Genomic DNA, 57164 nt, shown 5'->3' with positions numbered 1-57164 from the left:
TGCCCGTGGTATACCGAAAGCGGCGAGAATTGATATGCAATAGATCACCAGTACGTTCTGACCGGATATCTGATTCTTCTACGATTAAATGGAGTGTTTTAGTTATCACTGAAGCGGCGATGTGGAGTTTGTCAGTGGCAAGCAGTTGGTAGAATTCATAAGGGGATTGGATGGTCGCTAGCACATCAAGATCAGGAAACAGAGGGATCTGCTGCCGGTCAGCTTCCTGCAATTCAATCCCGAGACGATTCTCAACCAGAGTAACAGCATTCCTTGCCTGAGCACTCAGGACTGCCCATAGTTCGAGAGTCATCGCATAGGGCTTGAAGCTTTCGCGAAAAAAGCTGTTACGTTGCTTGGCTCGCGGCACATTCAACACATAGAAGGGTTCACCCTTTTCATTTTCTCCGCAGAGAATATCAACCACGCGCAGCTGAGAGATCTGGATTGAACGACGCCCTGTATGACTGACGCTAAGAGCCATAGCCAACTCCGCGATGGTAATTAAGCTCTTTTCATAAGCTCGTACAACCGCCTCGTTAAACGCTTGAAGTTCATTATCCGTCAACGGCCCCTTTAGAGGATCCAATCGCTTAACCGCATCCCCCTTACGCCCCCCCTTTAACCTCCATCCCTCCAGCAAACACGCCACGTTCTTGCTAACACCGGGATAGCCCAGCTTGTGCCACTTTCGCAGTAAAACACTAACGCAGGCTAACTCATGCTCATGAGCCGCATCCAAAGAAGACCTATATCCAATCAACATGATATCGTCAATACGAGTAGCTTTAGTTGCACGAATCATGTCTAAAAAACACAGGAAAATATGTCTCGTGTATGCCGCGGACAGGTTCCTGGCGGCTTTGTTGAATAAATAAGATTTCGTGCGAACGACCCTGTAGCTGGCTGGATTTTCAGGCAATACGCACGCTTTCTGGCATCCCGGCCTTTGTCATCCTGTTCAACGCACGCACCATGGCCATAGCTTCCGATACCTGACCATCGTAGTCACGCAGCGTCAGTGAATCTCCCAACAACTGCTTCATTCTGTACATTGCCGTTTCCGCTATCGAGCGACGGTTATATTCCGTTGTCCATTTCCACCGTGCATTGCTTCCGCTCAGCCGCTGATTAGCAACGGCACGGTTGCGGTCTGCGTACTCACCGGGCCAGTAACCTGCTCCTTTTCGGGGAGGAATAAGCGCGCTGATTTTTTTGCGGCGCAGTTCATCGTGACAGAGCCGGGTATCGTAAGCCCCGTCTGCCGCGGCTGCCCTGATTTTTCTGTGAGTCTGCCGGATAAGGCCCGGGAAGGCTTCTGAGTCCGTGACGTTATTCAGCGACAGGTCTGCACAGACAACTTCATGTGTGTTGCTGTCAACAGCAAGATGCAACTTTCGCCAGATACGACGGCGCTCTTTGCCGTGCTTTCTGACTTTCCATTCGCCTTCACCAAAGACCTTCAGCCCGGTGGAATCAATCACCAGGTGTGCGATTTCACCCCGGGTGGACGTTTTGAAACTGACATTAACCGACTTTGCCCGCTTACTGACACTGGTGTAATCCGGGCAGCGCAACGGAACGTTCATCAGGGCAAAAATGGAATCAATAAAACCCTGCGCAGCCCGCAGGGTCAGCCGGAATACGCGTTTAATCACCAGAACGGTGGTGATGGCGAGATCAGAATAGCGCTGGGGCCTTCCTCGTGATGAAGGCGTTGCCGACTCATACCAGGCCTGAATGGCCTCATCATCCAGCCAGAAAGTGAGGGAGCCACGGTTGATGAGAGCTTTGTTGTAGGTGGACCAGTTGGTGATTCTGAACTTTTGCTTTGCCACGGAATGGTCTGTGTTGTCGGGAGGATGCGTGATCTGATCCTTCAACTCAGCAAAAGTTCGATTTATTCAACAAAGCCGTTCCTGGCATAAAATGACAGGGTATGAAGAAACCCACTCAGAGTCTCAGGATCCAGAAGGTCATGTATCATACCAACCGAAATATTGTTGTTTTTATCTAATCTCCACATAGCTTCATGCAACGTGAAAAAGTATCCATTTGATTTTGCAGGTATTTTCTCGGTAGGCAATGCTGGTAAGATGTTATTCATCATCAATCTTCATGTCCTTTGGTAAGCGAGTGCCATTTCCCTCTTGTAAAGCCAAGGCGGCCTCAAAACCTTTTTGCTGAATGAAACGCTTGTTGTAAGTCGCTGCGGTTCCTGAGCCCGGTTTCCAACCTTGTAAGTACGCACGGATTTGCTCTTGTCGTTCTTCGCTGACTGGCTCATCCATGGCATCCATTCTTTCTGAAAACTTACGATTCCATGTGTGGCGGAGCGAGTGTCCAGTCACTGTGTACAATTGCGGCGATACATCTTTGACCAAGGAAAATATTTTGTGATAACCCGCCTTGGAGATAGGGTTTCCGACAGTTGGCCCACGCTTGTAAGTCACAAACAGGTAGTCATTTTTCTTTGCATTTTGGACTTTGCGGCGATCTTTGGTGATATAACTGTGCAGTTCTTGAGCTAAGGATTCAGCCAACGGTATGAGCCGTTCTCTGGTTTTGGCATTAGGCTCATTGGTTCTAGAATCAGCTCGTTCATCTGCTCGCCTAACGATACGGATCCTGTTAGAGCTAAAATCTATGTCCTGTATTCTGATGTTCAATAATTCACCACCTCGGATGCCCAGATGATACAGAAGCAAGATCATCAGCCGATTGCGGCGCTGCACATCAATTGAAAAAGGATTCCACTCTGAATCGAGCTTGATCGTCTCAAATAGCACATCCAATTGAACGTCACTCAAAGACCTGTCTTGCAATGTACTGTTTCTGCTCTTTTTAGACGGTCGGCGCACCTTTATTTGCGTCGCCATAGTCTTGATCTGTTCGCCAACATCCAGCTCAGGCATCTTTAAGAGATGCATAGCATACCAGCGTAAATAGTTGGCAAACGTTGTTAGGCGGGAATGTTGTGTTCCGTTATCCACGATATTGGCCAACTCATCATCCAGCCAAGGATTGGAGAGCGCCTTTGATGGCATCCTGCCTTGCTTGCGCTGAGCAAAGTCTCGCAGATCGTCCATCTCATGTGGCTTGAAGAAATCTTTGGTCAATAACCGTTCTTCAAGGTTAATGTCACGACTCTCTAGAAAGCGTAACAACAAGACTAGGTTGTTAGCAGCAGCTAGCGTCGTTGAGAAGGCATTGCCTTTATTGCGGATTTGGGTTGTTAAAAACAAAGTTGGGTAATACATGGGAAGGCCAGAAGCACGATCCACTACCATGCAATAGCGCTCGCCACTATCCATGACAAATGTTGTAACTCTGTAGTTCTTTTCCATGCACTCACACCCATAAATAGTACACAATTACAAGGTAGACTATATGTGAAAAATCACCAATTTATACAAGACACTTTTCTTGGCGCTAGAAACGAAAAACCCCTGAATTAACAGGGGTCTATGTTTACATTCTTTACAGATAACTCTAAGGTCATCTTCAGAACGGGATATCGTCGTCGAAGTCCATCGGCGGTTCGTTGGAAGGCGCTGCCGGAGCCTGCTGCTGCGGACGGGACTGCGCGCCGCCGCTGAACTGGTTGCCGCCCTGCGGCTGCTGAGGCTGACCCCAACCGCCCTGCTGCTGGCCGCCGCCTGCCGGTGCGCCGCCGCCCTGACGGCCGCCCAGCATCTGCATGGTGCCGCCAACGTTCACCACCACTTCAGTGGTGTATTTGTCCTGACCGGATTGATCGGTCCACTTGCGGGTACGCAGCTGGCCTTCAATGTACACCTGAGAGCCTTTACGCAGGTACTCACCAGCGACTTCCGCCAGTTTGCCGAACAGCACAACGCGGTGCCATTCAGTCTGCTCTTTCATTTCGCCGGTCTGCTTGTCACGCCAGGATTCGGAAGTTGCCAGCGTGAAGTTGGCGACTGCGCCGCCACTTGGCATGTAGCGTACTTCCGGGTCCTGCCCCAGATTACCGACGAGAATCACCTTGTTTACGCCTCTGCTGGCCATGATCGAATCTCCTGAATAATACGTTTTGTATAAGTGTAAACCGGGAATTCTAACACCACAAAGGGACAATTTGATAGCTGCTAAGCCAATTCCAGAAAACATGCCGCCGCTATGCAAATTTTCACACGCTTCCCGCAGCGCCATTCCAATACTGTATATCCAGACAGGTTAAATTGTGTCATAATTAGCCGTTTCTGCCGTTTGTCCTTCAAGCAAACCAGGCAATCCGTGTATCTACCTACCGGGAAAGGTGAATGGATAAGATCGAAGTTCGGGGCGCCCGCACCCATAATCTCAAAAACATCAACCTCGTTATCCCGCGCGACAAACTCATTGTCGTCACCGGGCTTTCCGGGTCTGGCAAATCTTCACTCGCTTTCGACACCCTGTATGCCGAAGGCCAGCGTCGCTACGTCGAATCGCTCTCCGCCTATGCGCGACAGTTCCTGTCGCTGATGGAGAAGCCGGACGTCGACCATATCGAAGGGCTGTCGCCGGCGATTTCCATCGAACAGAAATCAACCTCTCACAACCCCCGCTCGACGGTGGGTACTATTACCGAAATTCACGACTACCTGCGTCTGCTGTACGCCCGCGTCGGCGAGCCGCGCTGTCCGGACCACGACGTGCCGCTGGCGGCGCAGACCGTCAGCCAGATGGTCGATAACGTCCTCGCCCAGCCGGAAGGCCTGCGTCTGATGCTGCTGGCGCCCATTATTAAAGAGCGTAAGGGCGAGCACACCAAAACCCTGGAAAACCTCGCCAGCCAGGGCTATATCCGCGCACGGATCGACGGCGAAGTCTGCGATCTCTCGGATCCGCCGAAGCTGGAGCTGCAGAAGAAACACACCATCGAGGTGGTAATTGACCGCTTCAAGGTCCGCGACGATCTGGCGCAACGTCTGGCCGAGTCGTTTGAAACCGCGCTGGAGCTCTCCGGCGGTACCGCCATCGTGGCCAATATGGATGATGAGAAAGCGGAAGAACTGCTGTTTTCCGCCAACTTCGCCTGCCCGATCTGCGGCTACAGCATGCGCGAGCTGGAGCCGCGCCTGTTCTCCTTCAACAACCCGGCGGGCGCCTGCCCGACCTGCGACGGCCTCGGCGTGCAGCAATATTTCGACCCCGATCGCGTGGTGCAAAATCCGGAGCTGTCGCTGGCGGGCGGCGCCATCCGCGGCTGGGATCGACGTAACTTCTACTACTTCCAGATGCTGAAGTCGCTGGCGGAGCACTACAAGTTCGACGTCGAAGCGCCGTGGGGCACTCTCAGCGCCAGCGTGCAGAAAGTGGTCCTGTACGGTTCCGGTAAAGAGAATATTGAATTCAAATACATGAACGACCGCGGCGACACCTCGGTACGCCGCCATCCGTTCGAAGGCGTGCTGCATAACATGGAGCGCCGCTACAAAGAGACGGAATCCAGCGCGGTGCGCGAAGAGCTGGCGAAGTTCATCAGCAATCGCCCGTGCGCCAGCTGCGACGGTACGCGTCTGCGCCGCGAGGCGCGCCACGTGTTTGTGGAAAACACCCCACTGCCGACCATTTCCGATATGAGCATCGGCCACGCGATGGACTTCTTCAACAATCTGAAACTCTCCGGCCAGCGGGCGAAAATCGCCGAAAAAGTGCTGAAAGAGATTGGCGATCGCCTGAAGTTCCTCGTCAACGTCGGCCTCAACTACCTGACGCTCTCCCGTTCGGCGGAAACGCTCTCCGGCGGCGAGGCCCAGCGTATCCGTCTGGCGAGCCAGATTGGCGCCGGACTGGTTGGCGTGATGTACGTCCTGGATGAGCCCTCCATCGGCCTGCACCAGCGCGATAACGAGCGCCTGCTCGGGACCCTGATCCACCTGCGTAATTTAGGCAACACGGTGATCGTCGTTGAGCATGACGAAGACGCCATTCGCGCCGCCGACCATGTGATCGATATCGGCCCTGGGGCCGGGGTCCACGGCGGCCAGGTGGTGGCGGAAGGGCCGCTGGAGGCCATTATGGCCGTCCCGGAATCCCTGACCGGCCAGTTCATGAGCGGCAAGCGCAAAATTGAAGTGCCGAAGCAGCGCGTGCCCGCCGATCCGGAGAAAGTCCTCAAACTGACCGGCGCGCGCGGTAACAACCTGAAAGACGTAACGCTGACGCTGCCGGTGGGGCTCTTCACCTGTATTACCGGCGTTTCAGGGTCGGGTAAATCCACGCTGATCAACGACACGCTGTTCCCGATTGCCCAGCGCCAGCTCAACGGTGCCACCATTGCGGAACCGGCGCCGTACCGCGATGTACAGGGTCTGGAACATTTCGATAAAGTGATCGACATCGACCAGAGTCCAATCGGCCGTACGCCGCGCTCCAACCCGGCCACCTACACCGGCGTCTTTACTCCGGTCCGTGAACTGTTTGCCGGCGTACCTGAATCACGTTCGCGTGGCTACACGCCGGGCCGCTTCAGCTTTAACGTGCGCGGCGGCCGCTGTGAAGCCTGCCAGGGCGACGGCGTGATCAAAGTCGAGATGCACTTCCTGCCGGATATCTACGTACCGTGCGACCAGTGCAAAGGCAAACGCTATAACCGCGAAACGCTGGAGATTAAGTACAAAGGCAAAACCATCCACGAAGTGCTGGATATGACTATCGAAGAAGCGCGCGAATTCTTTGATGCCGTACCGGCGCTGGCGCGTAAACTGCAAACCCTGATGGACGTGGGTCTGACCTATATCCGTCTCGGCCAGTCGGCGACGACCCTGTCCGGCGGCGAGGCGCAGCGCGTCAAGCTGGCGCGCGAGCTGTCCAAGCGCGGTACCGGCCAGACGCTGTATATCCTCGATGAGCCGACCACCGGTCTGCACTTCGCCGATATCCAGCAGCTGCTGGAAGTGCTGCACCAGCTGCGCGATCAGGGCAATACCATCGTGGTGATTGAGCACAACCTCGACGTGATAAAAACGGCCGACTGGATTGTCGATCTCGGCCCGGAAGGCGGCAGCGGCGGCGGCGAAATTCTGGTTTCCGGTACCCCGGAAACCGTCGCCGAGTGCGAAGCCTCGCACACCGCGCGCTTCCTGAAGCCGATGCTAAAATAATTAGCGAGAAAGCTGCTGCCGGACCGGCTCCGGCAGCATTTTCACCGCCTGCTGATAAGACGCATCGACCAGGTAGTAGATTTGCGAATCCGGCAGCGAGCCATCCAGAAAGACGGTGCTCCAGTGCGCTTTATTGAGATGCTGGCTGGGCCGGACGTCGCGATGCTGCTGCCTCAGGAGCTCCGCCAGCTCCGGACTCGCCTTCAACGCAACCGCCGGCCGCTGGTCTTCGACCTCCTTCACCATGGCAAACAGCACGTCCGAGACCTTAATCTGCGTGGCTTTCCAGTCGCTGTGGACGCTCTGCTCTGCTCCCGGCTTCGCCATGCAGTACTGCAATAACTCCGAAATTGTCATCTTTTATTCCCCCATGAGCGTCGCAACGATGTGCCGCGAACCGCCGTGTATCCGATGCTCCCCCAGCCAGATGCCCTGCCAGGTCCCCAGCCTGACGCGTCCGTCCTCGACCGGCAGCATCAGCGACACGCCAAGCATCGATGATTTGATGTGCGACGGCATATCGTCAGGGCCTTCATAATCATGTTCGTACGGCGCATTGTCCGGCACGGCGTTAAGAAAATACTGCTCCATGTCATACCGGACGGTGGGATCGCAGTTTTCGTTGAGCGTCAGGGAAGCGGAAGTATGCTGGAGCAGGAGGTGTAGCAGGCCGACCTTCACCCCGGACAGCCCGCGGATCTGGCCGAGGATTTCGTCGGTGACCAGATGAAAACCACGAGATTTAGGCCCAAGCGTCAGGGTTTGCTGATACCACATCATCGACTCCTTTTTGCGAATGAATCCCTCTAAGTGTGCAGCAATACGTGAAAAGGTAAAACCTTCCACCCCGGATTTTGCATAAAAAAACGGCAGCGTCACCGCTGCCGTTTATCCCGTTCAGGCGCCCATCAGTATTCGGAATTGACGATCACTTCTTCGCCCAGCGCGCCGGCCATCGGCAGCGGCTTGTAGGAGGAGTTGGCGGCGCGCAGCACGCGGATCCCGCGGGCGCCCGCCTCGCGGGCAGCGGTAATGTCGTTATCCGAGTCGCCATAGAAAACCTTTATCTGCTTCGCCTGCAGCCACTGGGTCTTGGTGTTCTGACCCGGCTTATCGCCAGCGAAAATTACCGGGTTCATATTGGCGGCCGGGATGAGGAAATCATCCTGCAGGGTTTTAGAAACGGTTTCTGTTTTGGTCTGGCTGCGGCCGGTGACGAACCAGATGCTGTCGCCACGCTTCACATGCATGGCAATCAGCTGGCGCGCCACCTCTTTTGGCATGCTGAATTCGTCCCAGCCGTTGTTCATTTTTTCCCAGAACTGCGGGTTTTTCAGGTAATCCTCACTGCCGGGGGAGAAGGTTTTTTGCCCGCGCCAGAAACCGGGACTGGAGAAGAGGACGGTGTCATCGATATCAAAACCGACGGCCATCGGCGGGCGCCCCAGCAGGCTGTTCTCAATTTGCGCCACCGAAACCCAGTGGATCGGCGCCTGCTCGGCCAGCTGGGCCACGTTGGTACCGACCCACAGCGGCTGCGGCGTGGAGGCGCGCGCCACGACGGCGCTGTTCAGCGTGAACAGGAGAGAGGCCGCCGCAAGGGCGAGAGTAAGTTTGCGCATATTTATCCCTAAATCTATCAATCATTATTGTTTTCAATAATGTGCATGCTTAGTAACGTCCCGACCTTACCCGCAGGCGGCAGGGATGAAAAGCCTTTTTCGCGCAGATGTCATAGAAAAAGAGGATGATCACAATCAGAGGGGGTTGCCCCTGCCCGTTGACCGGCAGAGACAACCTGCTGGAGAGCGGCTTACATTACCGCGGCAAAGGCTTTCGCTACCTGCTGAACATTACGTGAGTTTAACCCCGCCACGCACATACGCCCGCTGGCAATCAGGTAGACGCCAAACTCGTCGCGCAGGCGATCCACCTGCGCCGCGCTGAAGCCGGTGTAGCTGAACATCCCGCGCTGCTTGAGCAGATAATCCACTTTGCTGCCCGGAGCAACCTGCTGCAGCGCGTCGACCAGCGCCTGACGCATGGTCAGGATATGCGCGCGCATGGCGTCCACTTCCGCCTGCCAGGTGGCTTTCAGCCCGGCATCGTTCAGCACCGTCGCCACCACCTGCGCGCCAAAGCTCGGCGGGCTGGAGTAGTTGCGGCGCACGGTGGCCTTCAGCTGGCCCAGCACGCGGCCTGCGGTTTCACTGTCTTCACAGACCACCGACAGGCCGCCGACGCGCTCCCCGTACAGGGAGAAAATTTTGGAGAAAGAGTTGCTGACCAGCATCGGCATCCCGGCGCTGGCGATGGCGCGAATGGCGTAGGCATCCTCTTCCAGCCCTGCGCCAAAGCCCTGGTAGGCAATGTCGAGGAACGGGATCAGCTGACGCGCTTTCAGGATCTCCACCACACGATCCCACTGTTCCGGCGTCAGGTCGGCGCCGGTCGGGTTGTGGCAGCAGGGGTGCAGCAGCACAATGTCGCGCGCCGGCAGCGTTTGCAGCGTCGCCAGCAGCGCTTCAAAGCGCACGCCGTTGGTGGCTTTATCAAACCAGGGGTAAGTACTTACTTCGAAGCCAGCCCCTTCAAATATGGCGATGTGGTTTTCCCAGGTCGGGTCACTGACCCAGACATGAGACTCAGGAAAGTAGCGTTTGAGGAAGTCGGCCCCGACCTTCAGCGCGCCCGAACCGCCGACCGTCTGAATGGAGGCGATGCGGTTTTGCTTAAGCGCGGTATGCTCTGCGCCAAACAGCAGCGGGGCAATCGCCTGGCGGTAGCCGCTCAGCCCTTCCATCGGCAGATACAGCGAGGCGCCGTGCGGCTCGGCGTTCAGGCGCGCTTCCGCTTCCGCCACCGCCTGCAGCTGCGGGATAATGCCGTCATCGTTGTAATACAGCCCGATACTCAGGTTGACTTTGTCGCTTCGCGGGTCTTCTTTGAAGCGTTCCATCAGAGAAAGAATTGGGTCGCCGGCGCAGGCGTCAACTTTTTGAAACACGCGATGTATCTCCAGGTTTACATAGGGCAGGTTCTTACACAATAAACCGGATATGACGGCAGGTCGAGAGGATGTTGAGGGGAAAGTGACTGCGCAGCGGTATAAACCGCTTTTTTGTCTGCGGCTATACCGATTGCGTACCGGACCAGCGTCTGAGCTATCCGGTACGAACGAGGCTCAGTCGAGGTATTTCATGGCGACGCGGGAGGTCAGTCGCGTAATAAGTTCGTAAGCGCTCACTTTCGTTATCTCGGCGATGCGCTCTACCGGGAGTCCCTCTCCCCACAGCACCACCGCATCGCCGGCTCTATCCTCGGCCTGCGGGCCGAGGTCAACACAGATCATATCCATCGCCACCCGGCCGACAATCGGCACTTCGCGGCCATTGACCAGCACTGGGGTGCCCGACGGCGCGGCGCGCGGATAACCGTCGCCATAGCCCATCGCGACCACGCCGAGCCGAGTGTCGCGTTCGCTGACCCAGGTGCCGCCGTAGCCGACGGGCTCTCCTGCTTTATGCTCGCGCACGGCAATCAGGCTGGACGTCAGGGTCATCACCGGCTGACAGCCAAAATCTTTCCCGGTGGAGCGATCGTCCAGCGGCGACACGCCATACAGGATAATGCCCGGACGCACCCAGTCATAATGCGACTGCGGCCACAGCAGGATGCCGCCCGAGGCGGCAATAGAGCGCCATCCCGGCTTGCCTTCGGTAAAGGTGGTGAAGATATCCAGCTGCCGTTCGGTGGCGCCGCAGGTCGGTTCATCGGCGCGGGCGAAGTGGCTCACCACGTTGACCGGCTGGCGGACGTTTTTGCACTGGCTCAGACGCTGATAAAACGCCTCAGCTTCCTCCGGGCGCACCCCTAAGCGATGCATACCGGTATCCAGTTTCATCCACACGGTCACCGGCTCGGGGAGGTCGGCTTGCTCCAGCGCCGCCAGCTGTTCGGGGCTATGCACCGCCGTATGCAGACGCTGAGCGGCGATCACCGCCAGGTCTTCCGCCGCAAAAAAGCCTTCCAGCAGGAGGATCGGCTGGGCGATCCCCCCCGCTCGCAGGCGCAGCGCCTCTTCCAGGCGGGCGACGCCAAAAGCGTCGGCGTCGGTCAGCGTTCGCGCGGTCTCAAGAAGACCGTGTCCGTAGGCGTTCGCTTTCACCACCGCAACCAGTTTGCTGGCAGGCGCCAGTTCACGCAGACGTTGCAGGTTGTGTCGCAGAGCGCGGCGGTTGATAACTACAGTTGCCGCTTGCATTTGAATTCCTTAATTAAAGAAGGAGGAAGGATTACTCATCATCATACTGAGGGCCAGCATAATTATCGAAACGCGACCACTGGCCGTTGAAGGTCAGTCGCACGGTGCCGATCGGGCCGTTACGTTGTTTACCAATGATAATTTCCGCGATGCCCTTCAGATCGCTGTTCTCGTGATAGACCTCATCACGGTAAATGAACATGATTAAGTCGGCATCCTGTTCGATAGAGCCGGACTCACGCAGGTCGGAGTTGACCGGGCGTTTATCGGCACGTTGCTCCAGCGAGCGGTTCAGCTGCGACAGCGCCACCACCGGCACCTGCAGCTCTTTGGCCAGCGCCTTCAGCGAGCGGGAGATTTCGGCGATCTCAAGGGTACGGTTGTCGGAGAGCGACGGCACGCGCATCAGCTGCAGGTAGTCGATCATAATCAGCCCGATGCCGCCGTGCTCGCGAGCGATACGCCGCGCGCGGGAACGCACTTCCGTCGGCGTCAGGCCGGAGGAGTCATCGATATAGATGTTACGTTTTTCCAGCAGAATGCCCATGGTGCCGGAGATCCGCGCCCAGTCTTCGTCGTCCAGCTGACCGGTACGAATGCGGGTCTGATCGACCCGCGACAGCGAGGCCAGAGAACGCATCATGATCTGTTCCGAGGGCATCTCGAGACTGAAGATGAGTACCGGCTTGTCCTGCAGCATCGCTGCGTTTTCCACGAGGTTCATGGCGAAGGTCGTTTTACCCATCGACGGACGGGCGGCGACGATAATCAGATCCGACGGCTGCAGGCCGGCGGTCTTTTTGTTGAGGTCGTCGTAGCCGGTGTTGACCCCGGTAACGCCGTCGTGGGGCTGCTGGAACAGCTGTTCGATACGGGCGACGGTGGCGTCGAGGACATCGGCGATGTTTTTCGGCCCTTCGTCTTTATTGGCCCGGCTTTCAGCGATTTTAAAGACGCGGGACTCGGCGAGGTCGAGCAGATCTTCGCTGGTTCGCCCCTGCGGGTCGAAGCCGGCCTCGGCGATCTCATTGGCCACCGAGATCATCTCGCGCACGACCGCGCGTTCGCGCACGATGTCGGCATAGGCGCTGATGTTTGCCGCGCTGGGGGTATTTTTGGACAGTTCAGCCAGATAGGCGAAGCCGCCTACGCTGTCCAGCTGTCCCTGACGCTCCAGCGACTCCGCAAGGGTGATCAGGTCAATCGGGCTGCCCGACTCCTGCAGGCGCGCCATCTCGGTAAAGATATGACGATGCGGACGGGTATAAAAGTCGTCGGCAACGACGCGTTCGGCGACGTCGTCCCAGCGCTCGTTATCCAGCATTAAACCGCCCAACACCGACTGCTCCGCTTCAATCGAGTGCGGCGGGACTTTCAGCCCGGCGAGCTGCGGATCGCGTTCGCGGGTTTCTGTCTGTGGTTTGTTGAAGGGTTTATTTCCTGCCATAGCCTAACGTTTCACCGATACGGAAAAGAGCGTGACAGTATAGCGAGAAAGCCATTGCCGCTAAAGAACCCATTCAGCGTGACTGGCCTGAGGCGGGTAAGAAAATCCGTCGCCGCCTCCGCAGGCTGTTAAGCTTACTGGATAATCTCAGAACAACACAGGAGCGAACATGGCAACACGCATCGAATTTTCAAAACACGGGGGGCCGGAGGTGCTTCAGGCGGTTGAATTCACGCCCCGCGATCCCGCTGAGCATGAAATTCAGGTCGAAAACAAAGCCATCGGTATCAATTATATCGACACCTATGTTCGTGGCGGCCTCTATCCGCCGCCGTCGCTGCCGAGCGGCCTCGGCACCGAAGCGGCCGGCGTCGTCAGTAAAGTTGGCCATGGGGTATCGCACATTAAGGTAGGCGATCGGGTGGTGTACGCCCAGTCGGCGCTCGGCGCCTACAGCACGGTGCACAATGTGCTGGCCGACAAAGCGGCGGTCCTCCCGGACGCCATCTCTTTCGAACAGGCCGCCGCGTCATTCCTCAAGGGATTAACGGTCTGGTATCTGCTGCGCAAAACCTATGAAATTAAGCCTGATGAGATGTTCCTGTTTCACGCAGCCGCCGGCGGCGTGGGGCTGATAGCCTGTCAGTGGGCGAAAGCGCTGGGGGCGAAACTTATCGGCACCGTCGGCAGCGCGCAGAAGGCGCAGCGCGCCAAAGCGGCGGGCGCCTGGCAGGTGATTAACTATCGCGAAGAACCTATCGCGGAGCGGCTCAAAGCGCTCACCGACGGTAAGAAAGTCGCCGTGGTCTATGACTCGGTAGGGAAAGATACCTGGGAAGCCTCTCTGGACTGTCTGCAACGCCGCGGCCTGATGGTCAGCTTTGGCAACTCCTCCGGCCCGGTAACCGGCGTTAATCTGGGGATCCTGAACCAGAAAGGTTCTCTGTACGTCACCCGCCCATCGCTGCAGGGCTATATCACCAACCGGGAAGAGCTGGCGGAAGCCTGCAGTGAGCTGTTTTCGCTGATCGCCAGCGGCGTGATTAAAGTGGACGTGCCCGAGAGTCAGACCTATCCGCTGACCGAAGCGCGACGGGCGCATGAAGTTCTGGAAAGCCGGGTGACACAGGGATCGAGTCTGCTGCTGCCGTAAGCGAACAAAGGCACAAAAGTTTAGGGCTTCCACCTGGGAAGCCCTTACTTTTTTTTAGTTCGGCTGTATGTAGGGTACAGCGCGATGAATTCGTTAACGCGCTAATAGTGACAGATTTGCGCAGTAATGCCTACGCGGTTCTGTGCAAAATTGTTCAGGTTGTGACATACCCCTCAATACCTTAGTAACGCCAACGGTTATTGTCGCGAAAAGCGTTTCCGTCCGGGGTTTTCAGTGCCCGAATAACCCACACCACCACCACCGCCAACAGCAGCCACGGCAGCAATTTAATCATTAAAGCAAACAAACCGCCGACGAACATCAGCGCCGTAGCCACCACGATGGCGGCGATAATCCCCAACAGCGATACGCCGGTGACCAGCAGCATGACAAAAAATCCGATGACAAATAACAGTTCCAGCATGGCTCTCTCCCCACAGTCATTAATATGTCGCTCTGCAGGTATTACAAAAAACATGCCAACAATAAATAATTGAATTTAAAAGAAAACGCCCCGCAATGGTGTGCGAGGCGTGGTCAATTTCACCAGGTTTTGGTGAGAAACTAACGCTTATCGGCCACCAGCTTCAGGGCCTGCTCCAGCACCGCAATGTCGGCGCCGGCTTTATGCGCATTCTCGCTCAGGTAGCGACGCCACTGCCGGGCGCCCGGGATACCCTGAAACAGTCCCAGCATATGACGGGTGATATGGCCCAGATAAGTACCCTTGCTGAGCTCGCGCTCAATATACGGGTACATGGCCCGCACGACGGCCACGGGATCGGCATCCGCACCGGCGACGCCGAAAATCTCCCGGTCGACCGAAGCCAGAATGCCCGGATTCTGATAGGCCTCACGCCCGACCATCACCCCATCCATATGCTCAAGCTGTGCTCTGACTTCATCCAGCGATTTGATGCCGCCGTTAATCGCCATCGTCAGATGGGGGAAGTCGCGCTTCAGCTGCCAGACGCGGGGGTAATCCAGCGGCGGGATCTCGCGGTTCTCTTTCGGGCTCAGACCGGAGAGCCAGGCTTTGCGGGCGTGAATAATAAACATCTCACATTCGCCCTTGCCGGAGACCGTCTCAATGAAATCGCAAAGGAATTCATAGCTATCCTGGTCGTCGATGCCGATACGGGTCTTCACCGTGACCGGGATCGACACCACATCGCGCATCGCTTTGATACAGTCGGCCACCAGCTGGGCATTCCCCATCAGACAGGCGCCAAACATCCCGTTCTGCACCCGATCGGAGGGGCAGCCGACGTTGAGATTGATCTCATCATAGCCGCGCGCCTCGGCCAGCTTCGCGCACTGCGCCAGGGCCTGCGGATCGCTGCCGCCGAGCTGCAGGGCAACCGGGTGTTCTTCTTCGCTATAGGCCAGATAGTCCCCTTTGCCGTGAATAATCGCCCCGGTGGTCACCATTTCGGTATACAGCAGCGTATGCCGCGACAGCAGCCGCAGGAAGTAGCGGCAATGCCGGTCAGTCCAGTCGAGCATCGGCGCGATGGAGAAGCGGTGAGCAGGAAAAACAGGTGACGTTGATTCAGGCATCATGGCGAATAAATAAGCATCCGGGTAAAAAGGGGCGCTACTATAGCATAAAGATAAACCACAGGCGCGTAGTGCGCCGCGCTTCGCCCCTTCCCGGTGTCGATTACTTTATCCGCGGTTTGCCGTCATGTGGGCCAAAGAACTGCGGCGGATGATCAACCCAGCGATCCTGGCGCGTCGCGGCATAGCCGGGATTGAGCGGGTAGTAAATTCGGTTGTACTTTTTGTTGGCCTCACCCACCACCAAGAGACGAACCTCCTGCTCGGTGTTATTGAGAAAGGTGTGGCAAACGCCGGTGCCGGCGGGGAAACCCACGCTATCGCCCGGCTCCAGCTTCCAGAGATAGCCGTTTATCCACACTTCCGGATAGCCCTCCAGCACATAGATGAACTCTTCCTCATCGCTCTCCGCGTGCGGGTAAGAGGTGCGCCGCCCGGGCGGCAGTCTCTCGTGGTGGATGCCCAGCCGGTTGAGGCGTAAACCGCGCCCCAGCGGCGCGCCAATGGAAAAACGCTCCGGGCTGTCGGGATAAGTGGCATCGTCGGGCCCTTCCAGTTCGCGCCAGTGGCGAATGCAATCAGGTCGTTTCATCGTTTTCTCCCGAAAATGAGACACTTCAGATATAGCATACCCTGGGTCAGGCGTGTTGCGATTAAATCGGGCATACGGTTTTAACGACCGGCTAAGGCGCAGCCTCCACGAGCGTCAGCGGCCAGCGCCAGGGAGTGGACTGGCGCCGACAATCTGAAGTATGACCCGCATCACCCGTCGGGTCTCGGCGTTTTCCGCGGAACGTGATAAAGTAACAGATTCAATTTCACGCAACCTGAGGATGCTCATGGATAAGACCCCTTCGCAAGAGATGTTAGCGCATGCTGAAAAGCTGTGTGCGCAACGCGGCGTACGCCTGACCCCACAGCGTCTGGAAGTGTTGCGCCTGATGAGCCTGCAGCAAGGGGCAATCAGCGCCTACGACCTGCTGGATCTGCTGCGTGAGAAAGAGCCGCAGGCGAAGCCGCCGACGGTCTACCGCGCGCTGGAGTTTTTACTCGAGCAGGGTTTTGTCCACAAGGTGGAATCGACCAACAGCTATGTGCTGTGTCATCTCTTTGACCAGCCAACCCACAGCTCGGCCATGTTTATCTGCGACCGCTGCGGCGTGGTGAAGGAAGAGGCGGCTGAAGGGGTGGAAGATATCATGCACACGCTGGCGGCCAGAATGGGCTTCGCCCTGCGCCACAACGTGATTGAAGCTCATGGCCTTTGCGCGAGCTGCGTGGAAGTGGAAGCCTGCAGCACGCCGGGACACTGCCAGCACGATCATACGATTCAGCTCAAAAAGAAAGCCCGCTGAGCGGCAGCCGCAGCGGGAAAAAGGGTTAACGGCGCGTCCCTGCGCCATTTAGACAGGCACTAACACAAATGCTTCATTCTTCGGATCACGGAACGCTACCAGCGATAGTCGTTCTTATGCTCCCAGTCTGAGACTTCTTTCTCAGCCTGATCTTTCTCATAGCCGTAACGCTCCTGAATTTTGCCGACCAGCTGGTCGCGCTTCCCTTCGATTACGGTCATATCGTCATCGGTAAGTTTGCCCCACTGTTCCTTGGCTTTACCTTTCAACTGTTTCCAGTTACCGCCGATTTCGTCTTTATTCATGATAACGTCCTCATCATTCGGTGGGTTTACAGCCCGTTTTGTGCCGGACATGGTATTAACTATAGATGAGAATGCTGGCGCCGATTCGTTATTCGGAATTTTTAACCATAGCCCTCACTGGAAACGCTGAAGGTGGTTTTCCCGGCACGCGCTACGCTCGGCCGGGCTACTGAGTCGATCCGGCAAGCCTGGCGCGACCGGAGGACGTTCACCGATAACGGCGAGCTAGAGAAAGGGCTAACTAAACCAGGTGCCGCGTCGCCAGTGGCGGCGCCAGATCAGCGCCAGCGACAGGCCTCGCAGCGCGAGAAACGCCGCCAGCGCCAGCCACAGGCCATGATTGCCGAGCGCCGGGACCGTAAGCAGCGTCACGGCGAAGCCGGCCGCGGCGACCGCCATACTGTTCCGCATCTCCGCGCCGCGCGTCGCGCCGATAAACATGCCGTCCAGCAGATAGCACCAGACCCCGACCACCGGCAGGATGGTCTGCCAGATCAGATAGCGATCGGCCAGCTGCTGCAGGGAAGGCAGCGAGGTTAACAGCGCGATGATGTACTCCCCCGCCAGGCTGTAAACCAGGGCAAACGCCAGCGCCACCATACCGGACTGCCGGCAGGCCGCCCGCCACACCTCCAGCAGCTGGCTGCCGTCGCGCGCGCCGTAGGCCTGGCCGGAGTGGGCCTCCACGGCATAGGCAAAGCCATCCAGCGCGTAGGCGGTAAAGGTCAGCATGGTCATCAGTACGGCGTTGACCGCCACGATATCGCTGCCCAGACGGGCGCCGTAGACGGTCAGCGCGCCAAAGCACAGCTGCAGCAGCAGGGAGCGCAGCATGATGTCGCGATTCAACGCCAGCAGACGGCGCATGTCGCCACGCCAGGCGTTTTTCAGCATCGCCAGCGACACGCCGCGCAGCGTCAGCACCCGCTTCGTCATCATCAGGCCGATAATGAGTGTGGCGTACTCCGCAGTGACCGTGGCCAGCGCCGCCCCCTGGACGTTCATCCGCAGGCCCATCACCAGCCACAGGTCGAGCACAATATTCAACAGATTACCGACCACCAGCAAAATCACCGGCGCCCGGGCGTACTGGACCCCCAACAGCCAGCCAAGCAGCACAAGGTTGGCCAGCGACGCGGGAGCGCTGAGCCAGCGGATATCGAGAAATCGTCTCGCCTGCTCGAGAACCGCCCCGCTGCCGCCGACGATATGCAGGGCGAGGTTAATCAGCGGCAGGCGAAACAGGATAATCAACACCCCGGCGCCCAGCGCCAGAGCCAGCGGCTGCACCAGCGCCCGCGCCAGTCGCAGCGGATCTTTGGCCCCCCAGGCCTGAGCGGTCAGCCCGGTGGTGCTCATGCGAAGAAACAGCAGCAGCATAAACAGGAAACTGGTGGCCGTCGCTCCGACCGCGACGCCGCCGAGGTATACCGGGCTGTCAAGGTGGCCGATCACCGCGGTATCCACCAGCCCCAGCAGCGGGACGGTGATATTGGAGAAAATCATGGGGAGTGCAAGGCGCCACAGCGCTTTATCGGCAGCGTTGAGCAGCATGTTCGGAGACCTGATTGAGGACAAACGTCGCAGCGTCATGCATCAGATGACGCTGCGCGGGGGCAGGCGTTACAGCCATTCTCCATTACGGATCACGCCAACGGCCAGACCCTCAATGGTAAAACTCTGCTGACGCAGATCGACAACGATAGGGGTAAATTCGCTGTTTTCCGGCAACAGTTCGACGACGTTGCCCTGCTTTTTCAGGCGCTTCACCGTCACTTCATCGTCAATGCGCGCTACCACCACCTGGCCGTTACGCACATCCTGGGTTTTGTGGACCGCCAGCAGATCGCCATCCAGAATACCGATGTCTTTCATCGACATCCCGCTGACGCGCAGCAGAAAATCGGCGTTGGGCTTGAACATCGACGGGTCGACCTGATAGTGGCCTTCAATATGCTGCTGCGCCAGCAGCGGCTCACCGGCGGCGACGCGGCCGATCAGCGGCAGGCCGTGCTCTTCTTCCGTCAGCAGGCGGATACCGCGCGAGGCGCCGGAGACGATCTCGATTGCGCCTTTACGCGCCAGCGCTTTCAGGTGTTCTTCCGCCGCGTTTGGGGAACGGAACCCCAAGCGCTGAGCAATCTCCGCACGCGTCGGCGGCATGCCCGTCTGGCTGATATGATCCCGAATGAGATCAAACACCTCTTGCTGCCTGGTCGTTAACGCTTTCATTCCGCCCCCTGGGTGTATATACAGTTATGCTGTGAGTATATACAGCTAACGGTGATTTTGGAACCACATGGCACACAAAAATCGGCAGATTGTTTATATTTTGCGAGGGTTAGCGAAGAACGTTAGTGATAATGGCTCCACAGCAGCGTTCCCCAGGTGATCAGCGCGATGATAATCGCCAGCAGGACCGCCGCCGACCCCATGTCTTTGGCGCGCCCTGAAAGCTCGTGATAATCCGAGCCAATACGGTCCACGACCGCCTCAATCGCGCTGTTGAGAATTTCGACTATCATCACTAGCAGGACCGAGCCAATCAGCAATACGCGGGTGATGGCGTCGACGTCCAGCCAGCAGGCTATCGCGACGGCCACGATGGCGGCGACACCTTCCTGACGAAACGCGGCCTCGTTGATCCACGCCGCGCGAAATCCTTTCCAGGAGTAACCTGCCGCCTTAATGATTCGGGTTAACCCGGTGGTATTATTGGCCATCACAAAACCTTTTTATGTAAATGACGTCGATGAGTGTACGCGTTTGCCGCGCGGTAACGGAAATTTTGCCCGCTTTCTGTTATTCTTGCCGCGCATTTGCATGATTAACCAGAGGCTTCACATCGTTTATGTCCGGCTGGCAACGAATTTACTATAAATTACTGAATTTACCATTACGGGTGCTGGTAAAAAGCAAGTCTATTCCGGCAGAGCCTGCTCAGGAATTAGGACTCGATACCTCGCGTCCGGTCATGTACGTCCTGCCCTATAACTCCAAGGCGGACCTGCTGACGCTGCGCGCCCAATGTCTAGCGCATGATTTACCTGACCCGCTTGAACCGCTGGAAATCGACGGCGCCCTGCTGCCGCGCTACGTATTCATCCACGGCGGGCCGCGCGTATTCACCTACTACACGCCAAAAGAAGAGTCCATCAAGCTGTTCCACGACTACCTCGATCTGCACCGCAACCATCCGGATCTCGATGTGCAAATGGTGCCGGTGTCGGTGATGTTCGGCCGCTCGCCGGGTCGTGAGAAAGGGGAAGTTAATCCGCCGCTGCGGATGCTTAACGGCATTCAGAAATTTTTCGCCGTCTCCTGGCTCGGCCGCGATAGCTTCGTGCGCTTCTCGCCTTCCGTATCGCTGCGCCGCATGGCGGATGAGCACGGTACCGATAAGATCATCGCCCAGAAACTGGCTCGTGTCGCGCGGATGCATTTTGCCCGCCAGCGCCTGGCCGCCGTCGGCCCGCGTCTGCCGGCCCGCCAGGATCTGTTTAACAAGCTGCTGGCGTCGAAGGCCATTGCCCGGGCGGTGGAAGACGAAGCGCGCAGCAAGAAAATTTCCCACGAGAAGGCCCAGCAGAACGCGATTGCGCTGATGGAAGAGATTGCCGCGAACTTCTCTTACGAGATGATCCGCCTGACCGACCGCATTCTCGGCTTCACCTGGAACCGCCTGTACCAGGGCATCAACGTGCATAACGCCGAGCGCGTACGCCAGCTGGCGCACGACGGCCATGAGATTGTCTATGTCCCCTGCCACCGCAGCCACATGGACTATCTGCTGCTCTCTTACGTCCTGTACCACCAGGGGCTGGTGCCTCCGCATATCGCGGCGGGTATCAACCTTAACTTCTGGCCAGCCGGGCCAATCTTCCGCCGCCTCGGCGCATTCTTTATTCGCCGCACCTTTAAGGGCAATAAGCTCTACTCCACGGTGTTCCGCGAGTACCTTGGCGAACTGTTCAGCCGCGGCTATTCCGTAGAGTATTTCGTCGAAGGCGGCCGCTCCCGTACCGGCCGTCTGCTCGATCCGAAGACCGGTACGCTGTCGATGACTATCCAGGCGATGCTGCGCGGCGGCACCCGGCCGATCACCCTGGTGCCGATTTACATCGGCTACGAGCACGTGATGGAGGTAGGGACCTATGCCAAAGAGCTGCGCGGCGCCACCAAAGAGAAAGAGAGTCTGCCGCAGATGGTGCGCGGCTTAAGCAAGCTGCGCAATCTTGGCCAGGGCTACGTTAACTTCGGCGAACCGCTACCGCTGATGACCTATCTGAACCACCATGTGCCGGAGTGGCGGGAAGCGATTGACCCGATCGAAGCGGTCCGCCCTTCCTGGCTGACGCCGACGGTGAATAACATCGCCGCTGACCTGATGGTACGCATCAACAACGCCGGCGCGGCCAACGCCATGAACCTCTGCTGTACGGCGCTGCTGGCCTCCCGCCAGCGTTCGCTGACCCGTGAGCAGCTCACCCAGCAGCTGGAGTGTTACCTCGCGCTGCTGCGCAATGTGCCCTATTCGCCGGATGCCACCGCGCCGTCCGCTTCGGCCAGCGAACTTATCGACCACGCGCTGCAGATGAACAAGTTCGAAGTCGAGAAAGACACCATTGGCGACATCATCATTCTGCCGCGCGAGCAGGCGGTGCTGATGACCTACTATCGCAACAACATCGCCCATATGCTGGTGATGCCGTCGCTGTTAGCCGCCCTGGTGACTCAGCATCGTCATCTCAGCCGCGCCGAAGTGCTGCGCCATGTGGAAACGCTCTATCCGTTCCTTAAAGCCGAGCTGTTCCTGCGCTGGGAGAAAGCGGAGCTGGCAGGAGTGATGGATGCGCTGATTGCCGAGATGCTGCGTCAGGAGCTGATCGTCATCGATGGCGATGTGATGAGCCTCAACCCGTCGCACTCTCGCTCTCTGCAGCTGTTGGCCGCAGGCGCCCGCGAGACGCTGCAGCGCTACGCCATTACCTTCTGGCTGCTGAGCGCTAACCCGTCTATCAACCGCAGCTCGCTGGAGAAAGAGAGCCGTACCGTGGCTCAGCGCCTGTCGGTGCTGCATGGCATCAACGCGCCGGAGTTCTTCGATAAAGCGGTGTTCAGTACCCTGGTGCTGACCCTGCGCGATGAAGGCTATATCAGCGATACGGGCGATGCCGAGCCGGAAGAGACCCTGAAGGTCTATCGGATGCTAGCGGATTTGATTACGTCGGATGTACGTCTGACTATCGAAAGCGTCACGCAGGACGACGCGTAACGCGGCGTTTGCTGTCCTCCTCGCCCCCCGGCAAACCGGGGGGCAAGGATGGGGACAGGGATTTTACAGGTAGCTCATCGCCAGGCCGAGGAACAGCACCAGCCCGACGTAGTTATTGTTCATAAACGCTTTAAAGCAGTTATCGCGGTCGCGATTGAAGATAAGCTTCTGCTGCCAGCCAAACAGACCCGCCGCCACGAACAGCGACCAGTAGTATTCCCAGCCCAGCCCGTTCAGCCAGCCTACCGCGCCCATCAGCGCCAGCACGGCCACCTGCAGGATACCGATAATCAGACGATCGTTTTCGCCGAACAGGATCGCCGTCGATTTAATGCCGATCTTGACGTCGTCATCGCGATCCACCATCGCATACTGGGTATCGTAGGCCACCGCCCACAGAATGTTGGCGAGGAACATCAGCCAGCAGCTCAGCGGCAGCGATTCGCTGACGGCCGAGAAGGCCATTGGAATCGACCAGCCAAAGGCCGCCCCCAGCACCACCTGCGGCAGATGGGTGTAGCGCTTCATAAACGGATAGACCCACGCCAGCGCCAGCGCTGCCACCGACAGCAAAATCGTCATGGTGTTGAGGGTGAGCACCAGCAGGAAGGAGAGCAGCACCAGAACGATAAACAGCGTTCGCGCCTCTTTCTCGGTGACGTCGCCGCTCGGCAGCGGACGGCGGGCGGTACGCTTTACGTGACCATCAAATTTTCGATCGGCATAGTCATTCACCACGCAGCCGGCGGCGCGCATCAGCCAGACGCCGGCGACGAATACCGCCAGGATCCACAGCGGCGGGACGCCCGGCGAGGCCACCCACAGCGCCCACAGCGTCGGCCACAGCAGCAGCAAGGCGCCGATCGGTTTGTCAGTGCGCATCAGGCGATGAAACGCCAACAGCTTATTCTGCGACAGACTCCACTCCATTTTTTCTTCCTCTTAGTACAACGGCGACGCAGGCAAAAACAGCTCGGTCAGCAGCAGGGGTTTGCCGCTCAGCCGCAGACGGGAACGACGCCCCCACAGCGCTGCATCGCGACCAATTTCAATAAAATCGCGGGTTAACGTCGACGACGTGAACAGGTATCGGCCCAGCGGGGTCTGCCCGAGCTGCTGTAGCGCCAGCTCCGGCCCACACAGCGTCGACTCCGGCACCACCGTGCGCCCGGCCAGCCAGGGCTCGCCATCGGCATTGAGTATAATCTCCCGCAGCCAGTAGCGCGGCTCGTCGGGCAACAGAGCCGCTTCGTCAGCCAGCGCCTCACGCCCGATATACCCTTCGTTAACCAGGGTGACGGTGACCTGCTTTCCTTGTTGCTCAAAACGCTGGGTCATTGAGTCCTCCAGCAGCAGCCAATCACTCAGGGGCGGCGCCAGGGGCGGCATAACGGCAAAATAGCGCAGCGCACGCAGTCGCGTAAGCGCAGGATGGGACATGCCTGATTCTCCGGTACATAACGTGAGAGCATTGTATCGCAGAATAGGCGGTTGGTGGCGGGCAAACGTCAATATACGATCATTCACGCAACAGCCATGCAACAGACCGCCGCGCGTGCAAAAAAAGGTGCATCCCGGAGGATGCACCTAAAGGCTGTGCCTAAACATCAGCATTGTGGGGAGACGATTACCCCTTGCCTTTTACACTGCTGATAAAGGTGGAACGAGCGGATTTGGAGCCGAGGCGCTCAGCTTCGTTCATCAATTTCAGGGCTTTGTCGATGTCACCTTGTTTCACCGCCTGCTTAATACCGTTGTTGAAGTAGGTCTCAGTATCGCTGAGCATCGGTTCGCTTTTGGCGGCCGGCGCCGCAGCGGCAGCGGCGGCTGGCGCAGCTACCGGCGCCGCGGTGTTACCGACGGTGACCGGGCCCGGGCCGGAGGAGCCGAACAGCGGCCCCACCAGCACGCTGGAGGTGCTGTTGGTTTTCACTTTCAGCTTCAGCACGCCATCGGTGGTATGTTTGGCGATCGGATCCGGGATGTCCGGCGCCGCATTGCCTGCGCCTTTGGCATAGGCCTTCGCCGGATCCAGCAGGGTGGTGGTCTGCTGGAGATCTTTCTCAGTGGTAAACACCAGCACATAGAGCTTCTGCTGGCCCAGCGCCGGGGTCAGGCGCATCACACCGCCCAGGCGATCGGCAGTCATCACGCCCGGCTGCTGATAGGTAAAGTAGTTGCTGGGAAAGAACGCCGCTGGCGTCATGTTCTGGTCGAGAATCAGCACGTTCGGCGCAAAAATCTGTTTATGTTTGTTCAGTTCGCTGTCGAGGGTCAGGGTCAGCTCACCGATATTGGCCGGCACGCTCCAGGCGGCGACCGGTCCGACGATCCCTGGAACATCCAGGCGTTGACCGCCGGTGGTTAAATCTACGCTCTGCGTCTTCGATTGATCGGCAGGCGTCCAGATCAGCTGCTGCAGCGCGCTGGCTGGAATAGACGGCGCGGCGCTGGTGTTCTGCGGTACAAAGTTAACATCGGCAAGGCTCATCCCCGGCACGCATGCCAACATCCCTGCGGATAAACACAGAGCGACGAGAGTTTTCTTCATTTTCATTCTTCTCACCTTGGATAGCATCGGTTTAGCGGTAGCCAGGCAATAGCGCGCTAACCCTGAATAGTCAGGAGGGGCCGATGCCCCTCCCAGGTTACACCCGTCCTGCGGACGGTATTACCACCACACTTCCATCTGGGCACCGAAGGTAACTTCGCTGTCGTCACCGCGGCTGGAGGTGAAAGCGCCGCTTCCGCTGCTGTCTCTCGTCTGCAGACCAGAGGTGTTGCTGTAGCCCCAGTTTTCATCCCACTTCGCGTAGGTTGCGAAGATACGGATAGCCGGACGAGACCAGACGCTGTTGCCTGCCTGCCACTGTTGAGCCAGAGTGATTTTGTACTGGTTGTTGTTTTCGCTGGTACGCTGAGATTTCACGTTGTCGTAACCGATTTCCAGCTGGGTGCTCATGATCGGCGTCCATTTGTACATCGGACGAACACCCACGGTGTACCAGGTGGAGCCGTTTTTGCTGTCCAGATCCACGTCCTGGTACATCGCAACGTACATCAGGCCCCAGTCATCGTTGAAGTCCATCGCGCCGTGATCCAGAACGCGGATCATGCTGCCGTTGTTATCGATGCTGGTCCCTTGAGAGTGGCCGCTGTTCCAGGAGGTCATTGCGTCAGTGGCGTACTGAACCACAAATTTGTTGAAGCCGCCCCAGATGGACTGAGTATGTTCACCGGTCCACATCCAGCCGTCTTTCGACGCGCCGTCTTCCAGGCGATAGTCATCCTGCGGGTTCGCACGGCCGTAATCGACGCCTAACTCCAGTACGCCGCCCGGGTTGGTTTCCAGGCCCGCCAGACGGATGTCAAAGACGTCGTTGGCAGTTTTCGCAGCATATTTCTTGGTGTCATCGCTGGAGAAAGTATAAGAACCGCCGCTTTCTGTGTTACGGGTAGCGGCCAGAGAGAGCTTACCGAAGCCAAGGTCAACGTTTTCCAGACCTGCACCCGGGCCGGAGATATCCCAGTAGTAGAAGTCGATCATGTGAACGTCATGACGCTGATAGAAGCGTTTACCCGCCCACAGCGTGGAGCCCGGCAGCCAGTCGATCAGGTTTTTACCCTGGATGTTGGCTTCACGGAACGCCGGAGAGGTGCTTTCCCAGTCATCTTCCTGATTCACGGAATAGGCAACGTTAGTATCGAAATAAAAACTCTTATCTCCTTCCTTCCACAGCTCCTGGCCCAGCTTCAGTTCCGCATAGGTTTCACATTCGTTACCAAGACGGTATTTACTTTGAGCGCCGGTCGCTTTGAAGCACTGTTGCTCGCCGCCGCTGCCGGTCCAGCCAATGCCGGAACGCGCGTAGCCATGGAAATCGACAGCCAGCGCCTGAGCAGACATAACGCCTGCCGCGACGGCGACCGCCAGTGGAAGTTTGCGCAGAGTAATCATCATTCTATCTCCTGAGATCATTGCTTTTCTTTGCACGCTTCGCCGGTGTACCGCCAGCCGGGTTCGCGCCTTTTTTTAATGGGAAGCCTTACACGCCCGGCTCTTTATGCAGCCGACGACAAGCGGTGCCATCCTCACGGAATAAATGGCAACGTTCTGGCGGCAAACCGATAGCGAATGTGGCTCCCTCTTCTACCAACACCACGTCGTTCTGGCGGTAGACCAGGTTTTGACGGATGGCGGGGATCTGGATATGAATTTGCGTTTCGTGACCTAACTGCTCGACAACCTGAACCTCGCCTTCGAGGGTCACATCGGCGATATCGCTGGGCAGTAAATGCTCCGGGCGGATACCTAAGGACATGTTGGCGCCCACCTGAACATTGGCGCTGTCCACCGGTAGCCAGATTTGCTGACGGTTTGGCAGTTCAACCTGCACCTGATCGATAGCCGTCGCGGTAACTTTGACCGGCAGGAAGTTCATCTTCGGTGAACCGATAAAGCCGGCGACGAAGCGGTCAGCCGGATAGTGATAGAGTTCCAGCGGTTTCCCGACCTGCGCCACACGGCCGGCGTCGAGGACCACGATCTTGTCCGCGAGGGTCATCGCTTCCACCTGATCGTGGGTCACATAGATCATGGTGCGGCCCAGTCGCTTATGCAGACGGGAGATTTCGATACGCATCTGAACGCGCAGGGCGGCATCGAGGTTGGAGAGCGGCTCATCCAGCAGGAAGACGCTCGGCTCAGCCACCAGCGTACGGCCAATCGCCACACGCTGGCGCTGACCGCCGGAGAGGGCTTTCGGTTTACGCTCCAGCAGATGGGCCAGCTGCAGCACTTCCGCCACCTGGGTCACCCGCTGGTTAATCAGATCTTTTTTCGCGCCGGCCAGCTTCAGGCCAAACGACATATTTTCCGCAACGGAAAGGTGGGGATAGAGCGCATAAGACTGGAATACCATCCCAACGCCGCGTTCTGCCGGTGGGATCTCGTTCATGCGGGTGTCACCGATAAACAGGTCCCCGCTGGTAATTGTTTCTAACCCGGCAATCATACGCAGCAGGGTAGATTTGCCGCAGCCCGATGGCCCGACAAACACGACGAATTCCCCTTCGTGGATATCGAGATTGATATCTTTCGATACCACCACGTCACCCCAGGCTTTCGTTACATTTCGCAGCTGTACGCTCGCCATGCCCTTCTCCCTTCGTTACAACCTGTCACTAACAGTCACATTCAAGATGGGTCGACTATGCGGCATTCATTAGCCGGGCAAATCCTCCACCCCCCGGCTTTTTTATGGGGGAGGAGATGGGAGGATGAGAGATTGGCTCTCGCCGCGGGGGATGGCGGGCAGCGGGTGATTTCGTGATGGAGGCGACAAAATTGGGCGCTTTTTTCTGTGCTCCAGGACGCAATACGGCCGTTTTTGCAATGGAGATCACACAACCAGTGGGTGGGGCGTAGACCTGGGGAGGATGGAAAGGGGTTGTTAAAAAAGGAAACTCATCATCGTTAAGCCACCGAAGTGTATCCACGAGTACAACACCAAAAAGGACGGGTATATGAAAATCAAAACTGGCGCTCGCATCCTCGCGCTGTCGGCACTGACCACGATGATGTTTTCCGCCTCTGCCCTCGCGAAAATTGAAGAAGGTAAGCTGGTTATCTGGATTAACGGCGACAAAGGCTACAACGGCCTCGCTGAAGTGGGTAAAAAGTTTGAAAAAGACACCGGCATTAAAGTTTCTGTAGAACACCCGGACAAGCTGGAAGAGAAATTCCCGCAGGTTGCGGCGACCGGCGACGGCCCGGACATCATCTTCTGGGCGCATGACCGTTTCGGCGGCTACGCGCAGTCCGGCCTGCTGGCGGAAATCACCCCGGACAAAGCGTTCCAGGACAAACTCTATCCGTTCACCTGGGATGCTGTTCGCTATAACGGCAAACTGATCGCCTACCCGATCGCGGTGGAAGCGCTGTCCCTGATTTATAACAAAGACCTGGTGCCGAACCCGCCGAAGACCTGGGAAGAGATCCCGGCGCTGGATAAAGAACTGAAAGCGAAAGGTAAGAGCGCGCTGATGTTCAACCTGCAGGAACCGTACTTCACCTGGCCGCTGATCGCTGCCGACGGCGGATACGCGTTCAAGTTTGAAAACGGCAAGTACGATGTGAAAGACGTCGGCGTGGACAGCGCAGGCGCGAAAGCGGGCCTGACCTTCCTGGTTGACCTGATCAAGAACAAGCACATGAATGCCGATACCGATTACTCCATCGCGGAAGCGGCCTTCAACAAAGGTGAAACCGCGATGACCATCAACGGTCCGTGGGCGTGGTCTAACATCGATAAGAGCAAGGTTAACTACGGCGTGACCCTGCTGCCGACCTTTAAAGGCAAACCATCGAAACCGTTCGTCGGCGTGCTGAGCGCGGGGATCAACGCCGCCAGCCCGAACAAAGAGCTGGCGAAAGAGTTCCTCGAAAACTACCTGATGACCGATCAGGGTCTGGAATCCGTTAACAACGACAAACCGCTGGGTGCGGTGGCGCTGAAATCCTTCCAGGAAAAACTGGAAAAAGATCCGCGCATCGCTGCCACCATGGCGAACGCCCAGAAAGGCGAAATTATGCCTAACATCCCGCAGATGTCTGCCTTCTGGTATGCCGTTCGTACCGCGGTTATCAACGCCGCCAGCGGTCGTCAGACTGTCGATGCTGCGCTGAAGGATGCCCAGAGCCGTATCACTAAGTAATGCTGTAGCGCACGTGCCGGATGGCGGCATGAATGCCTTATCCGGCCTACACAATCCGTAGGCCGGATAAGCGCAGCGCCATCAGGCACTGACGCCGACAGATGTTTAACGCTGTAGAGGATGATCCCCATGGATGCCGTTAAAAAGAGACACTGGTGGCAAAGTCCGCAACTCACATGGTCTGTGATTGGCTTACTGTGCCTGCTGGTGGGTTACCTTGTTGTTTTGATGTACGCCCAGGGGGAGTACCTGTTCGCCATCATGACGCTGATTTTAAGCTCAGTTGGCCTGTATATTTTCGCTAATCGCAAGGCCTATGCCTGGCGCTATGTCTATCCCGGCCTCGCCGGCATGGGCCTGTTTGTCCTGTTTCCGCTGATCTGTACTATCGCTATCGCGTTCACCAACTACAGCAGCACCAACCAGCTGACCTTTGAGCGCGCGCAGCAGGTGCTGATGGATCGCTCCTTCCAGGCCGGCAAAGCCTATAACTTCACGCTGATCCCGGCAGGCGACGAGTGGAAGCTGGCCCTGACCGATGGCGAGAGCGGTAAAAACTACCTTTCCGATGCCTTTAAATTCGGCGGCGAGCAGAAGCTGGCGTTAAAAGAAACTGACGCCCTGCCGGAAGGCGAGCGCGCCAACCTGCGCGTCATTACCCAGAACCGCACCGCGCTGAACCAGCTGACCGCCGTACTGCCAGATGACAGCAAAGTGATCATGAGCTCGCTGCGCCAGTTCTCCGGCACCCAACCGCTGTATACGCTTGGCGAAAACGGCGAGCTGACCAACAATCAAACCCACGTCAAATACCGCCCGAACAACGACGTTGGTTTCTACCAGGCAATCAACGCCGACGGTAGCTGGGGCACAGAAAAGCTGAGCCCGGGCTACACCGTGACTATCGGCTGGGATAACTTTACCCGCGTCTTCCACGATGAAGGCATCCAGAAACCGTTCTTCGCCATCTTCGTCTGGACGGTGGTGTTCTCGGTTCTGACCGTGGTGCTGACCGTCGCGGTGGGGATGATCCTCGCCTGCCTGGTGCAGTGGGAAGCGCTGAAAGGCAAAGCGATTTACCGTGTCCTGCTGATTCTGCCGTATGCCGTACCGTCATTTATTTCGATTCTGATTTTCAAAGGCCTGTTCAACCAGAGCTTTGGTGAAATCAACATGATGCTCAGCGCGCTGTTCGGCATTAAACCGGCGTGGTTTAGCGACCCGACCACTGCGCGCACCATGATCATCATCGTCAACACCTGGCTGGGCTACCCGTACATGATGATCCTGTGCATGGGGCTGCTGAAGGCGATTCCGGACGATCTGTACGAAGCGTCGGCAATGGATGGCGCCGGCCCGTTCCAGAACTTCTTTAAAATTACCTTCCCGCTGCTGATTAAGCCGCTGACGCCGCTGATGATCGCCAGCTTCGCCTTTAACTTTAACAACTTCGTCCTGATTCAACTGTTGACCAACGGCGGTCCGGACCGTCTCGGCACCACCACCCCGGCCGGTTATACCGACCTGCTGGTGAGCTACACCTACCGTATCGCCTTTGAAGGCGGCGGCGGTCAGGACTTCGGCCTGGCGGCGGCTATCGCAACGCTTATCTTCCTGCTGGTTGGCGCGTTAGCGATTGTGAACCTGAAAGCCACACGCATGAAGTTTGATTAAGGGAGATAACGATAATGGCTATGGTCCAACCCAAATCGCAGAAGCTACGTTTATTTACCACGCATCTCCTGCTACTGATTTTTATCGCCGCGATTATGTTTCCGCTGCTGATGGTTATCGCTATCTCGCTGCGCGAAGGCAACTTCGCCACCGGCAGCCTGATCCCGGATACCATCTCCTGGGAACACTGGCGTCTGGCGTTAGGCTTCAGCGTCGAACACGCGGATGGCCGCGTCACGCCGCCGCCGTTCCCGGTCCTGCTGTGGCTGTGGAACTCGATTAAGGTTGCCGGGATTACCGCGATCGGCATCGTCGCCCTCTCCACCACCTGCGCCTACGCTTTTGCCCGTATGCGCTTCCCGGGGAAAGCGACCCTGCTGAAAGGGATGCTGATTTTCCAGATGTTCCCGGCGGTGCTGTCGCTGGTTGCCCTGTACGCGTTGTTTGACCGCCTGGGCCAGTACATCCCGTTCGTCGGCCTCAACACCCACGGCGGCGTGATCTTTGCCTACATGGGCGGTATCGCCCTGCACGTCTGGACGATTAAAGGCTACTTCGAAACCATCGATGGCTCGCTGGAAGAAGCGGCGGCGCTGGATGGCGCGACCCCATGGCAGGCGTTCCGCCTCGTGCTGCTGCCGCTGTCGGTGCCGATTCTGGCGGTGGTCTTTATTCTGTCGTTCATCGCCGCCATCACCGAAGTGCCGGTCGCCTCGCTGCTGCTGCGCGATGTGAACAGCTATACCCTGGCGGTAGGCATGCAACAGTATCTCAACCCGCAGAACTATCTGTGGGGCGATTTTGCCGCCGCGGCGGTACTCTCCGCCATCCCAATCACGGTAGTGTTCCTGCTGGCGCAGCGCTGGCTGGTGAACGGCCTGACGGCGGGTGGGGTGAAAGGTTAAGTTTTTTTTGTAACACCGGCCCCAAATTTCAGATGGGGGCCGACGGTCTAGCCGCAATACACGACCCCAACCGGGTATTGTCGCCGTCGCCCTCAGCTGAAAAAGTAAGGCCAATGCCACTGCTATCCTCAACTGGACCCTACATAAATTCTATTTGTGACTGTTGGTCAGCGGCCCTGGAGGCCGCTTTTTTTTATTCGCGTTTCAGGCGATTGGAGTTACACAGCCAGAGCGTAATCACCAGGATCAGGATCGCGGCGGAGTATATGAGCACCGCCATCGGCGATTCATGATCGATGATGATCAAACGCACAATCGCGGTGATGCCGATATAGACGAAATAGCGCAGCGGGAAGTGGAACCCCGACTGAAAATACTTGACGATCAGCGCGATAAATTCGAAGTAGAGAAAGTAGACCACCAGTCCTTCCACCAGCCGGTACTTACTGGTCGGCTCCGGGGTAAAGAGGACATCGGCCAGATGCAGCGTCTCTTTACCGAGGAAGACGATCAGGATAATCCCCAGGCACAGCAGCCCCAGATTCAAAACCGTTTGCATCGCAGTGGCGATAAAATTCACCAGTGGGCGATAAACCGACGACATATTCACACCTCATAATCAGTCCTTGTTGCGTCCGGTATAGCGCAAAAGTGTGATCCAGATCTACAGTTACCCCTCACCGCGTGGGCTTTACACGTTTGCGCCCTCAGGACAGGATTTCGGCAAAAGAGAAAAATGCCCTCCTTAACGGCGTGTGATCGACATAACTGAATCCCCTTTTTTGTATAAAACTATCCCTGCACAGTCGTTGTTAATCAATAACTTAATTTACATACAGGCCTGCATGTTTAGATAAGGCTAAAAATAAAATTTTTCTCCAGACCTTAATAAATAAAGGGTTATTTGAGAAAGTTTTTTTCTGCCGATTCCCTTAGCATATTTCCTCATCATCTTACGTCCAGGAATCATAATAATGTCTGACCAAGCATCCTCACTTTTTATTCGCTGGCTACAGCGAGAAGTCGCACCAGCATTAGGTTGTACGGAACCTGTTGCTATTTCATTTACCACCGCTTACGCCGCGAAACATTTAGCGACACCCTGCGAAAAAATTAGCGGTTTTATTTCTGCCAATCTGTACAAAAACGCCACGGGCGTCACGATTCCCGGCACGACAGTTAATGGCGTCGCGCTGGCCGCCGCCATCGGCGCCTTTGGTGGCGATGCCGATAAGGGATTACAGACCCTGGCAGGCATTACTTCACAGCATGTGGAACAGGCACAAGCGCTGGTGGATGCCGGCCACGTTACTATTGACGTCCAGGATACGCCTGACTTTATTCATCTCGATCTCACCCTCAGCGCCGGTGACCAGACCTGTCGCGTCGTGGTAAAAGGCACGCATACCAATGTGGTCGAGTTATATATTAATGGCGAACAGCAGCCATTACACGCCGGGGAAAATAGCGCCACAGCGCAGACTGAACTGCCAACTTTCTCTCTCCAGGAAGCGTATGACTTTATTATCTCCACGCCGGTTGAGAATATTACGTTTATTCTGGAAGCCGCCCGCCTCAATAGCGCACTGGCTGCAGAAGGCAAATCGAAAAAGTATGGGTTGAATATTAACGGAACATTCTCTGAAGCCGTTAAAAATGGTTTGTTAAGTAATGACTTAATGAGCGAGGTCATTATCAACACCGTCGCAGCTTCCGATGCGCGTATGGGCGGAGCCCCGGTGGTCGCCATGTCGAACTTCGGCTCTGGCAACCAGGGGATCGCGGCGACCATGCCGGTAGTTACCGTCGCCGAGCATCTGAATGCCGATGAAGAGACGCTCGCTCGCGCGCTGGCGCTCTCGCATCTGACGGCCATTTCCATCCATTCGCGCTATACCCGCCTGTCCGCACTGTGCGCGGCCTCCACCGCCGCCATGGGCGCCGCCGCCGGTATGGCATGGCTGTTTACCCGCAATATCGAAACCATCAACACCGCCATCATCAATATGATTAGCGATGTTACCGGTATGATTTGCGATGGCGCTTCCAACAGCTGCGCGATGAAGGTCTCCTCGGTGGTTTCCAGCGCCTTTAAATCTGTGTTGATGGCGATGCAAAACCGCTGCGCCAGCGCCAACGACGGCATTGTCTGCGCCGACGTCGAACAGTCGATTAATAACCTGTGCCGCCTCGTGATTAAGCCTATGGCGCAAACCGATAAAGAGATCATTCGCATTATGGTCAGCAAATAAGACCAGCCCTTTTGTACCCTACGCAATAATGATTTATTGCCTGCACCAACAGGTATTTTACGATGAATAAAAAAGTCATATTACGCGGCGCCAGCGCCATTATGCCCCTGTGCATCGGGGACTTTCCTTTCTCGTTCATTGTTGGCGCGTTAAGCGTCAGCGCCGGCATGAGCGTCTGGCAAAGTACCGCGTGGTCGGCGATTGTGATTGCCGGTTCGGCGCAAATGCTGGCACTGAATATGTTAAAAACCGGCGCCACGCTCGGCGTGATTATTTTCACCACATTAATTATTAATCTTCGCCATGTGCTGTATAGCGCCTCTATTTCCGGCACCGTGCGCGAAGCCTCATTCTTTAAAAAATGCTTTATGTCCTATGCGCTCACCGACGAGGTGTATGCCACCACCGTCAAAGAGATGGAAGGAAATAAAAAGGAAAAATATCTGTTTTATGGTTCGGCGATGGTCACCTTCTGGGCGATTTGGGTGCTGGCCGATTTTCTTGGCGCGCTGGTCGGCGCCTCGTTTCCCCACATTGAGAAATACGGTCTCGATTTCGCCATGGTCGCCGCCTTTATCGCCATCGTGGTGCCGCAAATTAAAAGCCAGGCCTGCACCGTCGCCGCGGTAGTGGCCGCCGTTTCCGGCGTGCTGTTAGTGGTCCTGCCCTACTCGCTGGGTATCGTTGTCGCCTCCGTGCTCGGCGTCCTTGCCGGCCTGTGCGTCGACCTGGCGGAAGAGCGCAAGCAGATGGCAACAACCGAATCCGATATGCCGTTAGTGGAGGCGCTGGAAAATGAGTAATAGCTATTTTATCGCCCTGACGCTGGGCATGGCCGCGGTCACTTTTCTTATTCGTTTCTCGTTTATCGGCCTGGCCGGCAAGATCCAGATGTCTGAGCGGGTGACCAAAACATTGCGCTTCGTGCCGGTCACCGTCCTGCCGGCCATCATCACCATTCAGATCCTGAGCGTGAATTCCAGCATGGAGTTCGACTTAAAAAATCCGAAGGTGATCGCCGCCATTATCTGTACGCTCGCCAGCTTCCGTTTAGGTCTGGTGTGGGTGGTGGTGAGCGGCGTCGGCTCGCTGGTGCTATTGAATTATTTTCTGTAACTGTTTGAAGGGGTAACCACATGATTATTACTACCGCTGACGCGCCCGCCGCGATTGGTCCGTACGTTCAGGGCGTCAATCTCGGCGCGATGACCCTCACCTCCGGCCAGCTGCCCATTAATCCGCAGGACGGCACCATGCCCGACGACATTGCCGAACAGGCGCGCCAGTCGCTGGAGAACGTGAAAGCCATCGTCGAAGCCGCCGGCCTCACCGTTGGTCAGATCGTCAAAACCACGGTGTTTGTGAAAGACCTGGCGGATTTTGCCGCCATCAATGCCGCCTACGAGGCCTTCTTTACCGAACATCAGGCGGCCTTTCCGGCGCGCTCCTGCGTGGAAGTAGCCAGGTTACCGAAAGACGCTGGCGTCGAAATCGAAGCGATCGCTTTCGCCCGTTAATCCCCCCGGCTGGAGGAAGAACCTCCAGCCCCTTCCCCACCGATTTTTGTCGTTCCACGTTGTTCATATTACAGGCACTATAGCCACTGAACGACCCGAGGAACGCAGCATGTTAACTATCCGAAAGGCATTGCCCGAGGACGCGCCACAACTGAGCGCGATGGGTTATGCCAGTTACCAGCACCACTTCGCCCATCTCTGGCGCAATGCCGATGAACTAGCGTTATTTCTTAAGCAAGAATATGCCGAAGATGCGCTACGTCGGAGTCTTACCGATGCCAACCATCATTGGCTCATCGCCGAAGCCGCTTCCCCCGTTGGTTTCGCTAAATATAGCTATCAGCAGCGAATGGCTGAAGATGGCACGATGGGTACGCTGCTGCATAAGCTCTACCTGATGCCGGGGGAGACTGGCCACCGCTACGGCGAGCAGATTTTTCACGCCGTCGAGACGCGAGCAAAAACGGCCGGTGAAAGCTGGCTGTGGCTGGAAGTACTCGCCGCGAATCCCGCCGCGCGCCGTTTTTACGAACGCCAGGGGATGCAGCACATCAAAGACGCAACTTTTCATTCCGCCAGCCAGCAAAGCACCTTACATATTCTGGGCAAACCGCTATGAGAGGAACTATGCCTGAGCTTCGTGACACCGGCGTACGTAACGTCGTCTGTGGGAAAAATGTCGTTATTTACCAGCCCGCCAACCTGTACGACTGCACGCTGGGTGATAACGTCTTCGTTGGACCGTTCGTTGAGATCCAGGGGAATACCCGCATCGGCGCGGAGAGTAAAATCCAGTCGCATACCTTTATCTGCGAGTACGTCACCATTGGCCGGCGCTGTTTTATCGGTCACGGGGTGATGTTCGCCAACGACCTGTTTCGCGACGGCAAACCAAACGCCGACCGCGCCAGCTGGGGGCGGATTGAGATTGGCGATGACGTGTCGATCGGTAGCGGCGCCACGATTCTGGCCGTCAACATCTGCGACGGCGTGGTGATTGGCGCGGGCAGCGTGGTGACGAAGTCCATCACCGAGAAAGGCGTGTGGGCGGGAAACCCAGCCCGCCTGCTGCGGCGGCTGTAAAAAAATGCCGACCATAAGGTCGGCATTTCGTCTTAACGGCGCAAGCGTTATGCGCGCCAGGCTTTATAACGGTTAATCAGACCGTTAGTGGAGCTGTCGTGGCTGCTGACTTCGCTGCCGTCTTTCAGTTCCGGCAGGATGCGGTTAGCCAGCTGTTTGCCCAGCTCAACGCCCCACTGGTCGAAAGTGAAGATGTTAAGGATCGCGCCCTGGGTGAAGATTTTGTGCTCGTACAGAGCAATCAGCGCCCCGAGGCTGAACGGGGTGATCTCACGCAGCAGAATAGAGTTAGTCGGGCGGTTGCCTTCGAACACTTTGAACGGCACCACGTGCTCCAGGGTCGCCGGATCTTTACCCTGATCGCGATATTCCTGCTCCACCACTTCACGGGATTTACCGAAGGCCAGGGCCTCGGTCTGGGCGAAGAAGTTGGACAGCAGCTTCGGATGATGATCGGAGAGCGGGTTGTGGGTGATAGCCGGGGCGATGAAATCGCACGGTACCATTTTGGTGCCCTGATGGATCAGCTGGTAGAACGCGTGCTGACCGTTGGTGCCCGGCTCGCCCCAGATAATCGGGCCAGTCTGGTAGTCCACGGCGTGGCCGTTACGGTCGACATACTTACCATTGGACTCCATGTTGCCCTGCTGGAAGTAGGCGGCAAAACGGTGCATGTACTGGTCGTACGGCAGAATCGCTTCGGTTTCCGCACCGAAGAAGTTGTTGTACCAGATACCGATCAGCGCCAGCAGCACCGGCAGGTTTTTCTCCGCCGGGGTGGTGGAGAAGTGTTTATCCATCGCATGCGCGCCAGACAGCAGCTCAACGAAGTTGTCGAAGCCCACGGAGAGAATGATGGACAGGCCAATCGCCGACCACAGGGAGTAACGGCCGCCAACCCAGTCCCAGAATTCGAACATGTTGGCGGTGTCGATGCCGAACTCGCCAACCGCTTTCGCGTTGGTGGAGAGCGCCGCGAAGTGTTTAGCCACATGCTTGTCGTCGCCCGCGGTCGCCAGGAACCAGTCGCGTGCGCTGTGGGCGTTGGTCATGGTCTCCTGAGTGGTGAAGGTTTTGGACGCGACCAGGAACAGGGTGGTTTCCGGGTTGACGTTCTTCAGCACTTCGGCGATGTGGGTGCCATCGACGTTGGAGACAAAGTGCATGTTGAGGTGATTTTTATACGGACGCAGCGCTTCGGTGACCATGAACGGACCGAGGTCGGAGCCACCGATACCAATGTTGACCACGTCGGTGATCGGTTTGCCGGTGTAGCCTTTCCAGCTGCCGGAGATAATCGCTTCAGAGAAGGCTTTCATCTTCTCCAGCACAGCGTTCACTTCCGGCATCACATCTTTGCCATCAACCACAATCGGCGTATTGCTGCGGTTGCGCAGCGCGACGTGGAGTACCGCACGATCTTCGGTGCGGTTGATCTTTTCACCGGAGAACATCGACTTGATGGCGCCTGCGAGATCAGTCTCTTTCGCCAGATCCTGCAGTTTAGCCAGCGTCTCTTCGGTGATGCGGTTTTTGGAGAAGTCCACCAGCATCAGATCGTCGAACGTCGCGGAAAACTTAGAAAAACGGTCGCTATCTTTGGCGAACAGCTCGCTGATAGTGACATCTTTCATTTCGTCGAAGTGTTTCTGTAATGCCTGCCAGGCAGAGGTCTGCGTTGGGTTGATGTTTTTCATTAGCAATACTCTTCTGATTTGAGATTGTGACTTCGGTCGATTGTAGCGCCGGTGACGGAAAATTGTGATGATTTTTGTGACTTGTCCCTGACGCCGGTCAGGAATCAGGTCAAAACGGAGTAAAAAGCCCCATTAGTATAGCTATCATAAGGCTTTTTTCTGTTAGCCGCAGGGGCATGAAAAATCCGCATAACCGCAGCGTTGACATAGCTGGCGTTAAGCCTTTATATATCCGCAGTGCTTACGTATTGTAAGTATCTATTGCTCGCGCATTTCACGCTACAGCGAAAGGGTATTCGCGGGGGATATAATGTCCTTATTCCCCCGGCCAGGTGAAAGACGTCGGTAATTGCCAGAAGAGGTGCGTTGCCCAGGTAACCGTATTGGAGGAACCAGTCCGGCGAAAATACGTGAGGGGGAGCAACGCCGAGGTGAAAGAGCGTCTGGTTACGCTCCTCACCGGCCACAGGGGCTGAATCCCCTGGGTTGTCACCAGAAACGTTCGCAGTCGGGCGTTTCATACCCGAACACTTCAGCGCCCAGAGCGGTGAGTCGGGTCTACAAGGTGGAGCACTTCTGGGTGACATCGTAGTTGTTTATCATTCTGCGCCACCCTGTTTATCGCTCTTCCCTTGTGCCATGGCTGAATAATTTGGCCTGGCTTATTAAGACATTTTGTTGCGATCCGGCGGCATCCAGCCCCTGTCAGGATCGGTGTTCAGGAATCGTTTTAATAAGTCAGGCCCCCTGACACGAGGTTGTTATGACAGATTTAGTCGTCGCCAAATTTGGCGGCACCAGCGTTGCTGATTTTGACGCGATGAACCGCAGCATTGATGTGGCGCTGCTCGATGCCAATACCCGTATTGTTGTGCTCTCCGCCTCTGCCGGCGTGACCAACATTCTGGTGGCCTTAGCGGAAGGGCTGGAACCCACCGAACGTTTTTCCCAGCTGGACGCTCTGCGCCAGATCCAGTTCAATATTCTGGAGCGTTTGCGCTATCCCAACGTGATCCGCGAAGAGATTGAGCGCCTGCTGGAAAATATCACCACGCTGGCGGAAGCCGCCGCGCTCGCCTCCTCTAGCGCGCTGACTGACGAACTGGTCAGCCATGGCGAACTGATGTCCACCCTGCTGTTTGTGGAGATTCTGCGTGAGCGCGGAATTCAGGCGCAGTGGTTTGACGCCCGTAAAGTACTGCGTACTAACGATCGCTTTGGTCGCGCCGAACCGGATATCGCCGCCGTCGCCGAACTGACTCAGCAGCAGCTGACGCCGCGTCTGGCGGAAGGCCTGGTGGTGACGCAGGGCTTTATCGGCAGCGAAGCGAAAGGCCGCACCACCACCCTCGGCCGCGGCGGCAGCGACTATACCGCCGCTCTGCTCGGCGAAGCGCTGAATGCCACCCGCGTCGATATCTGGACCGATGTGCCTGGGATCTATACGACCGACCCACGCGTCGCGCCTGCGGCGAAACGCATCGACGTCATCGCCTTTGAAGAGGCGGCGGAAATGGCCACCTTTGGCGCCAAAGTGCTGCACCCGGCGACCCTGCTGCCTGCCGTACGCAGCGATATCCCGGTATTTGTCGGCTCCAGTAAAGAACCTAAAGCGGGCGGTACGCTGGTGTGTAAAACCACCGAGAACCCGCCGCTGTTCCGCGCGCTGGCGCTGCGTCGCCGCCAGACGCTGCTGACGCTACACAGCCTGAATATGCTGCACTCCCGCGGCTTCCTCGCCGAAGTGTTCGGTATTCTGGCGCGCCATAACATCTCCGTCGATTTGATCACCACCTCCGAAGTGAGCGTGGCCCTGACCATGGACACCACTGGCTCAACCTCTGCGGGCGATACCCTGCTGACCCAGGCGCTGCTGACCGAGCTCTCCTCGCTGTGCCGCGTGGAAGTGGAAGAAGACCTGGCGCTGGTTGCCCTGATCGGCAACGAGCTGTCGAAAGCCTGCGGCGTCGGCAAAGAGGTGTTTGGCGTCCTTGATCCGTTTAACATCCGCATGATCTGCTATGGCGCGTCCAGCCACAACCTCTGCTTCCTGGTGCCTGGCGCCGATGCGGAGAAGGTGGTGCAGACGTTGCATCATAATTTGTTTGAATAAAATTCCTTAGCACGATAAACAATACCTATAGCCGGGCTCGAACCCGGCTTTTTTATAACAACATCAACACAACCAGCTGACCTGCTCGCCGCCCTACCGGGACGGCGCGGCCGGTTTGCGTATCGCAAGGAACACAACATGCTCGCAACTCTGACGCGGCTGTTCCCGTTATGGGCACTGCTGCTCTCCGTTCTGGCCTATTACACCCCCACCACCTTCACCCCGATCGGCCCGTGGGTTACCACCCTGCTGATGCTGATTATGTTCGGTATGGGGGTTCATCTGAAGCTGGCGGATTTCAAACGCGTCCTGTCGCGTCCGGCGCCGGTCGCCGCAGGGATATTTCTGCACTATCTGGTGATGCCGCTCGCCGCCTGGCTGCTGGCGCTGCTGTTTCATATGCCGCCGGAGCTCTCCGCCGGGATGGTGCTGGTGGGCAGCGTCGCCAGCGGGACGGCCTCCAACGTGATGATCTTTCTGGCCAAAGGGGATGTGGCCCTGTCGGTGACCATCTCCTCGGTCTCCACCCTGGTCGGCGTCATCGCGACGCCGCTGCTGACCCGTCTGTACGTCGACGCGCACATTCAGGTCGACGTCATGGGGATGTTGCTGAGCATTCTGCAGATTGTGGTCATTCCCATCGCCCTGGGGCTGATTGTCCATCATCTGCTGCCGAAGGTGGTGAAAGCGGTGGAGCCGTTCCTGCCCGCTTTCTCGATGGTGTGCATTTTGGCGATCATCAGCGCGGTGGTGGCGGGTTCCGCGGCCCATATCGCGTCCGTCGGCCTGGTGGTGATTATCGCAGTGATCCTGCATAACACCATTGGCCTGCTCGGCGGCTACTGGGGCGGACGTCTGTTTGGTTTTGATGAATCCACCTGCCGTACGCTGGCGATCGAGGTGGGGATGCAGAACTCCGGCCTGGCGGCCGCGCTGGGTAAAATTTACTTCGGCCCGCTGGCGGCGCTGCCGGGAGCCCTGTTCTCCGTCTGGCATAACCTGTCCGGTTCGCTGCTGGCCGGGTACTGGTCAGGGAAGCCCATCACCAAAAAAACCAGCAAGCGCTGAGCGTGACACGTCCGGGCGCCGGCCCGGACGTATGCCTGCTTTAGTTGCCATACAGGCTATCAGTAAAATATTCATTGCCGTACACTGGGTGCTCTGGTCTGACTGAGGGCACCACCATGGCACTCCCCCGTATTACACAAAAAGAGATGACCGAGCGCGAACAGCGCGAATTGAAAACGCTGCTTGACCGCGCGCGCATTGCGCACGGCCGCCCGCTGAGCAATGCGGAAACGAACAGCGTGAAAAAGGAATATATCGATAAGCTGATGGCCCAGCGTGAAGCGGAAGCGAAGAAAGCCCGCCAGGTGAAAAAACAGCAGGCTTATAAGACGGATAAGGAAGCGACCTTTTCCTGGTCGGCGAATACGCCGACCCGCGGAAGACGTTAACGCCCTTTCTTTTTACGTCCCGGCTGGGTGAAACGTTTGCCGTTGCCAGCCGAGCGGCCCTTATCGTTGCTATTTTCCATCTTCACCACCGGGCGCTTGATGCCGGGGGTCGCCGCTTTGGCCTTCGGCTTAGCTTTCGGCTTCGCTTCGGAAGAAGAGTTTTCAATCAGCTTGAACAGATCGATCAGCTCGTCATCGGTCAGATCGCGCCACTCACCCAGCGGGATCCCCGTCAGGCTGACGTTCATAATCCGCGTACGCTCAAGCTTCGTCACTTCATAGCCAAAATGCTCGCACATGCGACGGATCTGGCGATTCAGCCCCTGCACCAGCGTGATGCGGAAAACGAACGGCGCTTCTTTCTTTACCTTACATTTTTTGGTCACGGTCCCGAGAATCGGTACCCCCGCACCCATGCCGCGAATGAACTCATCGGTCACCGGCTTATCGACCGTAACCAGATACTCTTTTTCATGGTCGTTGCCGGCGCGCAGGATCTTATTCACCAGGTCGCCGTGATTGGTGAGGAAGATCAGCCCCTGGGAGTCTTTATCCAGACGGCCGATAGGGAAGATACGCTTGCTGTGGTTGACGAAATCGACAATGTTGTCGCGCTCGCCGTCTTCCGTGGTGCTCACAATGCCGACCGGCTTATTCAGCGCAATCAGCACCAGATCATCCGCTTCGCGCGGCTCAATCAACCGTCCGTTAACTTTGACCAGGTCGCCAGGCTTCACCTGATCGCCAATCGTGGCGCGCTTGCCATTGATAAAGACGTTGCCTTGTTCAATAAAGCGGTCCGCTTCGCGACGCGAGCAGATGCCGCTTTCACTGATGTATTTGTTTAATCGGGTTGATGAGTCGGGCAGCATAGATTCTCCTGTAAAAGCGAAATATACCCTACCTTGCGGGCGAGAAAAAACCTGGATTGCGTTATTCATTATTCAACGGCTTCGTCGGGCTCATGAACAGCATTCCGCTTACCCACATCATGCGCCATGTCAGCGCGCCGGTATCGGGGCGATGCTAGAATTTCTGCTTCAATAATAGGTTTAAAACAGGAAGAAAAGATGGAACTGCTGCTACTCAGTAACTCCACGCTGCCGGGGAAAGCCTGGCTGGAACACGCCCTGCCGCTGATGGCCGGTCAGGTCAAAGGCCGCCGGACGGCGGTATTCATCCCCTTCGCTGGCGTGACGCAAACCTGGGATGATTACACGGCCAAAGTGGCTGCGGTTATGGCGCCGATGGCGGTCAGCGTAACCGGTATCCACCGCGTCGCCGACCCTATCGCCGCCATTGAAAGCGCCGAGATGGTGATCGTCGGCGGCGGGAACACCTTCCAGCTGTTGAAAGAGTGCCGCAGCCGCGGGCTGCTGGCGCCGATTGTCGATGTCGTCAAACGCGGGGCGTTGTATATCGGCTGGAGCGCAGGTTCAAACCTCGCCTGCCCGACCATTCGCACCACCAACGATATGCCGATTGTCGATCCGCAGGGATTTGATGCGCTGGGGCTGTTCCCGCTCCAGATTAACCCGCACTTCACCAACGCGTTGCCGACCGGGCATCAGGGTGAAACCCGCGAACAGCGTATCCGCGAACTGCTGGTCGTGGCGCCGGAATTAACGGTGATTGGTTTACCGGAAGGAAACTGGATCCAGGTCACCGATGGTCACGCGACCCTTGGCGGCCCGAACCCGACGCTGTTGTTCAAAGCGGGGGAAGCAGCGGTAACCCTGCCTGCAGGCCACCGCTTCTGAGCTGGTATGGCTAACGTTTCCCGGATAGCGGCGCGTTGCGCCTAATCCGGGCTGCCTCAACGAAACGTCCTAACACATAACCCCGGTTAGCGCAGCGCCGCCGGGGAAGTTCTCAGTAGTCATCCCTTTCGTCGTCTTCATCCGGCTGCTCCATCACGCTGTAAGCCACCGAGCAGAACAGGCTGTTCAGACGCTTCATATCCCCTAGCAGCGCCAGGTGCAACGTACTGGTTTCGATACTCTGCACGTTCTGCTGATGCAGACGGTCAACGTGCGCATGCGAGTAGCGGCGGTTAAGAATGCGGAACCGGTGTTTACTGCGCCGCAGGCGACGGGCGCTGGGCACATCGCTGGAGAAGAAGACCGACATCGCCAGCTGCAGGTTGCTGAGCAACAGATCGTACAGGGCGTCCAGCTCCTTTAACCCTTCCACCGAGAAGGCGCGCCGCGCTGCCAGCGATTTATCAGCGATCTCGCTGCCCATCCGCTCGACGATATCGGAGGCCTGCTCGAGGTTTAACGACATCTCAATAATTTCCGCCCAGCGCCGGGACTCCTCTTCCGCCAGCTCATCCTTTGGCATTCGCGCCAGATAGAGCTTAATGGCGGTGTAGAGTACGTTGATATCGTCCGCCATGCGGCGTAGCTCTTTCTCCTGACGCGGTTCGCCATGCATCACCTTATGCAGGCTCTCCAGCATTTGCTCCATCGCGTCACCAATGCGCAGCGTCTCGCGCGCGGCATTGGCCAGCGCCAGCGCCGGGGTGTCCAGCGCCGACGGGTCGAGATGCTTGGGTTTGAGATGGTTATCCAGCTCGGGTTCATCGCGGATCATGCGCTGGCACAGCTTCGCCATCGGTCCGGCAAAAGGCACCATCGCGATGCAGCGCAGCAGGTTGTAAAAAACGTGGAAGTAGATAACCAGCTCGGACTCGGCCAACGGCAGCTTGTGCATCGCCGCGGCCAGCGGATGGACGAACGGCAGAATGATCAGGCTCCCCACCAGCTTAAACAGCAGGCTGCCCAGCGCCACCCGGCGCGCCGCCGCGTTCGCCGCGCTGTTGTTGAGCATCGCCAACAGCCCCGATCCCAGGTTGGCGCCAATCACCAGGCACAGCGCCACCGGAAAAGAGATCGCTCCTGCCGCGGTCAGCGTCGCGGTCAGCAGCACCGCCGCCAGGCTGGAGTAGCTGATGATCGCGAATACGGCGCCAATCAAGGCATCCAGCATAATATCCCCGGTCAGCGAGGCAAAAATCACCTGCACGCCGTTGGCCTGGGTAATGGGGTGGACGGCCTGCACAATCAGCTCCAGGGCCAACAGGATCAGCCCAAGGCCAATCCCCACTCGCCCCAGCTGCCCGGCGCGGGTCTGCTTGCGGCCGAGGAAGAAAATCACCCCGATAAATATCAACAACGGCGACAGCCACGACAGGTCGAAGGTCAGCACCCTCGCCATCAGCGCCGTACCGACGTCGGCTCCCAGCACCATCACCAGCGCCGGCGTGAGGCCCACTAAATCCTGGGCGACAAACGAGGTCACCAGCATGGTGGTGGCATTGCTGCTTTGCACCAGCGCAGTCACGCCAAGACCCGCGCAGAAGGCGAGCGGCTTTTTCTCTACGCTGCTACTGAGAACGGTACGCAGGCGAGCGCCATAGACGCGCATCACCCCGGTACGCACGATATGCGTGCCCCACACCAGCAGAGCGACCGCGGACAACAGGTGTAGCAGAGTTAACACGGAATCAGCTTCTCCTTATCGTTATAGGTGTTCCGACGTTCTGGAACCTATCTCAGTATAAGGGGTTAACCTCAATAAAGAGACAAGGCGCTCACAGAGCGCCTTGTTTGTTGTAAGGAAAGATGACGACTAGTCCGCATCATAGCCCAGATTAGGGGCTAACCAGCGCTCGACTTCCGCCGGGGTCATCCCTTTACGCAGCGCGTAGTCTTCGACCTGGTCGCGCTGGATCTGCGCCACGGCGAAGTATTTGCTGTCCGGATGGCTGAAGTACCAGCCGGAAACCGATGCCCCCGGCCACATGGCGAACGATTCGGTGAGCTTCATGCCGGTATGGGCTTCGACGTCCAGCAGCTGCCAGATGGTGCCTTTTTCGGTGTGCTCCGGACAGGCCGGATACCCCGGCGCCGGACGGATCCCCTGGTAATTCTCGCGAATAAGCTCCTCATTGCTGAGGTTCTCATTGGCCGCATACCCCCAGTAGACCTTGCGCACTTTCTCGTGCAGATACTCGGCGAAGGCTTCCGCCAGACGATCGGCGATGGCCTTGATCATGATCTTGTTATAGTCATCATGCTGCGCTTCATAGGCTTCCGCCAGCGCGTCCTCTTCCAGGCCGCCGGTGACGGCGAAGGCGCCGATATAGTCCGCTTTGCCGCTCAGCTTCGGCGCCACAAAGTCGGCGAGGCAGTAGTTGGCGAAGCCGACCTTCTCCGTCTGCTGGCGCAGGTGATGGCTCACCGTCAGCACGTGGGTGCGGGTTTCATCGCGATAGATTTCAATATCGTCGCCCACGCGGTTGGCCGGGAACAGGCCCACCACGCCGCGCGGGTTGAGGGTTTTCTCTGCGCTCAGCTTATCCAGCAGCTCGTTAGCGTCTTTGAACAGGCGCTGCGCCTCTTCCCCTACCACGTCATCTTCCAGAATGCGCGGATATTTGCCCGCCAGCGACCAGGTCATAAAGAACGGCGTCCAGTCGATGTAGTTGCGTAGCGTCTCGATACTGGCTTCCACCTCCTGAATCCCCAGGCGATGGGCCACCGGCGGAGTGTAGCTCGCCCAGTCAAAGGCCAGATCGTTTTCCCGTGCGGCGGCCAGGGTCACCGGCGGGGTGCGCGGTTTTTTACGCCCATGCTGGATACGCACGGTTTCATACTCTTTGCGCGTACGGGCAACAAACTCATCGCGCTGCGTGTCCGAGAGCAGCGCAGCCACCACCCCGACGGTGCGCGAAGCGTTCTGTACGTAAACGGTCGGGCCGCTGTAGTTCTGCTCTATTTTCACCGCCGTATGCGCTTTAGAGGTGGTCGCGCCGCCGATCAGCAGCGGGATGGTAAAGCCCTGGCGCTCCATCTCTTTCGCCACGTTAACCATTTCGTCGAGCGACGGGGTAATCAACCCGGAAAGGCCGATGAGATCCGCGTTCACCTCTTTGGCGGTTTTGAGAATTTTATCCGCCGGGACCATCACGCCAAGATCGATAATTTCGTAGTTATTGCACTGCAGCACCACGCCGACGATGTTTTTGCCGATGTCATGAACGTCGCCTTTTACCGTGGCAATCACCATTTTGCCGTTACTGGAGCCCTGCTCTTTACTGGCTTCAATAAACGGCTCCAGGTAGGCCACCGCCTGTTTCATGACGCGGGCGGATTTCACCACCTGCGGCAGGAACATTTTGCCTTCGCCGAACAGATCGCCGACCACGTTCATGCCGTCCATCAGCGGCCCTTCGATCACCTCAATCGGGCGAGCGGCCTGCTGACGCGCTTCTTCGGTGTCCTGTTCAATAAATTCGGTAATGCCCTTCACCAGCGAATATTCGAGGCGTTTTTTCACCTCCCAGCTGCGCCATTCCGCCTGCTGGGCATTGGCGCCGTCGTCAACTTTACTGCCGCGATATTTTTCCGCCAGCTCGAGCAATCTTTCGGTGCTGTCATCGCGGCGGTTGAGGATCACGTCCTCCACCGCGTCGCGCAGCTCGCCCGGAAGGTCGTCGTAAATCGCCAGCTGGCCGGCGTTGACGATCCCCATGTCCATGCCGTTACGGATGGCGTAGTAGAGGAATACCGCGTGGATCGCCTCACGTACCGGGTCATTGCCGCGGAAAGAGAAGGAGACGTTAGAGACACCGCCGGAGATCAGCGCATGCGGCAGCTCGCGTTTGATGTCTTCGCAGGCGCCGATAAAGTCCTGGGCATAGTTATTGTGTTCTTCGATACCGGTCGCCACCGCGAAGATATTCGGGTCAAAGATAATATCTTCTGGCGGGAAGCCGACCTCTTCGGTGAGGATTTTGTAGGCGCGACGGCAAATCTCAATTTTACGTTCGCGGGTATCGGCCTGACCCACTTCGTCAAAGGCCATCACCACCACCGCGGCGCCGTAGCGGCGCACCTTTTTCGCATGCTGGATGAACGGCTCAACGCCCTCTTTCATCGAAATCGAGTTAACGATGCCTTTGCCCTGAATGCATTTCAGGCCCTTTTCAATGACTTCCCACTTGGAGGAGTCGATCATTATCGGCACGCGGGCAATGTCCGGCTCGCCGGCAATCAGGTTGAGGAAGCGCGTCATCGCCGCTTCGGCGTCGAGCATCCCCTCGTCCATGTTGATATCGATGATCTGCGCGCCGCTTTCCACCTGCTGACGCGCGACGTCCAGCGCTTCGCTGTACTTCTCTTCTTTGATTAAGCGTTTAAATTTCGCCGAGCCGGTAACGTTGGTACGTTCGCCGACGTTCACAAACAGGCTGTCATCGCCGATATTCAGCGGCTCCAGGCCGGAAAGACGGCAGGCGACGGGGATCTCCGGCAGCTGGCGCGGCGGCAGGCCGGCCACCGCGCGGCTCATGGCGGCGATATGTTCCGGCGTGGTGCCGCAGCAGCCGCCGACGATATTGAGGAAACCGGCTTCCGCCCATTCGCGGATCTGCGCCGCCATGGTATCGGCATCCAGATCGTATTCGCCGAAGGCATTGGGCAGGCCAGCGTTCGGGTGCGCGGTAACGTAGCACTCAGCGATACGCGACAGCTCCTGGACGTACTGGCGCAGTTCGTCCGGCCCGAGGGCGCAGTTCAGACCAAACGATAAGGCTTCGGCGTGACGCAGCGAGTTATAGAAAGCTTCGGTGGTCTGCCCGGACAGCGTGCGGCCGGAGGCATCGGTAATGGTCCCGGAGATCATCAGCGGCAGGTCAACGCCCAGCGCCTCCAGCTCCTCTTTCACCGCATAGATGGCCGCTTTGGCGTTCAGGGTGTCAAATACCGTTTCAATCAGGATCAGATCCACGCCGCCTTCCACCAGCGCTCGGGTGGATTCGCGATAGGCAGCCACCAGCTGGTCAAAGGTAATATTGCGGAACGCCGGATCGTTCACATCAGGCGAAATAGAGGCGGTGCGGTTGGTTGGGCCAAGCACGCCCGCGACGTAGCGCGGTTTTTCCGGCGTGCGGGCCGTCCAGGCGTCGGCGCTGGCGCGGGCCAGCTTCGCCGCCGCAAAGTTGATCTCTGCCGACAGGGATTCCATCTGGTAATCCGCCATCGCAATGGTCGTCGAGTTAAAGGTGTTGGTCTCAATGATATCCGCGCCGGCCTCGAAGTAGGCGTCGTGGATCTCGCGGATCACCTCGGGCTTGCTGAGCACCAGCAGGTCGTTGTTGCCTTTCAGGTCGCACGGCCAGTCAGCAAAGCGCTCACCGCGAAAGTCCTGCTCACTCAGACGGTAGCCCTGGATCATGGTGCCCATGCCCCCATCCAGAACCAGAATACGTTCTTTTAACTGCTGATGCAGTTGCTCAACTTTGCTGCTCACACTTGCTCCCGACAACGCTCAACACAGGCCAAATAGCCAACAAACCATACTGGCATAAACCACCGGAGCGGAAAAGACAACAACGGGCAATATGAGACATGTTCAGCTTCACTCCTCCGATGAGTCCGGTTGTGATTGCATTATCGCCAAATAAAACGAAAATCATTTCCACGATACAGAAAAAGGAGTCCGCGATGGCCACTACCCCCGTTCCCGCGAAACGCGGCAGAAAACCCGCGGCTGCCACCGCCCAACAGGCTGGCGGTCAGGTTCAGTCGCTGACCCGCGGCCTGAAATTGCTCGAATGGATTGCCGAGTCCCACAGCAGCGTCGCTCTGACCGAGCTGGCGCAGCAGGCGGGTCTGCCCAACTCAACCACTCACCGCCTGCTGACCACCATGCAGCAGCTGGGTTTCGTTCGCCAGGTCGGCGAGCTGGGCCACTGGGCCGTCGGCGCGCATGCCTTCGTGGTCGGCAGCAGCTTTCTGCAAAGCCGCAATCTGCTGGCGATTGTCCACCCGATCCTGCGCCAGCTGATGGAGGATTCCGGTGAAACGGTGAATCTGGCGGTGCTTGACCAGAGCGACCACCAGGCGATCATTATCGACCAGGTGCAGTGCACCCAGCTGATGCGTATGTCGGCGCCAATCGGCGGAAAACTGCCGATGCACGCCTCCGGCGCCGGGAAGGCGTTCCTCTCGCAGCTGAGCGAAGAGCAGGTGACCAGCCTGCTGCACCGTAAAGGGCTGCATGCCTATACGCATGCCACGCTGGTCTCGCCGCTGCATCTGAAGGAAGATTTAGCGCAGACCCGCAAGCGGGGCTACTCGTTCGATGACGAGGAGCACGCGCTCGGCCTGCGCTGCGTCGCCGCCTGCATTTATGATGAACACCGCGAACCGTTCGCGGCAATCTCCATCTCCGGTCCCATCTCACGCATGACCGATGATCGGGTGACCGAGCTGGGCGCGCTGGTGATCAAAGCGGCGAAGGAAGTGACGCTGGCATACGGCGGGGTTAAATAAAAAAATGCCCCACAGGGGCATTTTAAGTAGGCCGGATAAGCGTAGCGCCATCAGGCTGATCGGCGCACCTTGCCGGATGGCGGCGTAAATGCCTTATCCGGCTTACTGTCGGCGCCATAGCGCACGCTAAAACGCTGCTTACGCCGGTAAGCATAGACATCTTCCACATGACCGTTTTTAATCCGCGTCTGCAGTTCGCGCCAGTAGTCGGCACGCAGCAGGTCGGCATGCATCTCCTCAAACAGCGGCCCAATGCGCGGGTCAGCGCACAGCCAGTGGCGGAACTCCTCCGGAAACACATCCCCCGGCGAGACGCTGTACCACGGCTCGCTGGCCAGCTCATCCTCGGGATAGCGCGGCGGCGGGATCTGGCGGAAATTCACCTCCGTCATATAGCAGATTTCATCATAGTCGTAGAACACCACCCGGCCGTGGCGGGTGACGCCGAAGTTTTTAAACAGCATATCGCCGGGAAAGATGTTGGCGGCGGCCAGCTGGCGGATAGCATTCCCATACTCTTCTACCGCATCGCGCAGCGCCTGGCCGTTAACCTGCTCCAGCCACAGGTTGAGCGGCACCATTCGCCGTTCAATATACAGATGACTGATGACAATCCGGTCGCCGAGGTCGGTCAGTTTGTTCCCCGCTTCCGCCTGCAGCAGCGCCAGCAGCGCTGGCGCGATTTGTCGTTTCTCCAGCACGAAGTTTTCAAACTCCTGCGTGTCCGCCATCCGCCCGACGCGGTCATGCTCCTTTACCAGCTGATAGCAGGCGCGCACGTGGGCGGCGGTCATCTCCTTCTGCGGCGCGAAGCGGTCTTTGATCACCTTGAACACCCGGTCAAACCCCGGCAGGGTAAACACCAGCATCACCATCCCGCGAATGCCCGGCGCCTCGATAAACTGCTCATCGCAGCGAGCGATGTAGTGCAGATATTCGCGATAGCTTTCGGTTTTGGCGTGCTTCTGGCAGCCAATCGCCATATACAGCTCGGCCGTGGTTTTACCCGGCAGGATCTCGCGCAGCCATTCCACCAGAGCGCCGGGCAGGGGCGCATAAACCATAAAATAGGAACGCGCGAAGCCAAAAACGATGCTCGCTTCGGCATGGGTGGTCAGGCAGGTATCGACAAACAGCTCGCCCTCGTCGCTGCGATGGATCGGCAGCAAGAAGGGCAGCGTGGTCATCGGCATCACCAGTTTGCCCACCAGCCAGGCGGCTTTGTTGCGATAGAACAGCTCATTGGCGACCTGTAGATGACAGGTGGCGAGCGGTTCCTCCCCCAGCGCCTCCTGCAGACTGGCAATGATATAGCCGATATCCCGCGCTTTATTTTGCCACGGCAGCCGCAGCGGCAGATCGGACAGCACTTTACCCAGCAGGTGCGACCAGCCGCGCTCTGGATAGAAATCTTTCGCCAGCGGGCGCGGAAGGGTGCGAAAAGGACGCTCGGGCTGCGAGCTGAAAATAAAGAGCCGCTCGGGGGTCAGCGAGCGGTGGTCAAACAGGCGGCAGTAGACCGAATTGAAAAAGCTCTCGGCAATTTCAAAACGAGGGTAATCCGGCAGCAAACGGGTGTAGTGGGCTTTCACCCGCAGCAAAAAGTCGGCATCCGTGCTTTTTCCCTCCGTGATGCAGCGCAGCTGCTCCACCACCAGACCCACATGGTGGTCATAGAGATGGATCCGCTGTTTCATCGCCTGCTGCACCGCATGCCAGTCGGCCTGTTCAAAGCGCTGCTGCGCGCCGGAAGTCACTTCGAGAAAACGCCCATACTGAGCGTCAAATCCCTGCAATATCGTTTGGGCAATCAGTAATTCCAGACCACGCGTCATCGAACTCCCCCATCCGGTACCACGTCAGGCCGGATGGCGCGCTCGCTTATCCGGTCTGGATCCCTTCACAGGCCCGGTGAGCGTCCTGCCACCGGGCATGGCTCAAAACTGATCTTCTTCGGTCGAGCCGGTCAGCGCCGTCACCGACGAGGCGCCGCCCTGGATAATGGTAGTGACCTTGTCGAAGTAGCCGGTGCCCACCTCCTGCTGATGCGAGACGAAGGTATAGCCTTCCGGCCCGGCGGCGAATTCCGGCTGCTGCACTTTTTCAACATAGTGGCGCATCCCCTCACCCTGAGCGTAGGCATGGGCGAGGTCGAACATGTTGAACCACATGCTGTGGATCCCGGCGAGGGTAATAAACTGGTATTTGTACCCCATGTCCGACAGCTGCTGCTGGAAGCTGGCGATGGTTTTATCATCGAGATTTTTCTTCCAGTTAAACGACGGCGAGCAGTTATAGGCCAGCAGTTTGCCCGGGAAACGCGCATGAATGGCTTCGGCAAAGCGACGCGCCTGCTCGAGATCCGGTTTCGACGTTTCACACCACACCAGGTCCGCATACGGCGCGTAAGCCAGCCCGCGGCTGATCGCCTGCTCGATCCCGGCATGGGTGCGGAAGAACCCTTCGCTGGTGCGATCTCCGGTAATAAACTCACGATCGTACGGATCGCAGTCTGAGGTAATTAAATCGGCAGCGTCAGCATCGGTACGGGCGATCACCAGCGTCGGGACCCCCATCACGTCGGCCGCCAGACGCGCCGCCACCAGTTTCTGTATCGCCTCCTGGGTTGGAACCAGCACTTTACCGCCCATATGACCGCACTTCTTCACCGACGCCAGCTGATCTTCGAAGTGAACAGCCGCTGCACCGGCTTCAATCATCGATTTCATCAGCTCAAAGGCGTTCAGGACGCCGCCGAAACCGGCCTCCGCATCCGCCACAATCGGCAGGAAGTAGTCGATAAAGCGCGGATCGTTCGGCTCAATCCCGGCTGACCACTGGATCTGATCGGCGCGGCGGAAGGTATTGTTGATCCGATCCACCACCGCCGGTACCGAGTTGGCCGGGTACAGCGACTGATCCGGGTACATGCTGGACGCCAGGTTAGCATCCGCCGCCACCTGCCAGCCGGAGAGATAAATGGCTTCGATGCCGGCCTTCGCCTGCTGCAAGGCCTGGCCGCCGGTCAGCGCGCCAAGGCTGTTGATGTACCCTTTCTTCGCCTCACCGTGCAGCAGACGCCACATTTTCGCTGCGCCAAGCTGCGCCAGCGTGCATTCCGGGTTCACCGAGCCGCGTAATTTCACCACCTCTTCCGCGCTGTACGGGCGGGTAATCCCTTCCCAGCGCGGGTTCGTCCACTCTTTGTTTAATTCTTCGATTTGTTGGGTACGGGTTTTCATGTGCAGATGCTCCATATTATTTCCTGGCTCCCCAGGCGTCATTGGTGAAGGACTAAATGGCGAACAACACCATCTGGCGATTAGGCCAGCAGGCGGTAGCCCGGTAATGTCAGAAAATCAATCAGTTCGTCGGAGGTGGTGATCTGCTCCATCAGCCGCGCCGCATCGTCAAAGCGGCCATGGCTGAAGCGGTGCTCCCCCAGCTCCTCCTGAATCACCATCAGCTCTTCCGCCAGCCACTGGCGGAACAGCGCTTTCGTGACCGGCGTGCCGTCGTTCAGGGTTTTCTGATGATGGATCCACTGCCAGATAGAGGTGCGCGAGATCTCGGCCGTCGCGGCGTCTTCCATCAGGCCATAAATCGGTACACAGCCGTTGCCGGAGATCCAGGCTTCGATGTACTGCACCGCCACGCGGATGTTGGCGCGCATCCCGGCTTCCGTGCGCTCGCCCTCGCAGGGGGCCAGCAGCTGTTCGGCGGTAATTGGCGCGTCCTCCCTACGGGTCACCGAGAGCTGATTCGGCTTGTCGCCGAGCACGCGGTTAAACACCGCCATGGCGGTATCCGCCAGCCCAGGATGGGCGATCCAGGTGCCATCGTGACCGTTGTTCGCCTCCAGCTCTTTGTCGGCGGTGACTTTATTCAGCACCTGACGGTTACGCTCGGCCTCTTTACTCGGGATAAAGGCCGCCATTCCACCCATCGCAAACGCCCCGCGTTTGTGGCAGGTCTTAATCAACAGCCGTGAGTAGGCGCTGAGGAAGGGTTTATCCATCGTCACCACCTGGCGGTCCGGCAGTACGCGGTCAGGATGGTTTTTCAGCGTCTTGATATAGCTGAAGATATAGTCCCAGCGGCCGCAGTTCAGGCCGACAATATGGTCGCGCAGCGCATGCAGGATCTCATCCATCTGGAACACCGCCGGCAGTGTTTCAATCAGCAGCGTGGCCTTGATGGTGCCGCGCGGCAGGTCAAAGCGATCTTCAGTAAAGCTGAAGACATCGTTCCACCATGCCGCCTCCTGCCAGGCCTGGGTTTTTGGCAGATAGAAGTAGGGACCACTTCCTTTCGCCAGCAGCGCCTGGTAGTTATGAAAGAAATAGAGCGCAAAATCGAAAAGACTGCCGGGAATGGCCTCATTACGCCAGGTCACATGCTTTTCCGGCAGGTGCAGGCCGCGCACACGGCATACCAGCACAGCGGGATTGGGCTGCAGTTGGTAGATTTTGCCAGCCTCATTGGTGTAGCTGATGGTCCCGTTCACGGCATCGCGTAGGTTGATTTGGCCATCAATGACTTTACGCCAGTCCGGCGCCAGCGAATCCTCAAAGTCCGCCATAAAGACTTTTACGTTAGCATTCAGCGCGTTAATGACCATCTTGCGCTCGACGGGGCCGGTAATTTCAACGCGGCGATCCTGCAAATCCGCCGGGATACCGCGAATGGTCCAGTCGCCATTTCTAATGGAAGCAGTTTCCGAAATAAAATCCGGCAGTTGCCCATCGTCAATGGCCTGCTGCTGTTGCAGACGCGCGGCCAGCAGTTTATTGCGCGCCGGCGTAAAGCGGCTCACCAGTTCCGTCAGGAATTCTACCGCCTCAGGCGTCAAGATCTGCTTCTCCTGCTCGCCATAGGGCTGACTAAAGGCCAGTTCATCGGTGATTGTCGCCTGCTGCGTCATTGTGCTGCTCCTCTTGGTTGATCCGCTGGAAGCGAGCGAAAGATCGTTGTGCAGTTTTCGCTCAGCACAATTAAGACTACTCAATTAATTTTCAAAATCAAAAACAATTTCCATTTTAATTTTAAAATGAGATTAACATATTGATAAAAATGAAATTAAAGTTATCATCAGCCATGAGGTGAATTTCGGAAATAAAAAAGGCACCCGAAGGTGCCAGAGGCAAAGTGCTGAAACGCTTTAGGATCGTTTCGTGCGGAGTATTACTCCAGCGTTGGATTCATATGACGCAGATCGTATGGTGTAATCTGGTAGACGTAATAGTTCAGCCAGTTAGCGAACAGCAGATTACCGTGGCTCCGCCAAGTGGCGCGCGGTTTGTTCTGCGGGTCGTTTTGCGGAAAATAGTTGTGGGGAATCTCAGGGTTCAAACCGGCTTCCACATCGCGGAAATATTCACTTGCCAGGGTATTGGCATCGTACTCGGGGTGGCCGGTGACAAAGGCTATACGCTTATCTTTACTGGCGAACAGATACGCATCGCCCTCTTCCGTCTCCGCGAGGATCTCGAGATCGGTATAATCCCGGATAAGCCCTGCAGGAAAGTCAGCATAGCGTGAGTGTGGGGCCAGGAAAGAGTCGTCGAAACCGCGGGTCAGTAAAGCGTGTGGATGAAGAATATGGTGTTCATAAACGCCAGAAATCTTTTCGGCGCGGGTCTGCTTGGGAATGCCGTACAGAATATTCAGCGCGGCCTGAACCGCCCAACAGACGAACAGCGTCGAAGTGACGTGATCCTTGGCCCACTCCAGCACCTGTTTGATCTGCGGCCAGTAAGCGACATCATTAAATTCAACCAGGCCTAAGGGAGCGCCGGTGACGATCAGGCCGTCGAAGTTCTGATCGCAGATCTCATCGAAATTGCAGTAAAAGTTATTCAGATGCTCCGCCGGCGTATTACGTGACTCACGCGCATCGATACGTAATAACTGGATGTCCACCTGCAGCGGAGAGTTCGACAGCAGACGCAGGAACTGATTCTCCGTCTCGATTTTCTTCGGCATCAGGTTGAGGATTAACACCTTCAGGGGGCGGATTTCCTGAGTTGTTGCACGCGTTGTCGTCATCACAAAGACGTTTTCATTGCGCAAGAAATTGACGGCTGGTAGCTCGTCCTGCACCCGAATTGGCATAACTCTATTACCTCATAGCATACGTATAAACGTTTAGACATCCAGATAGCTGAAGATAACCAGGAATCGGGTGAATGTCGAGTCTGCATGTTCACGGTGAGAAAATTTCACGGCGCGCATTGAGTTAGAATATAAGAATGAAGAAAAGGAGAAAATATGGTTATTAGCATCCGCCGTTCCCGGCCTGATGAAGGGGATAAACTGATTGCGATCTGGTGTCGGTCAGTCGACGCCACGCACGATTTTCTGTCAAAAGCGTATCGGAGAGAGCTGGAGGAGCTGGTACGTGCCTTTTTACCGGAGGCTCCGCTGTGGGTGGCGGTTAACACGGAGGACCAGCCGATCGCCTTTATGCTGCTGACCGGAGATCATATGGATGCGCTGTTCGTCGATCCGGATGTCCGCGGCTGCGGTGTGGGGAGATTGCTGATCGCGCATGCGCTGTCGTTAACGCCAACACTGACGACCAACGTAAATGAGCAGAATGAACAAGCGGTCGGGTTTTATCGGAGAATGGGTTTCAAAGTGACAGGTCGCTCTGAAACGGACGATCTGGGTCAACCGTATCCGTTATTGAATTTGATACATGAGCAGCAGGCTGAAGCAGACTACGATTGACGTCGGTAACTTTGCGGCATTGATGTCCCCTCGGCCAGCAGGTGGCCGAGGATCCGTAGCCCCGGTAAGCGCAGCGCCACCGGGGGAGGCATGCCGCACACAGCAAAAAACCCCGCACCTTTCGGGACGGGGTTCTTTTTAAACGCAAAAACAAAAAGCTCAGTCTTTCGACTGAGCTTTCTGCTTTATTTGATGCCTGGCAGTTCC

Annotated in this window: 51 protein-coding genes, 1 pseudogene and 1 riboswitch (1 of these 53 running past the window's edge); of the genes and pseudogenes, 20 read left to right on the top strand and 32 right to left on the bottom strand. The window is 57.3% G+C overall.

Going from position 1 to position 57164, the window contains the following annotated elements:
* From AC6CWS_RS23390 to ssb1, 5 genes are all read right to left on the bottom strand, one after another.
* On the bottom strand, nucleotides 1-922 hold the 5' portion of the coding sequence (locus tag AC6CWS_RS23390; RefSeq protein WP_498256445.1) for a site-specific integrase. Its footprint begins 107 nt before the window's first position; only the first 922 of its 1029 coding nucleotides appear in the window; the start codon lies at nucleotides 920-922; its stop codon lies beyond the left edge, outside the window.
* Complete coding sequence (locus tag AC6CWS_RS23385) at nucleotides 915-1883, bottom strand: IS5 family transposase (protein ID WP_072202995.1); 969 nt, start codon at nucleotides 1881-1883, stop codon at nucleotides 915-917. Before AC6CWS_RS23385 ends, AC6CWS_RS23390 begins: the two co-directional genes overlap by 8 nt.
* Before the next feature lie 17 nt (nucleotides 1884-1900).
* Nucleotides 1901-2110, bottom strand: a complete 210-nt coding sequence (locus AC6CWS_RS23380; protein ID WP_498256444.1) for a hypothetical protein — start codon at nucleotides 2108-2110, stop codon at nucleotides 1901-1903.
* Entirely contained in the window at nucleotides 2100-3347 is a 1248-nt protein-coding gene (locus AC6CWS_RS23375) for a tyrosine-type recombinase/integrase (protein ID WP_032142157.1), read from the bottom strand. The genes AC6CWS_RS23380 and AC6CWS_RS23375 overlap by 11 nt, the downstream gene beginning before the upstream one ends.
* A gap of 157 nt (nucleotides 3348-3504) precedes the next feature.
* Nucleotides 3505-4029, bottom strand: a complete 525-nt coding sequence (gene ssb1, locus AC6CWS_RS23370; RefSeq protein ID WP_004151744.1) for a single-stranded DNA-binding protein SSB1 — start codon at nucleotides 4027-4029, stop codon at nucleotides 3505-3507.
* Between the two features lie 254 nt (nucleotides 4030-4283).
* Between ssb1 and uvrA the strand changes: the two genes are divergently transcribed.
* Nucleotides 4284-7109 carry an excinuclease ABC subunit UvrA gene (gene uvrA / locus AC6CWS_RS23365; protein ID WP_080901802.1) on the top strand — a complete coding sequence of 942 codons (2826 nt, stop codon included), beginning with the start codon at nucleotides 4284-4286 and terminating at the stop codon, nucleotides 7107-7109.
* Here uvrA and AC6CWS_RS23360 read toward each other — a convergent pair whose 3' ends face one another.
* The 6 genes from AC6CWS_RS23360 to dnaB all read right to left on the bottom strand — a co-directional run bounded on the left by AC6CWS_RS23360 (nucleotide 7110) and on the right by dnaB (nucleotide 12820).
* Nucleotides 7110-7466: an MmcQ/YjbR family DNA-binding protein gene (locus AC6CWS_RS23360; RefSeq protein WP_004206305.1), complete on the bottom strand. Its 357-nt coding sequence runs from the start codon at nucleotides 7464-7466 to the stop codon at nucleotides 7110-7112.
* Nucleotides 7467-7469: 3 nt separating this feature from the next.
* Nucleotides 7470-7886 (bottom strand): secondary thiamine-phosphate synthase enzyme YjbQ, encoded by a 417-nt coding sequence (locus AC6CWS_RS23355; RefSeq protein ID WP_004206303.1) that lies wholly within the window; start codon nucleotides 7884-7886, stop codon nucleotides 7470-7472.
* Nucleotides 7887-8017: 131 nt separating this feature from the next.
* Nucleotides 8018-8731, bottom strand: coding sequence for an acid phosphatase AphA (aphA, locus tag AC6CWS_RS23350; RefSeq protein WP_004151745.1), 714 nt, complete (start codon nucleotides 8729-8731; stop codon nucleotides 8018-8020).
* 191 nt (nucleotides 8732-8922) lie between these two features.
* Nucleotides 8923-10116 (bottom strand): aromatic amino acid transaminase, encoded by a 1194-nt coding sequence (tyrB, locus tag AC6CWS_RS23345; RefSeq protein WP_498256443.1) that lies wholly within the window; start codon nucleotides 10114-10116, stop codon nucleotides 8923-8925.
* A 177-nt stretch (nucleotides 10117-10293) separates the two neighbouring features.
* Nucleotides 10294-11373, bottom strand: coding sequence for an alanine racemase (alr, locus tag AC6CWS_RS23340; protein WP_080901803.1), 1080 nt, complete (start codon nucleotides 11371-11373; stop codon nucleotides 10294-10296).
* A gap of 31 nt (nucleotides 11374-11404) precedes the next feature.
* A complete protein-coding gene (dnaB, locus tag AC6CWS_RS23335; protein ID WP_002884942.1) occupies nucleotides 11405-12820 on the bottom strand; it encodes a replicative DNA helicase in 1416 nt (471 codons plus the stop codon).
* 169 nt (nucleotides 12821-12989) lie between these two features.
* Here dnaB and AC6CWS_RS23330 point away from each other — a divergent pair, with 169 nt between their 5' ends.
* Complete coding sequence (locus tag AC6CWS_RS23330) at nucleotides 12990-13973, top strand: quinone oxidoreductase (protein ID WP_023291630.1); 984 nt, start codon at nucleotides 12990-12992, stop codon at nucleotides 13971-13973.
* A 181-nt stretch (nucleotides 13974-14154) separates the two neighbouring features.
* Here AC6CWS_RS23330 and pspG read toward each other — a convergent pair whose 3' ends face one another.
* The 3 genes from pspG to AC6CWS_RS23315 form a co-directional block, all read right to left on the bottom strand.
* Nucleotides 14155-14397: an envelope stress response protein PspG gene (pspG, locus tag AC6CWS_RS23325; protein ID WP_004206297.1), complete on the bottom strand. Its 243-nt coding sequence runs from the start codon at nucleotides 14395-14397 to the stop codon at nucleotides 14155-14157.
* Nucleotides 14398-14537: 140 nt separating this feature from the next.
* Nucleotides 14538-15536 carry a tRNA dihydrouridine(20/20a) synthase DusA gene (dusA, locus tag AC6CWS_RS23320; protein ID WP_072199093.1) on the bottom strand — a complete coding sequence of 333 codons (999 nt, stop codon included), beginning with the start codon at nucleotides 15534-15536 and terminating at the stop codon, nucleotides 14538-14540.
* Between the two features lie 100 nt (nucleotides 15537-15636).
* Nucleotides 15637-16125, bottom strand: a complete 489-nt coding sequence (locus AC6CWS_RS23315) for a cupin domain-containing protein (RefSeq protein ID WP_023291628.1) — start codon at nucleotides 16123-16125, stop codon at nucleotides 15637-15639.
* 247 nt (nucleotides 16126-16372) lie between these two features.
* On the opposite strand from AC6CWS_RS23315, the gene zur reads away from it, so the two are divergent.
* Entirely contained in the window at nucleotides 16373-16888 is a 516-nt protein-coding gene (gene zur, locus AC6CWS_RS23310; protein WP_049013098.1) for a zinc uptake transcriptional repressor Zur, read from the top strand.
* A 95-nt stretch (nucleotides 16889-16983) separates the two neighbouring features.
* Here zur and AC6CWS_RS23305 read toward each other — a convergent pair whose 3' ends face one another.
* A complete protein-coding gene (locus AC6CWS_RS23305) occupies nucleotides 16984-17193 on the bottom strand; it encodes a CsbD family protein (protein ID WP_023291626.1) in 210 nt (69 codons plus the stop codon).
* 65 nt (nucleotides 17194-17258) lie between these two features.
* Between AC6CWS_RS23305 and AC6CWS_RS23300 the strand changes: the two are divergent.
* Nucleotides 17259-17370: pseudogene (locus AC6CWS_RS23300) on the top strand (hypothetical protein); the annotation flags it as partial.
* Between the two features lie 60 nt (nucleotides 17371-17430).
* On the opposite strand, the gene dinF reads toward AC6CWS_RS23300, so the two are convergent.
* The 3 genes from dinF to AC6CWS_RS23285 form a co-directional block, all read right to left on the bottom strand.
* Complete coding sequence (gene dinF, locus AC6CWS_RS23295; protein WP_080901804.1) at nucleotides 17431-18747, bottom strand: MATE family efflux transporter DinF; 1317 nt, start codon at nucleotides 18745-18747, stop codon at nucleotides 17431-17433.
* Between the two features lie 69 nt (nucleotides 18748-18816).
* Nucleotides 18817-19425 carry a transcriptional repressor LexA gene (gene lexA, locus AC6CWS_RS23290; RefSeq protein WP_004206291.1) on the bottom strand — a complete coding sequence of 203 codons (609 nt, stop codon included), beginning with the start codon at nucleotides 19423-19425 and terminating at the stop codon, nucleotides 18817-18819.
* A 122-nt stretch (nucleotides 19426-19547) separates the two neighbouring features.
* The gene (locus AC6CWS_RS23285) at nucleotides 19548-19916 is read right to left on the bottom strand and encodes a diacylglycerol kinase (protein ID WP_004206290.1); all 369 of its coding nucleotides are present in this window, start codon (nucleotides 19914-19916) and stop codon (nucleotides 19548-19550) included.
* Nucleotides 19917-20044: 128 nt separating this feature from the next.
* On the opposite strand from AC6CWS_RS23285, the gene plsB reads away from it, so the two are divergent.
* Nucleotides 20045-22468 carry a glycerol-3-phosphate 1-O-acyltransferase PlsB gene (gene plsB, locus AC6CWS_RS23280; RefSeq protein WP_017900122.1) on the top strand — a complete coding sequence of 808 codons (2424 nt, stop codon included), beginning with the start codon at nucleotides 20045-20047 and terminating at the stop codon, nucleotides 22466-22468.
* Between the two features lie 63 nt (nucleotides 22469-22531).
* On the opposite strand, the gene ubiA is transcribed toward plsB, so the two are convergent.
* The 5 genes from ubiA to malK form a co-directional block, all read right to left on the bottom strand.
* Nucleotides 22532-23398 carry a 4-hydroxybenzoate octaprenyltransferase gene (gene ubiA / locus AC6CWS_RS23275; RefSeq protein WP_002884808.1) on the bottom strand — a complete coding sequence of 289 codons (867 nt, stop codon included), beginning with the start codon at nucleotides 23396-23398 and terminating at the stop codon, nucleotides 22532-22534.
* A 12-nt stretch (nucleotides 23399-23410) separates the two neighbouring features.
* Nucleotides 23411-23908, bottom strand: a complete 498-nt coding sequence (gene ubiC, locus AC6CWS_RS23270) for a chorismate lyase (RefSeq protein ID WP_017900123.1) — start codon at nucleotides 23906-23908, stop codon at nucleotides 23411-23413.
* A gap of 187 nt (nucleotides 23909-24095) precedes the next feature.
* The gene (malM, locus tag AC6CWS_RS23265; RefSeq protein WP_008807310.1) at nucleotides 24096-25025 is read right to left on the bottom strand and encodes a maltose operon protein MalM; all 930 of its coding nucleotides are present in this window, start codon (nucleotides 25023-25025) and stop codon (nucleotides 24096-24098) included.
* Between the two features lie 114 nt (nucleotides 25026-25139).
* The gene (locus AC6CWS_RS23260; RefSeq protein WP_080901805.1) at nucleotides 25140-26429 is read right to left on the bottom strand and encodes a maltoporin; all 1290 of its coding nucleotides are present in this window, start codon (nucleotides 26427-26429) and stop codon (nucleotides 25140-25142) included.
* A gap of 85 nt (nucleotides 26430-26514) precedes the next feature.
* Nucleotides 26515-27624, bottom strand: a complete 1110-nt coding sequence (malK, locus tag AC6CWS_RS23255; protein WP_025713802.1) for a maltose/maltodextrin ABC transporter ATP-binding protein MalK — start codon at nucleotides 27622-27624, stop codon at nucleotides 26515-26517.
* Between the two features lie 370 nt (nucleotides 27625-27994).
* Between malK and malE the strand changes: the two genes are divergently transcribed.
* The 3 genes from malE (at nucleotide 27995) to malG (ending at nucleotide 31764) form a co-directional block, all read left to right on the top strand.
* The gene (malE, locus tag AC6CWS_RS23250) at nucleotides 27995-29185 is read left to right on the top strand and encodes a maltose/maltodextrin ABC transporter substrate-binding protein MalE (protein ID WP_004206285.1); all 1191 of its coding nucleotides are present in this window, start codon (nucleotides 27995-27997) and stop codon (nucleotides 29183-29185) included.
* Between the two features lie 129 nt (nucleotides 29186-29314).
* Entirely contained in the window at nucleotides 29315-30859 is a 1545-nt protein-coding gene (gene malF / locus AC6CWS_RS23245) for a maltose ABC transporter permease MalF (protein ID WP_023291623.1), read from the top strand.
* 14 nt (nucleotides 30860-30873) lie between these two features.
* Nucleotides 30874-31764 (top strand): maltose ABC transporter permease MalG, encoded by an 891-nt coding sequence (malG, locus tag AC6CWS_RS23240; RefSeq protein WP_002884725.1) that lies wholly within the window; start codon nucleotides 30874-30876, stop codon nucleotides 31762-31764.
* Between the two features lie 193 nt (nucleotides 31765-31957).
* Here malG and psiE read toward each other — a convergent pair whose 3' ends face one another.
* The gene (gene psiE / locus AC6CWS_RS23235) at nucleotides 31958-32368 is read right to left on the bottom strand and encodes a phosphate-starvation-inducible protein PsiE (RefSeq protein ID WP_004206282.1); all 411 of its coding nucleotides are present in this window, start codon (nucleotides 32366-32368) and stop codon (nucleotides 31958-31960) included.
* Between the two features lie 370 nt (nucleotides 32369-32738).
* Between psiE and AC6CWS_RS23230 the strand changes: the two genes are divergently transcribed.
* The 6 genes from AC6CWS_RS23230 to AC6CWS_RS23205 all read left to right on the top strand — a co-directional run bounded on the left by AC6CWS_RS23230 (nucleotide 32739) and on the right by AC6CWS_RS23205 (nucleotide 36616).
* Entirely contained in the window at nucleotides 32739-34016 is a 1278-nt protein-coding gene (locus tag AC6CWS_RS23230; protein WP_023291622.1) for an L-cysteine desulfidase family protein, read from the top strand.
* Between the two features lie 62 nt (nucleotides 34017-34078).
* Entirely contained in the window at nucleotides 34079-34819 is a 741-nt protein-coding gene (locus tag AC6CWS_RS23225) for an AzlC family ABC transporter permease (protein WP_023291621.1), read from the top strand.
* The gene (locus AC6CWS_RS23220; RefSeq protein WP_004206276.1) at nucleotides 34812-35132 is read left to right on the top strand and encodes an AzlD domain-containing protein; all 321 of its coding nucleotides are present in this window, start codon (nucleotides 34812-34814) and stop codon (nucleotides 35130-35132) included. Before AC6CWS_RS23225 ends, AC6CWS_RS23220 begins: the two co-directional genes overlap by 8 nt.
* Nucleotides 35133-35152: 20 nt before the next feature.
* Entirely contained in the window at nucleotides 35153-35533 is a 381-nt protein-coding gene (locus AC6CWS_RS23215; protein WP_047718378.1) for a Rid family detoxifying hydrolase, read from the top strand.
* Nucleotides 35534-35642: 109 nt separating this feature from the next.
* On the top strand, nucleotides 35643-36152 hold the full coding sequence (locus tag AC6CWS_RS23210) for a GNAT family N-acetyltransferase (RefSeq protein ID WP_080901807.1): 510 nt from the start codon (nucleotides 35643-35645) through the stop codon (nucleotides 36150-36152).
* Between the two features lie 8 nt (nucleotides 36153-36160).
* On the top strand, nucleotides 36161-36616 hold the full coding sequence (locus AC6CWS_RS23205) for an acyltransferase (RefSeq protein ID WP_023291618.1): 456 nt from the start codon (nucleotides 36161-36163) through the stop codon (nucleotides 36614-36616).
* Between the two features lie 47 nt (nucleotides 36617-36663).
* On the opposite strand, the gene pgi is transcribed toward AC6CWS_RS23205, so the two are convergent.
* A complete protein-coding gene (gene pgi, locus AC6CWS_RS23200) occupies nucleotides 36664-38313 on the bottom strand; it encodes a glucose-6-phosphate isomerase (protein WP_023291617.1) in 1650 nt (549 codons plus the stop codon).
* A gap of 348 nt (nucleotides 38314-38661) precedes the next feature.
* Nucleotides 38662-38897: riboswitch (Lysine riboswitch) on the top strand.
* A 179-nt stretch (nucleotides 38898-39076) separates the two neighbouring features.
* On the opposite strand from pgi, the gene lysC reads away from it, so the two are divergent.
* From lysC to AC6CWS_RS23185, 3 genes are all read left to right on the top strand, one after another.
* On the top strand, nucleotides 39077-40426 hold the full coding sequence (gene lysC / locus AC6CWS_RS23195; protein ID WP_017900129.1) for a lysine-sensitive aspartokinase 3: 1350 nt from the start codon (nucleotides 39077-39079) through the stop codon (nucleotides 40424-40426).
* 138 nt (nucleotides 40427-40564) lie between these two features.
* A complete protein-coding gene (gene panS, locus AC6CWS_RS23190) occupies nucleotides 40565-41494 on the top strand; it encodes a ketopantoate/pantoate/pantothenate transporter PanS (protein ID WP_080901808.1) in 930 nt (309 codons plus the stop codon).
* A 116-nt stretch (nucleotides 41495-41610) separates the two neighbouring features.
* Nucleotides 41611-41883, top strand: coding sequence for a YjbD family protein (locus tag AC6CWS_RS23185; RefSeq protein ID WP_004177859.1), 273 nt, complete (start codon nucleotides 41611-41613; stop codon nucleotides 41881-41883).
* On the opposite strand, the gene rluF is transcribed toward AC6CWS_RS23185, so the two are convergent.
* Nucleotides 41880-42755 (bottom strand): 23S rRNA pseudouridine(2604) synthase RluF, encoded by an 876-nt coding sequence (gene rluF, locus AC6CWS_RS23180; RefSeq protein WP_080901809.1) that lies wholly within the window; start codon nucleotides 42753-42755, stop codon nucleotides 41880-41882. The genes AC6CWS_RS23185 and rluF overlap by 4 nt on opposite strands.
* A 198-nt stretch (nucleotides 42756-42953) precedes the next feature.
* On the opposite strand from rluF, the gene pepE reads away from it, so the two are divergent.
* The gene (gene pepE / locus AC6CWS_RS23175) at nucleotides 42954-43643 is read left to right on the top strand and encodes a dipeptidase PepE (RefSeq protein ID WP_065883736.1); all 690 of its coding nucleotides are present in this window, start codon (nucleotides 42954-42956) and stop codon (nucleotides 43641-43643) included.
* 112 nt (nucleotides 43644-43755) lie between these two features.
* Here the strand turns inward: pepE and AC6CWS_RS23170 are convergent, their stop codons facing one another.
* Together AC6CWS_RS23170 and metH are read right to left on the bottom strand one after the other, a co-directional pair.
* Nucleotides 43756-45387 (bottom strand): Na/Pi cotransporter family protein, encoded by a 1632-nt coding sequence (locus AC6CWS_RS23170; RefSeq protein ID WP_004206824.1) that lies wholly within the window; start codon nucleotides 45385-45387, stop codon nucleotides 43756-43758.
* Nucleotides 45388-45516: 129 nt separating this feature from the next.
* A complete protein-coding gene (metH, locus tag AC6CWS_RS23165; RefSeq protein ID WP_065883734.1) occupies nucleotides 45517-49200 on the bottom strand; it encodes a methionine synthase in 3684 nt (1227 codons plus the stop codon).
* 194 nt (nucleotides 49201-49394) lie between these two features.
* Here metH and iclR point away from each other — a divergent pair, with 194 nt between their 5' ends.
* Nucleotides 49395-50225, top strand: coding sequence for a glyoxylate bypass operon transcriptional repressor IclR (gene iclR, locus AC6CWS_RS23160; protein WP_004206826.1), 831 nt, complete (start codon nucleotides 49395-49397; stop codon nucleotides 50223-50225).
* 50 nt (nucleotides 50226-50275) lie between these two features.
* Here iclR and aceK read toward each other — a convergent pair whose 3' ends face one another.
* From aceK to metA, 4 genes are all read right to left on the bottom strand, one after another.
* Nucleotides 50276-52060: a bifunctional isocitrate dehydrogenase kinase/phosphatase gene (aceK, locus tag AC6CWS_RS23155; RefSeq protein ID WP_065883732.1), complete on the bottom strand. Its 1785-nt coding sequence runs from the start codon at nucleotides 52058-52060 to the stop codon at nucleotides 50276-50278.
* A 102-nt stretch (nucleotides 52061-52162) separates the two neighbouring features.
* Nucleotides 52163-53467, bottom strand: a complete 1305-nt coding sequence (gene aceA, locus AC6CWS_RS23150) for an isocitrate lyase (protein ID WP_004206828.1) — start codon at nucleotides 53465-53467, stop codon at nucleotides 52163-52165.
* A gap of 80 nt (nucleotides 53468-53547) precedes the next feature.
* A complete protein-coding gene (gene aceB, locus AC6CWS_RS23145; RefSeq protein WP_080901810.1) occupies nucleotides 53548-55149 on the bottom strand; it encodes a malate synthase A in 1602 nt (533 codons plus the stop codon).
* 260 nt (nucleotides 55150-55409) lie between these two features.
* Nucleotides 55410-56339, bottom strand: coding sequence for a homoserine O-acetyltransferase MetA (metA, locus tag AC6CWS_RS23140; RefSeq protein WP_004146576.1), 930 nt, complete (start codon nucleotides 56337-56339; stop codon nucleotides 55410-55412).
* Between the two features lie 156 nt (nucleotides 56340-56495).
* On the opposite strand from metA, the gene AC6CWS_RS23135 reads away from it, so the two are divergent.
* A complete protein-coding gene (locus tag AC6CWS_RS23135) occupies nucleotides 56496-56957 on the top strand; it encodes an acetyltransferase (protein WP_065883729.1) in 462 nt (153 codons plus the stop codon).
* The last annotated feature ends 207 nt before the right edge of the window (nucleotides 56958-57164 follow it).

This window comes from Klebsiella sp. M041, from assembly GCF_059759695.1.
Note: the sequence above shows the minus strand (reverse complement) of the source record. Positions and strands in the feature narration are given on the sequence as shown.

Excerpts from the sequence above, each read along its gene's own strand:
- AC6CWS_RS23285 (WP_004206290.1), bottom strand. The coding sequence starts at position 19,916 with ATGGCCAATAATACCACCGGGTTAACCCGAATCATTAAGGCGGCAGGT.
- lysC (WP_017900129.1), top strand. The coding sequence starts at position 39,077 with ATGACAGATTTAGTCGTCGCCAAATTTGGCGGCACCAGCGTTGCTGAT.
- AC6CWS_RS23260 (WP_080901805.1), bottom strand. The coding sequence starts at position 26,429 with ATGATGATTACTCTGCGCAAACTTCCACTGGCGGTCGCCGTCGCGGCA.
- aceA (WP_004206828.1), bottom strand. The coding sequence starts at position 53,467 with ATGAAAACCCGTACCCAACAAATCGAAGAATTAAACAAAGAGTGGACG.
- malE (WP_004206285.1), top strand. The coding sequence starts at position 27,995 with ATGAAAATCAAAACTGGCGCTCGCATCCTCGCGCTGTCGGCACTGACC.
- AC6CWS_RS23215 (WP_047718378.1), top strand. The coding sequence starts at position 35,153 with ATGATTATTACTACCGCTGACGCGCCCGCCGCGATTGGTCCGTACGTT.
- AC6CWS_RS23220 (WP_004206276.1), top strand. The coding sequence starts at position 34,812 with ATGAGTAATAGCTATTTTATCGCCCTGACGCTGGGCATGGCCGCGGTC.
- malF (WP_023291623.1), top strand. The coding sequence starts at position 29,315 with ATGGATGCCGTTAAAAAGAGACACTGGTGGCAAAGTCCGCAACTCACA.
- AC6CWS_RS23375 (WP_032142157.1), bottom strand. The coding sequence starts at position 3,347 with ATGGAAAAGAACTACAGAGTTACAACATTTGTCATGGATAGTGGCGAG.
- metA (WP_004146576.1), bottom strand. The coding sequence starts at position 56,339 with ATGCCAATTCGGGTGCAGGACGAGCTACCAGCCGTCAATTTCTTGCGC.
- AC6CWS_RS23380 (WP_498256444.1), bottom strand. The coding sequence starts at position 2,110 with ATGATGAATAACATCTTACCAGCATTGCCTACCGAGAAAATACCTGCA.
- dinF (WP_080901804.1), bottom strand. The coding sequence starts at position 18,747 with ATGCTGCTCAACGCTGCCGATAAAGCGCTGTGGCGCCTTGCACTCCCC.
- dusA (WP_072199093.1), bottom strand. The coding sequence starts at position 15,536 with ATGATGCCTGAATCAACGTCACCTGTTTTTCCTGCTCACCGCTTCTCC.
- malK (WP_025713802.1), bottom strand. The coding sequence starts at position 27,624 with ATGGCGAGCGTACAGCTGCGAAATGTAACGAAAGCCTGGGGTGACGTG.
- AC6CWS_RS23330 (WP_023291630.1), top strand. The coding sequence starts at position 12,990 with ATGGCAACACGCATCGAATTTTCAAAACACGGGGGGCCGGAGGTGCTT.
- AC6CWS_RS23230 (WP_023291622.1), top strand. The coding sequence starts at position 32,739 with ATGTCTGACCAAGCATCCTCACTTTTTATTCGCTGGCTACAGCGAGAA.
- pepE (WP_065883736.1), top strand. The coding sequence starts at position 42,954 with ATGGAACTGCTGCTACTCAGTAACTCCACGCTGCCGGGGAAAGCCTGG.
- dnaB (WP_002884942.1), bottom strand. The coding sequence starts at position 12,820 with ATGGCAGGAAATAAACCCTTCAACAAACCACAGACAGAAACCCGCGAA.
- AC6CWS_RS23315 (WP_023291628.1), bottom strand. The coding sequence starts at position 16,125 with ATGAAACGACCTGATTGCATTCGCCACTGGCGCGAACTGGAAGGGCCC.
- ubiC (WP_017900123.1), bottom strand. The coding sequence starts at position 23,908 with ATGTCCCATCCTGCGCTTACGCGACTGCGTGCGCTGCGCTATTTTGCC.
- malG (WP_002884725.1), top strand. The coding sequence starts at position 30,874 with ATGGCTATGGTCCAACCCAAATCGCAGAAGCTACGTTTATTTACCACG.
- psiE (WP_004206282.1), bottom strand. The coding sequence starts at position 32,368 with ATGTCGTCGGTTTATCGCCCACTGGTGAATTTTATCGCCACTGCGATG.
- pgi (WP_023291617.1), bottom strand. The coding sequence starts at position 38,313 with ATGAAAAACATCAACCCAACGCAGACCTCTGCCTGGCAGGCATTACAG.
- AC6CWS_RS23355 (WP_004206303.1), bottom strand. The coding sequence starts at position 7,886 with ATGTGGTATCAGCAAACCCTGACGCTTGGGCCTAAATCTCGTGGTTTT.
- AC6CWS_RS23185 (WP_004177859.1), top strand. The coding sequence starts at position 41,611 with ATGGCACTCCCCCGTATTACACAAAAAGAGATGACCGAGCGCGAACAG.
- plsB (WP_017900122.1), top strand. The coding sequence starts at position 20,045 with ATGTCCGGCTGGCAACGAATTTACTATAAATTACTGAATTTACCATTA.
- panS (WP_080901808.1), top strand. The coding sequence starts at position 40,565 with ATGCTCGCAACTCTGACGCGGCTGTTCCCGTTATGGGCACTGCTGCTC.
- AC6CWS_RS23210 (WP_080901807.1), top strand. The coding sequence starts at position 35,643 with ATGTTAACTATCCGAAAGGCATTGCCCGAGGACGCGCCACAACTGAGC.
- aceK (WP_065883732.1), bottom strand. The coding sequence starts at position 52,060 with ATGACGCGTGGTCTGGAATTACTGATTGCCCAAACGATATTGCAGGGA.
- AC6CWS_RS23360 (WP_004206305.1), bottom strand. The coding sequence starts at position 7,466 with ATGACAATTTCGGAGTTATTGCAGTACTGCATGGCGAAGCCGGGAGCA.
- pspG (WP_004206297.1), bottom strand. The coding sequence starts at position 14,397 with ATGCTGGAACTGTTATTTGTCATCGGATTTTTTGTCATGCTGCTGGTC.
- aceB (WP_080901810.1), bottom strand. The coding sequence starts at position 55,149 with ATGACGCAGCAGGCGACAATCACCGATGAACTGGCCTTTAGTCAGCCC.
- AC6CWS_RS23135 (WP_065883729.1), top strand. The coding sequence starts at position 56,496 with ATGGTTATTAGCATCCGCCGTTCCCGGCCTGATGAAGGGGATAAACTG.
- AC6CWS_RS23225 (WP_023291621.1), top strand. The coding sequence starts at position 34,079 with ATGAATAAAAAAGTCATATTACGCGGCGCCAGCGCCATTATGCCCCTG.
- lexA (WP_004206291.1), bottom strand. The coding sequence starts at position 19,425 with ATGAAAGCGTTAACGACCAGGCAGCAAGAGGTGTTTGATCTCATTCGG.
- aphA (WP_004151745.1), bottom strand. The coding sequence starts at position 8,731 with ATGCGCAAACTTACTCTCGCCCTTGCGGCGGCCTCTCTCCTGTTCACG.
- uvrA (WP_080901802.1), top strand. The coding sequence starts at position 4,284 with ATGGATAAGATCGAAGTTCGGGGCGCCCGCACCCATAATCTCAAAAAC.
- ssb1 (WP_004151744.1), bottom strand. The coding sequence starts at position 4,029 with ATGGCCAGCAGAGGCGTAAACAAGGTGATTCTCGTCGGTAATCTGGGG.
- rluF (WP_080901809.1), bottom strand. The coding sequence starts at position 42,755 with ATGCTGCCCGACTCATCAACCCGATTAAACAAATACATCAGTGAAAGC.
- malM (WP_008807310.1), bottom strand. The coding sequence starts at position 25,025 with ATGAAAATGAAGAAAACTCTCGTCGCTCTGTGTTTATCCGCAGGGATG.
- AC6CWS_RS23305 (WP_023291626.1), bottom strand. The coding sequence starts at position 17,193 with ATGAATAAAGACGAAATCGGCGGTAACTGGAAACAGTTGAAAGGTAAA.
- ubiA (WP_002884808.1), bottom strand. The coding sequence starts at position 23,398 with ATGGAGTGGAGTCTGTCGCAGAATAAGCTGTTGGCGTTTCATCGCCTG.
- alr (WP_080901803.1), bottom strand. The coding sequence starts at position 11,373 with ATGCAAGCGGCAACTGTAGTTATCAACCGCCGCGCTCTGCGACACAAC.
- iclR (WP_004206826.1), top strand. The coding sequence starts at position 49,395 with ATGGCCACTACCCCCGTTCCCGCGAAACGCGGCAGAAAACCCGCGGCT.
- zur (WP_049013098.1), top strand. The coding sequence starts at position 16,373 with ATGGATAAGACCCCTTCGCAAGAGATGTTAGCGCATGCTGAAAAGCTG.
- AC6CWS_RS23205 (WP_023291618.1), top strand. The coding sequence starts at position 36,161 with ATGCCTGAGCTTCGTGACACCGGCGTACGTAACGTCGTCTGTGGGAAA.